General features: G+C 64.9%; 41 protein-coding genes and 1 pseudogene (1 of these 42 only partly in view). 22 read left to right on the top strand and 20 right to left on the bottom strand.

Translation table 11 applies throughout. The features are described 5' to 3' along the window. A partial coding sequence (locus EN786_RS19025; protein WP_210235145.1) for a VCBS domain-containing protein occupies positions 1 to 2,004 on the bottom strand: 2,004 nt, incomplete at its 3' end. Between the two features lie 324 nt (positions 2,005 to 2,328). On the opposite strand from EN786_RS19025, the gene EN786_RS19020 reads away from it, so the two are divergent. Beyond that, on the top strand, positions 2,329 to 3,339 hold the full coding sequence (locus EN786_RS19020; RefSeq protein WP_127310611.1) for a transglutaminase-like cysteine peptidase: 1,011 nt from the start codon (positions 2,329 to 2,331) through the stop codon (positions 3,337 to 3,339). Between the two features lie 17 nt (positions 3,340 to 3,356). Here EN786_RS19020 and EN786_RS19015 read toward each other — a convergent pair whose 3' ends face one another. Genes EN786_RS19015 through EN786_RS19000 form a run of 4 tightly spaced genes read right to left on the bottom strand, consistent with a single transcriptional unit; the run spans position 3,357 to position 8,908 of the window. Next, positions 3,357 to 3,995, bottom strand: a complete 639-nt coding sequence (locus EN786_RS19015) for a ribbon-helix-helix domain-containing protein (RefSeq protein WP_245478319.1) — start codon at positions 3,993 to 3,995, stop codon at positions 3,357 to 3,359. Next, entirely contained in the window at positions 3,985 to 5,274 is a 1,290-nt protein-coding gene (locus EN786_RS19010) for an HlyD family type I secretion periplasmic adaptor subunit (RefSeq protein WP_127285477.1), read from the bottom strand. Before EN786_RS19010 ends, EN786_RS19015 begins: the two co-directional genes overlap by 11 nt. A gap of 14 nt (positions 5,275 to 5,288) precedes the next feature. Continuing rightward, positions 5,289 to 7,421, bottom strand: a complete 2,133-nt coding sequence (locus EN786_RS19005; RefSeq protein WP_127285476.1) for a type I secretion system permease/ATPase — start codon at positions 7,419 to 7,421, stop codon at positions 5,289 to 5,291. A gap of 29 nt (positions 7,422 to 7,450) precedes the next feature. Further along, entirely contained in the window at positions 7,451 to 8,908 is a 1,458-nt protein-coding gene (locus EN786_RS19000; protein WP_128273918.1) for a TolC family protein, read from the bottom strand. A gap of 559 nt (positions 8,909 to 9,467) precedes the next feature. On the opposite strand from EN786_RS19000, the gene EN786_RS18995 reads away from it, so the two are divergent. From EN786_RS18995 to EN786_RS18985, 3 genes are all read left to right on the top strand, one after another. Continuing rightward, positions 9,468 to 10,781, top strand: a complete 1,314-nt coding sequence (locus EN786_RS18995) for an NAD(P)H-dependent oxidoreductase (RefSeq protein WP_127284520.1) — start codon at positions 9,468 to 9,470, stop codon at positions 10,779 to 10,781. A 117-nt stretch (positions 10,782 to 10,898) separates the two neighbouring features. Continuing rightward, entirely contained in the window at positions 10,899 to 11,141 is a 243-nt protein-coding gene (locus EN786_RS18990) for a type II toxin-antitoxin system VapB family antitoxin (protein WP_127284521.1), read from the top strand. After that, complete coding sequence (locus EN786_RS18985; RefSeq protein ID WP_127284522.1) at positions 11,141 to 11,533, top strand: type II toxin-antitoxin system VapC family toxin; 393 nt, start codon at positions 11,141 to 11,143, stop codon at positions 11,531 to 11,533. The genes EN786_RS18990 and EN786_RS18985 overlap by 1 nt, the downstream gene beginning before the upstream one ends. Positions 11,534 to 11,535: 2 nt before the next feature. On the opposite strand, the gene proC is transcribed toward EN786_RS18985, so the two are convergent. The 3 genes from proC to EN786_RS18970 form a co-directional block, all read right to left on the bottom strand. Further along, positions 11,536 to 12,351 (bottom strand): pyrroline-5-carboxylate reductase, encoded by an 816-nt coding sequence (proC, locus tag EN786_RS18980; RefSeq protein WP_127284523.1) that lies wholly within the window; start codon positions 12,349 to 12,351, stop codon positions 11,536 to 11,538. A gap of 72 nt (positions 12,352 to 12,423) precedes the next feature. After that, entirely contained in the window at positions 12,424 to 13,743 is a 1,320-nt protein-coding gene (locus tag EN786_RS18975; protein WP_127284524.1) for an O-antigen ligase, read from the bottom strand. Next, positions 13,712 to 14,710 (bottom strand): glycosyltransferase, encoded by a 999-nt coding sequence (locus EN786_RS18970; protein ID WP_127392855.1) that lies wholly within the window; start codon positions 14,708 to 14,710, stop codon positions 13,712 to 13,714. Before EN786_RS18970 ends, EN786_RS18975 begins: the two co-directional genes overlap by 32 nt. 171 nt (positions 14,711 to 14,881) lie before the next feature. On the opposite strand from EN786_RS18970, the gene EN786_RS18965 reads away from it, so the two are divergent. The 3 genes from EN786_RS18965 to EN786_RS18955 are packed head-to-tail and all read left to right on the top strand — an operon-like array spanning position 14,882 to position 17,753. Continuing rightward, on the top strand, positions 14,882 to 16,054 hold the full coding sequence (locus EN786_RS18965; RefSeq protein WP_127284526.1) for a glycosyltransferase family 4 protein: 1,173 nt from the start codon (positions 14,882 to 14,884) through the stop codon (positions 16,052 to 16,054). Next, positions 16,051 to 16,833 (top strand): WecB/TagA/CpsF family glycosyltransferase, encoded by a 783-nt coding sequence (locus tag EN786_RS18960; protein WP_127284527.1) that lies wholly within the window; start codon positions 16,051 to 16,053, stop codon positions 16,831 to 16,833. Before EN786_RS18965 ends, EN786_RS18960 begins: the two co-directional genes overlap by 4 nt. Continuing rightward, a complete protein-coding gene (locus EN786_RS18955; RefSeq protein WP_127311380.1) occupies positions 16,830 to 17,753 on the top strand; it encodes a DUF6492 family protein in 924 nt (307 codons plus the stop codon). Before EN786_RS18960 ends, EN786_RS18955 begins: the two co-directional genes overlap by 4 nt. A gap of 12 nt (positions 17,754 to 17,765) precedes the next feature. Here EN786_RS18955 and EN786_RS18950 read toward each other — a convergent pair whose 3' ends face one another. Further along, complete coding sequence (locus EN786_RS18950; protein WP_127284529.1) at positions 17,766 to 19,061, bottom strand: lipopolysaccharide biosynthesis protein; 1,296 nt, start codon at positions 19,059 to 19,061, stop codon at positions 17,766 to 17,768. 203 nt (positions 19,062 to 19,264) lie between these two features. Between EN786_RS18950 and EN786_RS18945 the strand changes: the two genes are divergently transcribed. The 4 genes from EN786_RS18945 to EN786_RS18930 all read left to right on the top strand — a co-directional run bounded on the left by EN786_RS18945 (position 19,265) and on the right by EN786_RS18930 (position 25,534). Next, positions 19,265 to 21,631 (top strand): GumC family protein, encoded by a 2,367-nt coding sequence (locus EN786_RS18945; protein ID WP_127311379.1) that lies wholly within the window; start codon positions 19,265 to 19,267, stop codon positions 21,629 to 21,631. Between the two features lie 209 nt (positions 21,632 to 21,840). Then, a complete protein-coding gene (gene folD, locus EN786_RS18940) occupies positions 21,841 to 22,740 on the top strand; it encodes a bifunctional methylenetetrahydrofolate dehydrogenase/methenyltetrahydrofolate cyclohydrolase FolD (protein ID WP_128346721.1) in 900 nt (299 codons plus the stop codon). A 16-nt stretch (positions 22,741 to 22,756) separates the two neighbouring features. Then, positions 22,757 to 23,755 (top strand): GlxA family transcriptional regulator, encoded by a 999-nt coding sequence (locus EN786_RS18935; RefSeq protein WP_126056467.1) that lies wholly within the window; start codon positions 22,757 to 22,759, stop codon positions 23,753 to 23,755. Between the two features lie 114 nt (positions 23,756 to 23,869). After that, on the top strand, positions 23,870 to 25,534 hold the full coding sequence (locus tag EN786_RS18930) for a VWA domain-containing protein (RefSeq protein ID WP_128347089.1): 1,665 nt from the start codon (positions 23,870 to 23,872) through the stop codon (positions 25,532 to 25,534). Between the two features lie 73 nt (positions 25,535 to 25,607). On the opposite strand, the gene edd is transcribed toward EN786_RS18930, so the two are convergent. The 3 genes from edd to zwf form a co-directional block, all read right to left on the bottom strand. After that, positions 25,608 to 27,431, bottom strand: a complete 1,824-nt coding sequence (edd, locus tag EN786_RS18925) for a phosphogluconate dehydratase (protein ID WP_127285053.1) — start codon at positions 27,429 to 27,431, stop codon at positions 25,608 to 25,610. 66 nt (positions 27,432 to 27,497) lie between these two features. Further along, positions 27,498 to 28,211: a 6-phosphogluconolactonase gene (gene pgl, locus EN786_RS18920; RefSeq protein ID WP_127285054.1), complete on the bottom strand. Its 714-nt coding sequence runs from the start codon at positions 28,209 to 28,211 to the stop codon at positions 27,498 to 27,500. After that, positions 28,193 to 29,662, bottom strand: coding sequence for a glucose-6-phosphate dehydrogenase (zwf, locus tag EN786_RS18915; protein WP_127285055.1), 1,470 nt, complete (start codon positions 29,660 to 29,662; stop codon positions 28,193 to 28,195). The genes pgl and zwf overlap by 19 nt, the downstream gene beginning before the upstream one ends. Positions 29,663 to 29,916: 254 nt before the next feature. On the opposite strand from zwf, the gene EN786_RS18910 reads away from it, so the two are divergent. Then, positions 29,917 to 30,678 (top strand): SDR family oxidoreductase, encoded by a 762-nt coding sequence (locus tag EN786_RS18910; protein ID WP_127309630.1) that lies wholly within the window; start codon positions 29,917 to 29,919, stop codon positions 30,676 to 30,678. A gap of 83 nt (positions 30,679 to 30,761) precedes the next feature. Further along, positions 30,762 to 32,066 carry a Mur ligase family protein gene (locus tag EN786_RS18905; RefSeq protein ID WP_245478195.1) on the top strand — a complete coding sequence of 435 codons (1,305 nt, stop codon included), beginning with the start codon at positions 30,762 to 30,764 and terminating at the stop codon, positions 32,064 to 32,066. Here the strand turns inward: EN786_RS18905 and EN786_RS18900 are convergent. From EN786_RS18900 to EN786_RS18890, 3 genes are all read right to left on the bottom strand, one after another. After that, positions 32,050 to 32,916 (bottom strand): SH3 domain-containing protein, encoded by an 867-nt coding sequence (locus tag EN786_RS18900; protein WP_127309636.1) that lies wholly within the window; start codon positions 32,914 to 32,916, stop codon positions 32,050 to 32,052. The two genes, EN786_RS18905 and EN786_RS18900, sit on opposite strands and share 17 nt — an antisense overlap. 283 nt (positions 32,917 to 33,199) lie before the next feature. Then, positions 33,200 to 34,486, bottom strand: coding sequence for an FAD-binding oxidoreductase (locus EN786_RS18895; RefSeq protein WP_127309637.1), 1,287 nt, complete (start codon positions 34,484 to 34,486; stop codon positions 33,200 to 33,202). A 126-nt stretch (positions 34,487 to 34,612) separates the two neighbouring features. After that, positions 34,613 to 36,046, bottom strand: coding sequence for a glutamine synthetase family protein (locus tag EN786_RS18890; protein WP_127285060.1), 1,434 nt, complete (start codon positions 36,044 to 36,046; stop codon positions 34,613 to 34,615). 163 nt (positions 36,047 to 36,209) lie between these two features. Between EN786_RS18890 and EN786_RS18885 the strand changes: the two are divergent. Then, a pseudogene (locus tag EN786_RS18885) lies at positions 36,210 to 36,922 on the top strand (HAD family hydrolase). Positions 36,923 to 36,961: 39 nt separating this feature from the next. Here the strand turns inward: EN786_RS18885 and EN786_RS18880 are convergent. The 3 genes from EN786_RS18880 to aceA form a co-directional block, all read right to left on the bottom strand. Then, positions 36,962 to 37,423, bottom strand: a complete 462-nt coding sequence (locus tag EN786_RS18880) for a response regulator (protein ID WP_127285062.1) — start codon at positions 37,421 to 37,423, stop codon at positions 36,962 to 36,964. Between the two features lie 279 nt (positions 37,424 to 37,702). After that, entirely contained in the window at positions 37,703 to 37,945 is a 243-nt protein-coding gene (locus EN786_RS18875; RefSeq protein ID WP_127287374.1) for a hypothetical protein, read from the bottom strand. Positions 37,946 to 38,006: 61 nt separating this feature from the next. Beyond that, positions 38,007 to 39,296 carry an isocitrate lyase gene (aceA, locus tag EN786_RS18870; protein ID WP_127309631.1) on the bottom strand — a complete coding sequence of 430 codons (1,290 nt, stop codon included), beginning with the start codon at positions 39,294 to 39,296 and terminating at the stop codon, positions 38,007 to 38,009. 247 nt (positions 39,297 to 39,543) lie between these two features. On the opposite strand from aceA, the gene EN786_RS18865 reads away from it, so the two are divergent. The 7 genes from EN786_RS18865 to EN786_RS18835 all read left to right on the top strand — a co-directional run bounded on the left by EN786_RS18865 (position 39,544) and on the right by EN786_RS18835 (position 47,650). Further along, positions 39,544 to 40,989, top strand: coding sequence for a helix-turn-helix domain-containing protein (locus EN786_RS18865; protein ID WP_127309632.1), 1,446 nt, complete (start codon positions 39,544 to 39,546; stop codon positions 40,987 to 40,989). Positions 40,990 to 41,140: 151 nt separating this feature from the next. Beyond that, entirely contained in the window at positions 41,141 to 42,043 is a 903-nt protein-coding gene (locus EN786_RS18860) for a DUF2167 domain-containing protein (protein ID WP_127309633.1), read from the top strand. Positions 42,044 to 42,216: 173 nt separating this feature from the next. Then, on the top strand, positions 42,217 to 43,179 hold the full coding sequence (locus tag EN786_RS18855) for a DMT family transporter (RefSeq protein ID WP_127309634.1): 963 nt from the start codon (positions 42,217 to 42,219) through the stop codon (positions 43,177 to 43,179). Between the two features lie 360 nt (positions 43,180 to 43,539). Beyond that, positions 43,540 to 44,637 (top strand): polyamine ABC transporter substrate-binding protein, encoded by a 1,098-nt coding sequence (locus EN786_RS18850; RefSeq protein WP_127309635.1) that lies wholly within the window; start codon positions 43,540 to 43,542, stop codon positions 44,635 to 44,637. Between the two features lie 78 nt (positions 44,638 to 44,715). Next, entirely contained in the window at positions 44,716 to 45,855 is a 1,140-nt protein-coding gene (locus EN786_RS18845) for an ABC transporter ATP-binding protein (RefSeq protein WP_135908720.1), read from the top strand. Between the two features lie 8 nt (positions 45,856 to 45,863). Continuing rightward, positions 45,864 to 46,835 carry an ABC transporter permease subunit gene (locus EN786_RS18840; protein WP_127309771.1) on the top strand — a complete coding sequence of 324 codons (972 nt, stop codon included), beginning with the start codon at positions 45,864 to 45,866 and terminating at the stop codon, positions 46,833 to 46,835. Continuing rightward, the gene (locus EN786_RS18835; RefSeq protein ID WP_127284455.1) at positions 46,832 to 47,650 is read left to right on the top strand and encodes an ABC transporter permease subunit; all 819 of its coding nucleotides are present in this window, start codon (positions 46,832 to 46,834) and stop codon (positions 47,648 to 47,650) included. Before EN786_RS18840 ends, EN786_RS18835 begins: the two co-directional genes overlap by 4 nt. Positions 47,651 to 47,674: 24 nt before the next feature. On the opposite strand, the gene EN786_RS18830 is transcribed toward EN786_RS18835, so the two are convergent. Continuing rightward, entirely contained in the window at positions 47,675 to 49,549 is a 1,875-nt protein-coding gene (locus EN786_RS18830; RefSeq protein ID WP_127284454.1) for an AsmA family protein, read from the bottom strand. Between the two features lie 263 nt (positions 49,550 to 49,812). Between EN786_RS18830 and EN786_RS18825 the strand changes: the two genes are divergently transcribed. Beyond that, positions 49,813 to 51,771: an acetoacetate--CoA ligase gene (locus tag EN786_RS18825; protein ID WP_127284453.1), complete on the top strand. Its 1,959-nt coding sequence runs from the start codon at positions 49,813 to 49,815 to the stop codon at positions 51,769 to 51,771. A 247-nt stretch (positions 51,772 to 52,018) separates the two neighbouring features. Here EN786_RS18825 and EN786_RS18820 read toward each other — a convergent pair whose 3' ends face one another. Next, on the bottom strand, positions 52,019 to 53,371 hold the end of the coding sequence (locus EN786_RS18820; protein ID WP_127309770.1) for a PAS domain S-box protein. It continues 2,445 nt past the right edge of the window; only the last 1,353 of its 3,798 coding nucleotides appear in the window; its start codon lies off the right edge, out of view; the stop codon is at positions 52,019 to 52,021.

The raw sequence follows: 53,371 nt of genomic DNA, 5'->3' as shown, positions 1-53,371 counted from the left end.
GCCGGGCGCCGCGCCGTCGGCGCCGAGCACGTCAGGCGTTCCGTCGCTCAGCACATTGCCCGAGACCTGCGCGCCTTCCGAGACGCTGTTGGTGTTGGCATAGGCCGATGGCACGTCGTCGACGATGTTGGCGGAGAGCGTGCCATTGGTGCTCTGGCCGTCCATGTCGGTCAGCGTGACCGTGAAGTTCTCGAACAGGCTGTTGGTGCTCTGCCCGGTGGCATGCGCCTCGTTGTCGTTGAGCGTGTAGGTATAGCTGACCACGCCGGTGCCGGCGTTGTAGCCGGTCACCGTCAGCGTGTTGCCGAGCGCGGTCGTGAACGAGCCGCCGGTGAAGGTGCCGTTGGTAATGAAGGCGTGGCCGTCGATCGCCAGCGAGGCGATGCCGTCGGGCGAATTGATGTTGAAGGTGCCCGCGCCCGTCTCAGCCGCGCTTGCCGGATCGGATCCGGGACCGCCCGGCGTGCCGACGTTCAGCGCCGCTTCATTGACGATCACGTCGCCGCCATTGGCCTCCGGCGTCAGATTGGAGATCTCTGGCGTCGAGTTGCCGATCGAGATCGTCAGCGTCGTGTGCGAGGTGTCGCCGTCGCCGTCCTTGATCGTGTAGGTGAAGACGTCGTTGACGCCGCCGGGCGTGCCGGCGTCGCGCACATAGGTGTAGGAGCCGTCGGCGTGCAGCGTCAGCTTGCCGTATTCGCCCTGGATCGGCGTATTGAGCGTGCCCGTGTTGTCCAGATCGGCATTGGTCGTGCCCTTGGCGACGCCCACAACCGTCGCGCCATCGGCGCCCTGGACGTCGGCAACGCCGTCCGTCGTGTTGGTGTCGGCGGCGTCGGTTCCGCCGGTGAGCACATTGCCGGTCGCCGGACCGAACTGGCCGGCCGCGATGCTGTCGGTGTCGGCGACCGCCGTCGGCACGTCGTCGATGATCGCGACGGCAAAGGTGGTGCTGGCCGTATCGCCGTCGACATCCGTGACGGTGATGCTGAAATTGTCCGGAACCGTATCGTTGGGATCGTATGCGTTGGTGTGATCGGGATGGGTGACCGACTCGGTCACCGTGTAATTGTATTCGATGGCACCGGTGACCGGGTTGAAGGACACGATCGTGATGTAGCCGAACTGACCCTGGATCTGCTGCCCGACGCCACTGACCGTGACGCCGTTGATGACGATCGACCCGATTCCGTCAGGCGCGTCGACGGTGATCGTGCCGATGCTCGACGTTTCGGCGTTGCTCGGCGCGTCGCTGCCGGGCGACTGCGACGGACCGCCGTTAATGCCGGTTTCGCTGGCTGCCTCGTCGGGGGTGAGCAGCGACACCGCCACCACCGAAACGCCTCTGTCCACGACATTGGGGAAGAGTTCGCGCCGCTCGAGCTGGCCGAACTGCAGGGCCGTCGGCGGCAGCAGAGCCGACAGGCCGAAGCCGTCGCCGATGCCGCCGGGGGGAACGGAGAAGTTTCCGCCCGCGCTGTTCGGCGAACCATTCCCGGATCCGGCCGACATCGAGCCGTCGGCGCCGAAGGCGACGTCGACATGGCTTGCTTCCAGCGCCGCGATCAGGGCGACGCGCGGCACCTCGACATCGCCGAGGATGAAGGTCGGCACGTTGAGGGCGCCGTCCTTGATGACGATCTGCGACCCGTCGGGCTGCACGAGCACGAGGTTGTGGCCATCGACCTTGATGTTGTCGATCGAGACATTGGCCGGAAGCCTGACGACGTTGCCGGCATCGGCCACATAGTCATGCGCCGCGCCCGCCGGTGCGTTTGCCGCTGCCGCGCCTGCTGCGGGCGGCTTGGCCGCCGGCGCTTCGGGCTGCACCGGTGCGCCGCTGCCGACGTCGACCGGCACCGGATCCGCCGGCGCGGCCTGCCCCGTCGAGGCTGCCTGCGCGACCTGGATCTCCTGCGCCGGTGTCAGTCCGGCATGTTCGCTGGATGCTCCATGTGCGTCAAAGGAACCTGAAACGTTGTCCAAATCGATATTGGTCGTCATGGCTTGAAACCCCTCCGGTATTTCCCGGAAAGAGACAGGGACGACCTTGTCTTTGCAACCGTCTCTCAATCTGCTTCATATACGCGAATATACGGACTTTTGTATTTTTTACGCATGGTAAACCTTCGAGGTATAACCTGATATGCATGCCGTCTTCTGGAGCCAGCTTGGTCGGCGACGGGCGGCGGGGTTTCATAAATATAAGTATAAATAAGAATAAAATTTTAGATAAAGTAGCTAAAACAGATTTCGCTAAATTTATCCACCTTCATTTCCAATAATTTGAGACGGGATTGATAGCGTCCACAGTCAAAGGTGGGCGTCATGAAAACACAAAAGATCGTCCTGGGGAACGCCGGGCTCAAGATTCTCCTGCTGGCAATGGGGCTCTCCAGCCTGCCGCTGCCGGCATCGGCGAGCGCCATGCCGGGTGATTCGGCCTCGCCCGCCGCGCCGCTCGAAGGGCTCCGGGCGCCGCTCGAAGGGCTCCGGGCGCCGCTCAGCCTGGGCGGTGTTTCGCTGGCCAGATACCAGCCCTGGCAGCCCGCCGCGTCATACCGGATCGAAATGATCTCCGCCGCCTACAGCTTCGCCGAGGTCGACCGCTCGGCGGCCTCGTCGGCGGCGCAAGCCGATGCCGGCATCGACCCGATACAGACGGCCGCGATCATTCCGGGTGTGTTCGGCTCGGTCGCCCTGTCGATGCGCAACTTTCCGGTCGCGGCGCGCTGGGCGCCCGTCTACAAGGCGATCGTCGGCTGTGCGGCCGACACCGGCTGCGAGCGCAAGAACGCCGCCTTTGCCGCGATCGTCGATGCCGCCAAGGCAAAGGGGTTCAGCGACAGGCTGGCCTTCGTCAACACCAGCATCAACCGCCTGATCGCCTACCGCAAGGACAGTGTCGTCTACGGCAAGATGGACTATTGGGCGAAGCCCTCGGAAATCCTCGAGCGCCGGGCCGGCGATTGCGAGGATTTTGCCATTCTCAAGATGACGGCGCTGCTCGAGGCGGGCATTCCGGCGCAGAGCATGTCGCTGGTCGTCCTCCAGGACCGCAAGCGGAAATTCTTCCACGCCGTGCTATCGGTGAGCACTGCCAGCGGCGCCTTCATCCTCGACAGTCTGGGCAACGCCGTCAGGCGCGAGAGCGACCTGCCCGATTATGTCCCGCTCTATTCCTTCAGCATGGACCGGGCCTGGATCCATGGCTCAAGGACCGGCGGCGCCGAGATGGCCGACATCAAGGGCGGCTTTGCCACCGTTGCCCCCGGCGAGGGCCTGGAGCCGGCGATGGTATCCAGGGACTCAGCCCCGACCCGCATGGGCCCGCGCTGAGCAGTCTGCTCGGGCGGTCAGCCGTTGAAGACGAAAGCCATCAGCAATTCCGGCTCCGCCACCGGCGCGCGCACCACGTTGAGCTGGCCCCGGTAGCGCCGCTCGCCGACGCCGATGACGAAGCCGGTGTTGACCGGCGTCTCGCCATTCGCCTCGAGCCTGGCGAAGATATCGGCCACGTTGAGGTCGAGTGCCAGCTTCAGGTCATGCCGCGCATCGTCGTTCGGCGCCGTCGGCAGCTGGCGCTTGACCAGTTGCTGGAACGGCGCGTTGAAGGTCAGGATCTTCTTCGACGAGGACAGCGCGAAGGCCGGCGACGGGCAGGCGACCAGTATGGCGGTGATCGTCCTGATCGAGGCGAGCTTGCGCAGGCTCAGGTTTTCGTCAGCCATTCCGCGCATGCAGGCAACCCTGATCGCCGATGTCAGGTTCCCTTGTTCGGCATGGGCGATCTCGTCGACCAGCATGCCGATGGTGCATTTGCGGCTTTCGGCCATTTGCTTCAGCGTCACCCAGAAGGCGCGCTCGAGGCGGATGCCGCGGCGCACGCCGCCGCGCGCCACGACGCGGAATTCCGGCCCGAAATCCTCGGCCGTCAGCGGCAGGAGCAGCCGCTCGCCCTGGTGGGGGACGGCAGGTATGATGCTATCGCTCACTCATAGCCTCCTCGCGCGCCTTGTTGATCGGCTTCAAGAGATAGGTCAGGATCGTCTTGCGCCCGGTCTTGATGTCGACCGAGCAGATCATGCCGGGGATGATCGAATAGGCCTTGCCGTCCCTTTGCAGCGTCGACTTCTCCGTCGCGACCCGCACCTGGTAGTAGGGTTCGCCGGTCTTCTGATCGACCAGGCTGTCGGCGGTGATGTTCGAGACCTTTCCCTCTATGCCGCCGAAGATCGAGAAGTCGTAGGCCGTGACCTTGATCAGCGCTTCCTGGTCGGGCCGGATGAAGGCGACGTCGCGCGGCGAGACCCGGGCTTCGACCAGCAGGGTTTCCGAGGTCGGCACGATGCCGGCCACCACCGCGCCCGGCTGGACGAAGGCGCCGACGGTGTTCAGGTCCAGCGTGTTGACGATGCCGTCCACCGGCGAGCGGATATCGGTGCGCGCCACCTTGTCGGTGGCGCCGCGAATGGTTTCTTCGACGACTGAAAGATCGGCCAGTGCCTGGGTGAGGTCGTCCAGAGCTTCCTGCTGAAGCTGCAGGCCGAGCTCGTCCACCTGCAGCTGCGCTTCGGTGATCGCCGCCTTGGCCTTCTTGATGGTCTCGCCGGCGAGATTGAGCTGGCCGTTGAGCTCGGTCTGCTCGCGCTCGACGCGGAGCTGCTCGGTCTTGGCCATCAGGCCCTTCTTGACCATGGATTCGACCAGCTTCGCCTCCTGGTCGCTGACGACCAGGTTTTTCGACAGGCGGTCGAAATTGGCGGTCGCCTCGTCCAGTTCCTTCTCGCGCTGTTCGAGGCGGGACTTGAGCACCGACAGCTTGTTGTCGAAATTGCCGCGCCGGGCGACGAGCAGCTTCTGCTCATTGTCGCAGATTTCCGGGGCGACCGACTGGATATCGGCCGGGCACGGGAAGGGACCCGAAATGTTGCCGCCCTGCTCGTATTTGAGCCTGGCGATGCGTGCCTGCAGCGCGCGCGCCTTGGCCTGCTGTTCGCCAAGGCTGGAGGTGTTCATCGTATTGTCGAGGCGAATGATGAGGTCGTTCTTCTTGACGACCTGGCCGATCTTGACGGCGATCTCCTGGACCACGCCGGCCTCGCTGGCCTGGATGATCTGGGTCTTGGAGGCGGGTATGACCTTGCCGTCGCCGCGCGCGATCTCGTCGACTTCGGCGAACGAGGCCCAGCCGACGAAAGCGACGAACAGCGCCGCTATGATGTATATCGATGCCGACGCGAAAAACGGCGGACGATCTTCTCTTGCAAGCATCTACCCAGTCCCAATCAGGCGCTCGACTTCTGCAGCGCCTGGATGACTTGTTCCTTCGACCCGTCGGCGACGATCTTGCCCTGGTCGATGACAATGAGGCGGTCGGCGAGCTCCAGCATGCTGAAGCGGTGGGTCGACACGATCAGTGTCGTATTCCGCTCGAAAGCCACTTTGAGCTGCTTGATCAGCTGCCGTTCCGAGGCAAGGTCCATCGACCCCGACGGTTCGTCGAGAAAGACGATCTTCGGCTTGGTCAGCAGCAGGCGCGCGATCGCCACCGCTTGCCTCTGGCCGCCCGACAGATTGGTGCCGCGCTCGCCGACATTCATGTCGTAGCCGCGCGGATGACGGGAAACGAATTCGTCGACGCCGGCGGCCTTGGCGGCCTCGATGATCTCCTCGTCGCTCGCCTCCGGCGCCGCCATCAGAAGGTTTTCCTTGATGGTGCCCGAAAACAGGTCGCCGGCCTGGGCGACGATCCCGACCGCGGCGCGCACCTCCGAGGGGTGGTATTGGCGAATGTCGATGCCGTCGACGAGCAGCTCTCCCGAGGTCGGCAGGAAAAGCCGGCCGATCAGGCGTCCCATCGTCGTCTTGCCCGAACCGATGCGGCCGATAATGCCGACCCGCTCGCCCGGCTTGATCGAGATATTCAGCCCGCTCAGAACCTCGGTATCGGAGCCGGGATAGACGAAGCCGACATTCTTGAACATCATCGCGCCGCTGCGGATCGGGCGGTTGACGAAGCCCACCGTATCCGGCCGGTCCTCCGGCTGCGCCATGATCGAGTTGATGATCCGGAGCGACAGCATGGCCTGGCGGAATCGGGAGAGCGTGATGGCGATCTGGCCGAGCGGCGCCACCGCCCGGCTCGCCAGCATGACCGTGCCGATGATCGCGCCCGTCGAGACATAGCCCTCGGAGAAGGCATAGGCGCCGGCCACGACCAGGGCGACGGTCACCAGCTGCTGGATGGAGCCGGTGATGTTGCCGGCGGCGGCCGAAAGCTGCTTGATCTTCTCCGAGGTGTTGGCGGCGTTCTTCGAATGCTCGCCCCATTTGCGCAGCAGATAGGCCTCGGCGCGCAGCGACTTGATCGTCTCCAGCGTCGAAATGGACTCGACCAGCAGCGCCTGGCGCTGCGCGGCCTCGTTCATCGAGGCGGCGACGCGCTTGCCGATCCGGCGCTGCGTCACCAGGCCGACGATGACGGAGATCACGAAGGCCAGCGCCGGGATGATCACCAGCCAGCCGCCGATGGCGTAGATGACCAGCAGGAAGACGAAGACGAAGACGGTGTCGATGAAGACGCTGATGGTGTTGGAGGTGAAGAACTCGCGCACGAATTCATACTGGGTGACGCGGTTTGCGTATTCGCCGGTTGAACCGGGACGCGCCGACAGCGAGGAGTTCAGCACCTTCTCGAACAAAAGATAGGATATCCTCAGGTCCGCCTTGCGCCCGGCATAGTCGATCAGCGAGGCGCGCGCCGTCTTCAAAAGCAGGTCGAACAGGATGACGGCGGCGATGCCGAGCGCCAGCACCCAGAGCGTCGCGACGGCCTTGTTCGGCAGGATCCTGTCGTAGACGTTCATGGTGAAGATCGGAGAGGCGATGGCCAGCACGTTGATGAAGACCGCCGACAGCACGACCTTCGAATAGGTGCGCCAGAACGCGCCCATGGTTCCGGTAAGCCAGTGCCGCCTTTCGATCTTCGCCGCCGAGCCGACCTTCATCGCCTCGGTGGTGTTGGCATAGGTGATCGAGAACGACGCGCCGCCGCTGATGTAGCTTTCGGCCAGCTCGGACTTGCTGATCGTGGTGCGTCCGTTTTCCTGCGGCGCGGTGAGATAGTCGCCGCTGTCGATTTCCGCCAGCAGCGCGACCGGCAACTGGCTGACGCGAAACACGATCGCCGGCAGGTCGATGCGTCCACGCATGAAGTCGCGATGGTTGAACTCGCTGACCTCCAGGCCGATGCGTTCGGCAAGATGCCTGATATCGCCGACCTCGATGCGCGACTCCGCGATCGGAACCCCGGCAAACAGCACGGTTTCCGCGCTCGGCCTGCCGAGATACGCCGCAATCGCCGAGAAGCAGGCCTTGAAAGCCTCCTTGGGCGACAGGATATTGGGCTGCTGATTCACGATCCGCCCCGAAGGACCAGCGATCGATGTTACATCGGCTGCTTCTTCCTCACCGGCGCGAGGATGTCGAACGGCAGATCGTTCTTCTGCTCCGACGGGGTCCGCGCATAGGTTTCGGTATCGGCGGTTTCCGGCACGCCGAACTCGGTTCGGGCATAGGCCGTCGACTGCTTCGCCGGCTGGATGTTCATCGTCTTCAGCAGCTCACCTGTCGCCGCCAGCAGCCGGTACTGGGCGAAAAGCGAGGCATAGGACGCTGTGTCCGCCAGCGTCGCCGTGTTGAAGCGCGTGTTCTGCGCATCGAGCACGTCGAGCAGCGATCTCTGGCCTACCTTGAACTGCTCGCGATAGGACCCGACCAGCCTTTCGTTGGCGGCGGCCTGCTGCTTCAGGGTCTTCGCCAGATCGGCTTGCCGGAAGCGGCGGTCCCAGGAGGTGCGGACCGCTTCCTCGATCTCGCGCAGGACCTGATGCAGGGCAAGGCGCTGCTCGCTGGTGCGGCGGATCTGCTCCTGCTCGTTGGCCTTGTCGATGCCGCCGCGATAGAGGTTCCAGCGCAGCACCACCCGCGCCTGCAGGTCGGTGGTGTCGCCATCGCTGCCGTCGATATCGGAACCGGCGCGGGCGCGGCCCTCGGCGATGATCGACGGTCCGAATTTCGCCCGTGCGGCGTCCACCAGCGAGGCGGCGGCGTCGATATCGCTGTTGGCCATGTGAACGCGCGGATTGTTCTCGCGCGCCAGCCCGATCGCCTCGTCGAGCGACCGCGGCAGCGCCGCGGAGACATCGCCCGGCCGCGAAGCATTGGTCAGCGGCTTGCCGACGGTCTTGAAGAACCGGATCTTGGCCGCCTCCAGTTCCTCCGTGGCCTCCTGCATGCGCGCCTTGGCGGCGAACAGCCGCTCCTCGGCCTGCTGCCGGTCGGCCTCGTTCAGCGCGCCGCCGGCGATGCCTTGCTGGATGTCGCCGAGAATGGCCTGATGGAAGCCGAGGTTCTTTTTCGCCTCGGCAACGATCGAACCCTGCAGCATGTATTCGAGGTAGTCCTGGACCACCGAGAGGCCGATGAATTCGGACCGCTCCAGAACTCGGAACGAGGCGCCGTCGACGCGCGAGGCCTGGCGGTTCAATTCGGCTCGCCGTCCGCCGCTGTCATAGAGCGTCTGTGAGATCGTCAGATCGGTTTCGGCCGGATAGAGCGCGTCATCCTCGATGGAAAGGGCGCGCCGGTCCGGATTGTCGAGACGGCGGACACCGGCCGATGCTTCGGCATCGACACTGGGAAGGTAGAGACCCTTCGCCTGCCGCAACTCGAATTCGATTGCTTCGCGGTTCTGGATGGCCTGGCCGATCTCCGGATTGGATTCGACCGCGACTGCAATGGCTTCCTTGAGTGTGAGCGCGCTGGCAGTCCCACAAGCCAGCATCGAAACTGTGATGGCAAGCGCAATACGCCAGCCAACGGTGACCTTACCCGTCCTGTTCATTTTAACCCCGTGACTTTTATCCCAGCGCCCTTGTTTTTTTTGTAAGGCGCTTTTTGCCCAAGCCTGCCACCGGAGCTTGGGACGAGTATCTACCAGATTTTTCGAGGATGTGAGCACTTAATGAAATAGGGGCCGCCGAAAGCGGGGATTCCCGTCATTACACACGGCGGTTGTAGCAAAAATGGCACAGAAAGTAGGGGCCGCTGCTCGACATTTGGCGCGAAAGGAACGCCAGTTGCCTTGAAAGGAGCACAAGTACCCGCCCCCCAAGCAAAGTACAAAACCGCGTCCACGTAGAATCGCGACCGGCGCCGATCGATGTTTCGGCTTTGGCAGGGCGGCGCGCTTTCGGGGCACGGCGCGAAGACTTGCTTGGGTCGGTCATCATGATGCCATGTGCTGGCGTAAGAACGCGCCATGCGGAGGGAAAACCGCGGCGCGCTTTCCTGGAATTGCGCTAAATCCCAGAGAAATTGTCGCCGTTTTGCGGGTTTCATTGGCAATGAAGGGCGGTTGCCTGTTATTGCCGCTTCAAATCAAAAAGCATGGACGTTTCCGCATGACCAATGTCGCCCTGACCGGGCTTGCCCGCGATCTCGCCAGACGGGCCGCCGAGGGCCGTCCGGTGCGTATCGGCGTCATCGGCTCCGGCGAGATGGGCACCGATCTGGTGACGCAAGGCATGCTTATGCCCGGCATTTCGGTCGCCGCCATCTCGACGCGGCGCCCGCACACCGCCCGCGAGGCGATCCGCATCGCCTATGGCGACGAGGCGATGGCGGCCGAGGCCGACACCGCATCGAAGGTCAGCAAGGCGATCGAGGGCGGCAAGATCGCCATCACCTCCAATGAGATGCTGGTCACCAATCCACTGATCGACGTCGTCATCGACGCAACGGGGAAACCCGGCGTCGCCGCCGATTTCGACCTGATGGCGATGGAGCACGGCAAGCATCTGGTGATGATGAATGTCGAGGCCGACGTCACCATTGGCTGCTATCTGAAACAGCAGGCCGACCGGCTCGGCGTCGTCTATTCGGTCGGCGCCGGCGACGAGCCGTCGAGCTGCATGGAGCTGATCGAGTTCGCCTCGGCGCTCGGCTACACCATCGTCTCGGCCGGCAAGGGCAAGAATAATCCGCTCAACCATGACGCGGTGCCGGACGACTACCGCGAGGAGGCGCTGCGCCGCAACATGAACCCGCGCATGCTGGTCGAGTTCGTCGACGGCTCAAAAACCATGGTCGAGATGTGCGCCATCGCCAACGCCACCGGTCTGGTGCCGGATGTTCCGGGCATGCATGGTCCCAAGGCCGACCGCGACGAACTCGCCAAAGTGCTGATCCCGAAGGAGGATGGCGGCATCCTGTCGAAAAAGGGCGTTGTCGACTACACGATCGGCAAGGGCGTGGCGCCCGGCGTCTTCGTCATCGTAGAGGCGACGCATCCGCGCGTCATCGAACGCATGGACGACCTGCATGTCGGCCACGGCCCCTATTACAGCTTCTTCCGACCCTATCACCTGACCTCGTTGGAAGTGCCGCTGACCGCCGCCCGCATCGTGCTCCACGGCCGGCCCGACATGGTGCCGCTGCCGAAACCGGTGGCCGAGGTCTGCGCGGTGGCAAAGCGCGATCTGACAGCGGGCGAGACCTTCGACGCCATCGGCGAGACCTGCTACCGCTCCTGGACGATGACGGTCACCGAAGCCCGCGCCACCCGCGCCGTGCCGGTCGGCCTGCTCGAGGGCGGCAACGTGCTGAAGCCGGTCCGAAAGGGCGAACTGCTGACGGCGGACAATGCCGCGCCCGATGAGACGACCAGGCTGTACGCCCTGCGCCGCAAGCAGGACGAGATGCTGTACGGGGCTTAAGATCCTCCAAATATCGGGACTCTCACCATGCTTGCCTCAGCCGCGTGACGTTACGTGCTGGCCTTGCCATGACAAAGTGACTATACTGTAGTGACAAGGACGCTTTGGAACCGGCAGATGAATCTCCAGATCAGGGATCCGCGCGCACGCGAATTGGCAAGACGGCTTGCCGAGAAGCGCAAGATTTCGATGACTGAGGCGGTTATCGAAGCTCTCGAATCCGAATTGCAGCGCGAACGTCAGCGCATCCCTCTCGCCAAACGGCTCGCCGTCATCGCCGAGGACTTCCGGGCCAAGGCAGGCCAGGGCGGCCGGGCTATGAGCAAGGACGAGATCGACGAGATGTGGGGACATTCCTGATGTTCGTCGACACCTCGGTGGTTGTCGCTATTCTATCGGGAGAACAGGACGCCGACGAATGGAGTAACCGGATCGAGCAAGCGCCGAGCAGGATGACCTCAGCACTTGTGGTGCTCGAAGCAGCTATGCGTCTGTCTACCAAGCTTTCGGTCGAGCCGCTGGTTGCCGAGACGGTGATCGGGGCGTTCCTGCACGAGGCCAATATCGAGATTGTACCGATCGGCGCCGGCGAAGCCAGACTCGCGGTCAAGGCCTTTTCAGACTATGGCAAGGGGCGTGGGCATCCAGCCCAGCTTAACCTTGCCGACTGCCTCTCCTATGCCTGCGCGAAAAGTCACGGCATGCCGCTGCTCTACAGGGGCAACGATTTCTCGCGAACCGATCTCGCTTAGTTTCATTTCCCGAGCTCTATCGACCTCAGCCGCGCCGCCTCCACCGCTTCGGTCAAAAGCTTGGTCAGCCGCTCCCCGCCCATCAGCACGCCAAGGGCGGCCGCCGTCGTGCCGTTCGGGCTGGTCACCTGCTGGCGCAGCACGCCGGGATCCTCGTGGCTTTCGGCGGCGAGCGAGGCGGCGCCATAGACCGTCTGCATGGCGAGCAGGCCGGCGGTCCTGGCCGGCAAGCCGGCCTTCTCGGCCGCAGCCGTCAGCGCCTCGATGAAATGGAAGATGTAGGCCGGGCCGGATCCGGACACCGCGGTCACCGCGTCCATCAGGCCCTCGTCGTCGATCTCGGCCACTTGGCCGCTGGCCGACAACAGGTCGGCGACGAAACGCTTCGTCTCGTCCGACACAAGCGGGTTGCAGAACACCACCATCATGCCCTTGCCGATGGCGGCCGGCGTGTTCGGCATGCAGCGCACGATCGGCGCGCTGTCGCCCAATATGCTCGTGAACGTGGCGACTGGTGTGCCGGCGGCAACGCTGAGGAAGGTGGTGCGGCCATCGCCGAAACGCGTGTAGGCAGCTGTCACTTCGCGGATCACTTGCGGCTTTACCGCGATGACGGCGAGGGAAGGCACCGCATCGGCTGGAATTCCGGCGGCATCGGCGGCGACGCCGCAGCCCAGCGCCTCGGCCCGCTTGCGCAACGCGTCATTGGGCTCGACCACGAACACGGATTGCGGTGCAAGCTTGCCGGATTTCAGCCAGCCCGAGAGCATGGCGAAACCCATATTGCCGCAGCCGGCGAGAACAAGCCTGATCGTCATTTGGAAGCCTCCGCAGGAACGGCCTTCCCATAGACGCTTGCGGCGTGGCGGGAAAGCCCCGTCGAAGCCAGGTCAGGAAGGGCGGCGCACCGCCAGCGGCCGCAGCGACACCTGCCTCAACCCGAGCACGCTGAGCACGAAGAACAGCCAGACTGGGTCGGCGCGGCGGAAGAAGAAGCTTTCGAGGAAGCCGTTCAGCGCCGCGAACAGCAGCACCATCATGAAGAAGTCGCCGAGATAGATGTTCTCCTTGCGCAGCGGGATGCGCATGTAGTCGCGCAGCGGCGCGATCAGGAAGGTGTAGACCGCCACGCAGAGCGCCGGGATTCCCATCAGCACCGCGATGTCGAGATAGCCGTCATGGCCGTGCACGATGGTCCTGATGTCCCAGGGCCGGTCGAAGGGCTGATCCTGGTTGAGCAGCAGCGGCGTTCCCCAGAAGCTTTCATAGCCGTAGCCGGTCCATGGCTTCTTCGCCAGCATGTCGCCGGCGAACTCCCACAGCGTCGTGCGCCCGGTATAGGTAAGGTCGGGAAAATAGACAGCCGCCAGGTGCTTCACCGGCGGGATGAAGACGATGCCCAGCGTGCCAACCGCCGTGGCGATGATCGCCAGCGCGAACAGGACCGGTGTGCCGAGCCGCATGCCGATCAGGCTCGGCAGCACCACGATCAGGATCGAGAACGGCACCAGCCCGACCGTCGTCTTGGAGCCGGTGTGCAGCATGAAGATCATGGCGGCGGCAAAGATGCCGGCGCCCCAGAGCTTGTCGCCGCGCCGGTAGAGGTAGAGGCCGGCGAAGCTGAAGCAGGCCATGATCGGCCCGGCGATGTTCTTGTGGGTGAAGACGCCGCGCCAGAGACCGGCATGTTCGGGTTCCTGCGAGTCGGCCGTGTGCATCGCCTCATGCGGAAAGACGATCAGCCCGACATAGGAGAGGCCGATCACGACGACGGCGGTGAAGATGACGACCTTCGAGAAACTATCGGCGTCGCGCGGCAGCGCCAGGATCGTCGCCATGGTCAGGATGCCGATCAGCGTGAACGAGGCGGCGCGCATCGCGGTCGGCGGGTCGGTCGCCAGCACCACCGACAGCATGAAGCAGCCGAGCATCAGCATCCAGGACGGGCTGAAGAGCGAGCGCGCCACGCGCGGGTCGGCGAAGGCCATCAGCGCGAAGATCGAGATCGCGCCGAGCGAGCTGAAACCCAGCTGATTGACGATGTCGCCGCCCTGGCCCGTCAACTCGGCGCCGGCCGGCTGGAAGGGCCGGAACGACACCAGGATGACGGTGAACAACAGCGCAGCGATCGCGGTCGCCACGCCCGCGCGGGTGAATGCCGCGCTGAGCGGCGCCCGCTCAGTTCTTCTCAGGCTGTCGGTATTGCTCATTGGCATATCCGAATTCGGCCATCACACGGCCAAGCGCGACATGGACGGGGTAGAGCGCCGTCGCCAACGATCCCGTCCGCGCCAGCCGAACGGCGCCGCGCAGCGGCGAGGCGGCAAGCAGCGCCAGGCTCTTGGCGAACACTTTTGCGCCGGCAAGCGGAGTGCCGGCGCGCTTCTTCTTCTCGACCAGCGTCGAGATGACGCCGTTGCGCAGGCTGCGGGCGCGGATCCAGTCTGCCTCGACGCGCCGGGCGGGCACCGTTTCGTGCACTTTGGCCTCGGCGCACCAGCCGAGCACGAAACCCTTGGCGGCCGCACGGCTGAGGAAATCGGAATCGCCGCCGCCCATGAAGTTGAAGCGGAGGTCGAGGAAGGGCGGGCCCATGGCGGTCAGCACATGGCGCCCGACCAGCAGGTTGCCGGACGAATAGAGCGCGGCAACCCGTCCGGTCTCCCGGTGGGGCGGCGCGAACACCGGGTGCTCGGCCCATCTGGCATGCGCCGGCTCAGCGAACACCGGCACCTGCGGGCCGCCGACGATGTCGGCGCCGAGCGTTTCAGCTGCCCTGCACATGCGCTCCAGCCAGTCGGGGTCGGCGATTTCGTCGTCGTCGATGACCAGCAGGTGCCGAAAGTTGGGAAAATGCAGGATCGCCGTTTGCCATCCGGCATTGTAGGCGCTGCAATTGCCGCGCTCATGCGCGACGATGACAAGACCTGACATCTCGCCGCGCTCGAAGGACGGGATCACGGCTTTGGCGCCGTCGCGCGCCTCGGCCTCGTTCTCCATCACGATGACGGCGAAGCGTCTCGCGGTCCGCTGCGCCTTCAGCGACGCCAGCGTCGCCAGCACCTGTTCCGGCCGCTTGAAGGTCGGCAGCGTGACGACCGCCTCGATCGTCTCGGCGGCAAGCCCAGGCGAGCGTCCCGCGATCGATACAGAACCGTCCGATGGCAAGGGGATCATGCGCTCCAGCCGCAAGGGGTGATTTTGGCCCTCGATAGCATCGCGATGATAACGTTTCGTTAATCACCTTTCACGGCGGGGTCCGCGAAACCGAGACTCCCGGTGACGATCGGGTTCATTTAATCAAGGGTTCACCCCGCTTTGCTATCTGGGTTGCACTGGATAGGTGAGATGCATCTGCTGTTCGCCACATCGATCGTGCCCGACGGCGCTCTCGCTTCGGGCTATGAGATTGCCAACGCCGCGATCATCGACGCGTTGCGGCGCGCCGGCGTGCGCGTCACCGTGGTTGGCTTCAATTGGCCGGGAAAGCCCGCGGCCGATCCCGACAACACCATCGTGCTCGGCGCCGTCGACGTGCGTACCGAAAGCGCAGCGCCGCTGCAGAAGCTCGCCTGGGTGGCCAAGGCGATGGTCTCCGGCCTCACCTTCGCCTCGGCCAAGCTGCGTGTCGTTTCCGATGCCGAGGTCCGTGCCGCGATCGGGCGCGCCGGCCCGGTCGACGGCTATGTCCTGAACTCGGTGCAGTTCGCCGGCGCCTTCGAGACGCTCTTCGGCGACCGGCCGTCGATCTTCGTCGCTCATAATGTCGAGCACCGCTCGGCCGAGGAGAACGCCGCCAATGCGCGAAGCCTGCTCCAGCGGTTCCTGTTTCGCCGCGAGGCGAGGCTGCTCAAGGTCATGGAAGAGCGGCTCTGCCGCCAGGCGCGCTTCGTCTTCACCCTGGCCGAGGAAGACCGCGCGGCATTGGGCGTCGCCTCCGCCGATCGCTCGGCCGTGCTGCCGCTGGTGACCCGCACCCTTGCGCCGGCGCCGGCCGGTTCGCGGCGCATCGACTGTGACGCTGCCCTGATCGGCACCTGGACCTGGCAGCCGAACCGCATCGGGCTCGACTGGTTCCTGCAAAAGGTCGTACCGCACCTGAGGCCCGATTTCCGCATCAGGATCGCCGGCGGCATGCCCTCGGGCATCACGTCCACCCATCCCGGCGTCGAATTCGTCGGCCGCGTGCCCGACGCGCAGGACTTCGTGCGCGCCGCCGCCGTCATTCCGCTGATCAGCACCGCCGGCAGCGGCGTGCAGCTCAAGACCATCGAGACTTTCGAGCTCGGCCTGCCGTCCGTCGCCACCAGCCGCTCGCTGCGCGGCATCGGCCATCGCCCGGACAATTGCGTCGTCACCGACGATCCGATCGCCTTTGCCGCCGCGCTCGAGGCCGCCGCCGCGAAGGGCAGGGATGTCGATGGCAGCGCCTTCCATCGCCGGCAGGTCAAGGCGCTCGATGCCGCGATCAGGCTCGGCCTGGAGAAGCTCGGTGCGGTCCGGCAGGAGGCGTTCGCATGAACATGCACGCCACCCGCAAGGCGTTCGGGTCCGACACGTTGAAGACCATCCTCGGCATTCCCGTGCTCGCCATCCGCTGGGACGACGCGATCGCGCTGCTGACGCGGCTGGTCGCCGAGCGGCGCTTCACCAAAGTCAGTTTCCTCAATGCCCACAATGCCAACATCGCCTGCACCGATCCGGTCTTCGCCGAGGCGCTGGACGATTTCCTCATCCTGCCCGACGGCATCGGCGTCGACATGGCGGCCAAGCTGCTCTACGGCGCGCCGTTTCCGGACAACCTCAATGGCACCGACTTCGTGCCTGCCTTCCTGCAGGCCTCGTCGCGGCCGCTGACCGTCGGCCTGCTTGGCGCTACCCGCGTCAACGCCGAGGCGGCATCGGTCAAGCTTGCCGCGCTCGCCGTGCAGCACAGGTTCGTGGTCATCCATGACGGCTATTTCTCCGCCGCCGAGGAGCCGACGATCGTCGACAGGATCGCTGCCTTGCGGCCGGACGTGCTGCTCGTCGCCATGGGCGTGCCGCGCCAGGAATTGTGGATCGCGCGCCACATCGATGCCCGCCACTGCACGTTGCCGATCGCCGTCGGCGCGCTGCTCGATTTCCTGAGCGGCACGGTGCCGCGCGCGCCGCCGTGGATGCGCCGTCTCAGGCTCGAATGGCTGTTCCGGCTGCTGATCGAGCCAGGTCGCCTCTGGCGCCGCTACGTCGTCGGCAATCCGCTGTTCCTGTGGCGCGTCGCCAGGCAGAAACTCTCGGGCGCCGGAGCGCGTCCTTGAACAGCCGCTTCGTCCCGGGTGCAGCGACAGAAGTCCAGCGGCTTCCGCAGGCGCCGACGGCCGCGGTGGTGACCGCCAGCTACGCGCCGGATTTCGAGCGCTGCCGGCTGCTGTGCGAGACGATGGACCGGCAGCTTTCCGGTGTCGCGCGCCACTACATACTGGTCGAGCATCGCGACGTGGCGCTGTTTCGCCAATTGGAGAACGCCCGCCGCATCGTCGTCGACGAGCGCGATCTGCTGCCGCGCTGGCTGCATGTCCTCGACGACCCGCTCAGCCTGTTTCGCCGCCGCGTTTGGCTCAGCCTGAAGACCCAGCCGCTGCGTGGCTGGCATGTGCAGCAGCTCCGCCGCATCGCCATCGCCGCGCACGCGGCGGAGGACGTGCTGATCTTCTGCGATTCCGACGTCGCCTTCCTCCGGCCGTTCGACGCGAACGCCTTCTGGCGCGACGGCAAGGTGCGGCTGTTCCGGCGCGACGGCGTCCTGGCGAACGATGGCCATGACGAACATCGCATCTGGTCGCGCAATGCCGGCGCGACGCTCGGCATCGACGCCTCGAAAGTCTCTGCCCACGACTACATCTCGACGCTGATCGCCTGGCGCCGCGAAACCGTGACGGCGATGTGCGACCGGATCGAGAAGCTGCATGGCCGCGACTGGGTCGCGGTTCTCGGCTCGGCGCGCCGGTTCTCCGAATGCATGATCTACGGCCGCTATGTCGACGAGGTGCTGGAGGGCGCCGGCCATTTCCACGGTTCGGAAGAATTCTGCCATGTCCACTGGACCGGCGAGGCGCTGTCGGACGATGACTTCCGCCGTTTCGTCGCCGCCATGGCACCCGAACAGGTGGCGATCGGCATGCAGTCCTTCATCGGCACCGACATCGGCCGCATCCGCCGTCTGATCGATCTCGACTAGCCTAGGCAGGAATTAGATGGCCTTGGCCGGCCTGCGCATCGCCGAGTAAGTGAGAAACGCCGAGGCGAGATAGAGCAGCAGGAAGACGACGTTGAGCGACAGCACCAGATTGGACGTGTCGGCGATCGTCGTCAGCACATAGATCAGGAGCACCGCCTTCAGCCCGGCAAGCAGGCCGAGATTGAGCGCCCGGACGGCGGTCTGGCCGCGCGCGAACAGCAACTCGGCCTGGTATTCCACCAGATTGCGCAGGCCGGGCACGCAAATGGCCAGCGCCACCAGCGGCGCCGCCTCCGCGACATTCCTGCCCAGCGCGTTGGGGAAGAAATGCAGCACGATGCCGAGCGCGGCGAGCGCCAGCGTCGAGACCAGGAACACGCCGCCCTCGATGCCGCTCTTGACGGCCAGCCGCGACAAGAGCTCCGGTGCCCGCATCATCCGCTGCACCAGCATCATCGAGAAGGTGCGGATCGGGATCGCCGTCAGGTCGACGAGGCGCATGATGATGGCGTAGATGCCGGCGAGATGAGCGCCGCCGATCGACAGCACCAGCAGCTTGTCGAACTCCATCTGCAGGTAGAACAGCACCTCGGCACCGGCGACATAGACGGAATCGGCGAGCCGCCTGAGATAAAGCTCGATGCGCAGCCGCAGCCGCTGTCGCGGATAGAAGAAGCCGAAGGCGATGACGAGCGAAGCCGCGTTGGCGCCGATATAATACCAGGACCAGACACCGACGCTGTGCTGCGCCGCCAGCATGAACAGCACCGCGCCGAGCGCCCTTAGCGCCGTCGCCAGGATCGCCAGCACGGCGGCCCGGCCGAACTTGCCGAGCCCGTTGTTGACGATCAGCGCCACCTCGACCGGCCGCCACAGCAGCGCCTCGGCGAAGACGACGGCGGCGAACACCGGCAGCGGCACGGCGCCGGCGAAGAAGATCAGGTAGACGACGTAGGATGCCGCCGCCAGCACCGGCAGCGAGACGGCGCCGAGCAGCAGGAAGCCGGCGGTGAAGGCGCCGATCAGATTGGGGCGGATCGTGGCGGTGCGGTAGAGCGCCGAGATAAAGCCGAAGGCGAGGATGCGCGACAGCATGACGCCCGCCGCCGAAGCGGTGGCGAACATGCCGAATTCGGCGATCGACAGCGTGTTCGCGAGCGCGATGAAATAGGCGAGCGAGAACACCAGCCGCCCGCCCGCGCCGCTGATCGCCGAGAAATAGTCGAAAACCAGCTTCCGGCGCGCGGCCACGAAGGCGCCGATCCGGGCGAGGCTCCGCCTCTGCTCTATGTCGCTGGCTTGGGTCATAGGTGCGCCGGACCATAGGCCGGAAAGCTTAACGTGCCGTTCTGGAGCGGCTTCGATTGCGCTCGAAAACTATGCAATCAAAGCGCGAAAACTCTCCTCTCCGGGACCGAAAATTAACCTTTTGTTTTCTATGCCTGTTTAGCGTGACTTAACGATTGGCCGACCGCCTCTCCCAAGCCGCCGAAGAGTAAAGCTCCAAGACAATGGTCGACAGGGACAACCGTGAGGATTGGAGGCGCGAGCGCTCGCTGCTGGCGCTCGGTGAGGCCATGCGCGGCGAGGACGACGCCTCGCTGGTGGCGATCGGCGACCGCGCGAACCAGTCGTGGCGCGAGGATGCGGCGGAGCGCCACCGGCTTGCACGCGCGCAGCGCGAGACCCGCTCGGCACCGTCCGCCGACACGGAGCCGGGCGGCCTTCAGGCCGACCACCAACCGATATCTCACGAGCCGCGCATCGGGGATGACTGGACCGCGCGAACTAGTTACGCACAGACGCATGCGCGCGAGGAGCCGGAGGAACTTTCGCATGGTCGCGCGCCTCAGGCCGCGCTCGATCCGCGACAGGCTTCGAACGCGCGCCGGCCCGCACTCGAGGATGCCGACGACCAGCAGTGGAAGCCGCTGATCGACCCGATGCAGGTCGTGCGCGGCATTGCCCGCTCGAAGGCGCTGATCCTTTCGACGACGATCCTCGGCGCGGCGCTCGGCGTCGCCATCGCTCTGTCGACGCCGAAGAAATACGAGGCCACCGCCGAGCTCATCGTCGATCCCCGCGACCTCAAGCTCACCGATCGCGATCTCACCCAGAACGTTGTCGCGTCCGACGCGACGCTGGCGATCGTCGAGAACCAGGTCCGCGTGCTTACCTCCGGCACGGTCCTCAACAAGGTCGTCGACAAGCTCAACCTCACCAACGATCCCGAGTTCAACGGGCAAGGCTCCGGCGGTCTCGGCGTGATGTCGATGATCCGTTCGATCCTGTCGCGCCATGATGCCGGAGCCGCCGACGAGGGCCGCCGCCGTGCGCTCGCCGTCGGCAATCTGGCGGAAAGCCTGTCGGTCGAGCGTGGCGGCAAGACCTTCGTCATCTCGGTCGGCGCCACCACCCAGAATGGCGAGAAGTCGGCCCTCATCGCCAACACGATGACCGACGTCTTCCTGCAGACCTTCGGCCAGATCCAGTCCGACACCGCCGGCCGCGCCACCGACGAGCTGACCGCGCGGCTCGACGAATTGCGCAAGGGCGTCGAGGCTGCCGAGCGCAAGGTCGAGGATTACCGCGCCACGCACGACCTCGTCGACGCGCAGGGCCATCTGATCAGCGACGACCAGATGCTGAAGCTCAACGAGCAGCTTTCCGTCGCCCGCGCCCGCACGCTGGAACTCAACGCGCGGGCGGCTTCAGCGCGTTCGCTCAGCGTCAATTCGGTCCTCAACGGCACCTTGCCGGAGGAGATCAACTCCAACACCATGGGCGAGCTGCGCGCGCAATATGCGGCGCTGAAGCAGGAAGCCGACCGCGCCGCGGTACGGCTCGGGCCGCGCCATCCCGAACTGCAGGCGCTCAGCGCCCAGCTCGCCGGCGCGCGCGACCGCATCGCCGGCGAATTGCAGCGCATCGCCTCTTCGCTGCAGGTCGACCTGAAGCGCTCGGTCCAGCTGGAGCAGGATCTTGCCTCCCGCCTGGCGCAGGCCAAGGTGCAGAGCGGCGACGTCAACAACGCCCTGGTCTCGCTGCGCGAGCTGGAACGCGAGGCCGCCGCCAAGCGCTCGGTCTACGAGGCTTTCCTGCTGCGCGCCAAGGAGACCGGTGAGCAGAAGGACATCAACACCGCCAACATCAACGTCATCTCCAAGGCCTTCGCACCGCTGGAGGCCAAGGGGCCGTCGCGCGCCATGCTGGCGCTTGCCGGCCTGCTGCTTGGTTTTGCTGCGGGTGTCGGGCTCGGCGGCATGCGCGGCGCCTATGAGAGCCTGCGCGAAACCGCGACCTCGCGCTCGCGTCGCCGCGCAAACGACGACCACAAGCCGGCGGTCGAAGACAAGGTCTATCGGGCGCCACCGCCTGTTCCGCTGCCACGGTCGCAGCCGCGCGCTCCATTGCCGCCTCCACCATCGCCCGCCGCGACCACCGGGGCTGAACGTTCGGGGCCGGTTGGCGCCTTGCTTTCGGCAGTGCGCGGGATGATGCCCGGCAAAAGGCAAAAGCACGTCGATCCCGGCAAGGTCACGGAACGGCCCGCGGCCTATCAGCCGCGTCAATTCCAGCAGGACGAGCCGCCTCGGCGGCCGGCCACCTATTCCTCTCCGCGCACGCAGGCCTATGACAATGAGCCCGGCTATCGGCCGGCACGGCCCGAACAGACACCGCCGGCCAGCCATGCCTATCCGCCGGCGGCAACTTCGTCTGGCGGGCAGGGGACCAATCCTCGGGATCAACTGGCGCCGCAGGCGCCGAACACCGACGAGCAGCAAGGCCAGATCGACGAGATCCGCGAAAGCCTGCGCGAATTCCGCGAAGCGGTGCGCGAGCTCACCGAAAGCCGTTCGAACCGCCGCTATTTCTAAATCCCGCCCCATCCGATAAAAGCGGCCGGTTTCGAGTTTACGGCATGCGACGGCGTTTTGACGGGATTGCCCGCCGGAATTTTCGTGAAAATGCCGCTCGACATGTCGCCCGAACCGCGCGGGTTTCGGGTCTGTGAAACAATGAGACAAGGCGGTCGCATGAATCCCAAGGATGCGACGTGCTTTGATGGATGAGTTGAAGGTGGTTCATGGCCGAAGTGATTGACGGGAAGAGCGTCGCCGAAGACGTGGTTGGCAAGGTCAAGGCACTGACCGCGGAACTGGCGGGCAAGGGCGCGACCAAGCCCGGCCTCGCCGTGGTGATCGTCGGCGAGGATCCGGCGAGCCAGGTCTATGTCGCCTCGAAATCGCGCACCGCCAAGGAATGCGGCTTCCACTCGCTGCAGCACACGCTGCCGGCCGAGACCTCGGAGGCCGAATTGCTCAAGATCATCGGTGACCTCAACGCCGACCCGTCGATCCACGGCATCCTGGTGCAGCTGCCGCTGCCCGGCCACATCGATTCCGGCAAGGTCATCCAGACCATCGCGCCGGAGAAGGATGTCGACGGCTTCCACTTCATCAATGTCGGCAAGCTCGGCACCGGCGAGCTGGAGACGGCCTTCGTGCCCTGCACCCCGGCCGGCTCGATGCTGCTGATCGAGCGCGTGCGCGGCAAGGACCTGTCCGGTCTCAACGCCGTCGTCGTCGGCCGCTCCAACATCGTCGGCAAGCCGATGGCCAACCTCCTGCTTGCCGCCAACTGCACCGTCACCATCGCCCACAGCCGCACCAAGGACCTGCCGGCGCTTGCCCGCACCGCCGACATCCTGGTCGCCGCCGTCGGCCGTCCGGAAATGGTCAAGGGCGACTGGGTCAAGCCCGGCGCCACGGTCATCGACGTCGGCATCAACCGCATCCCGGCGCCCGAGAAGGGCGAGGGCAAGAGCCGCCTCGTCGGCGACGTCGCCTATGCCGAAGCCGCCAAGGCGGCCGGCGCCATCACCCCGGTGCCCGGCGGCGTCGGGCCGATGACCATTGCCATGCTGATGGCGAACACTGTAGCTTCCGCCTACCTTGCGGCCGGGTTGAAGCGGCCGTCCTTCTGACCGGGAAGCAGCCTACTTGCCGAACCATTCCATTCCCATCGAACGGCCGGTCGCGAACGATTCCGTTCAGGGTGGTCGTCAGTTCGGGTTCCTGCTGGTCGACAAGTTCTCGATGTTCTCGCTGGCCGCGGCGATCGACTGCTTTCGCTCGGCCAACCGCTTGCTTGGCCGCGATGTCTATGGCTGGACGACGATCTCGGCGGATGGCGACGCCGTCATGGCCTCGAACGGCCTGCCGCTGAAGATCGATTATTCCGTCGCCGATATGCCGCCGGTCGACATCCTGTTCGTGTCGGTCGGCCTCTCCATCGAATTCCCGGGCAAGAGCAAGGTGCTGGCGGCGCTGCGCAGCTGGGGCAGGCGCGGCAACGCGCTCGGTGCGCTCTCGGTCGGCTCCTATCTGCTCGCCGAGGCCGGCCAGCTCGACGGCTATCGCTGCACCATCCATTGGGAGAACCGCGCCGGCTTCATGGAGCGTTTCCCGGACATCAACTGCACCGGCAATGTCTTCGAGATCGACCGCAAGCGTTACACCTGCGCCGGCGGCACCACCTCGATCGACCTGATGCTTGAGATCGTGCGCACCGATTTCGGCTCCAACCTCGCCAACGGCGTCGCCAACCAGTTCCAGCACGAGCGCATCCGTTCGGCCGGCGACCGCCAGCGCGTCGGGCCGGAGCGCGACCTCACCGGCAAGTCGGAGAAGCTCAGGCGCATTGTCGAGCTGATGGCCGATCACCTCGACGAGCCGCTGTCGGCGGTCCAGCTCGCCAAGTCGGCGGGCCTGTCGGTGCGCCAGGTCGAGCGCCTGTTCCTGCGCCATTTGAGCGTTACGCCGGGGCGTTACTACATGCGGCTCAGGCTGGAGCGGGCGCGCGAACTGCTGCGCCAGACCAACATGCCGATCCTCGACGTGGCGATCGCCACCGGCTTCACCTCGCACTCCTATTTCGCGCAGAGCTACCGGCTGCAGTTCGGCCGCCCGCCGTCGGAAGAGCGCCGCACCACCTACTGAGCGATGAGCCGCCGTCCGTGGTGCCTGTGCGCAAGGCCGCGTGCGGGCTTGTCTCCACAGGCCGGGTCAAATACCTTCGCGCCGCGGACCAGAGGGGTTTCCTAGGAGAGTTTCATGATGCGATTGGCACGGAGCGTCGCCACGGCGATTCTCCTTTTGTCGACGACCACGTTCGGCTTTGCCGCCAACAAGGTCATCATCATTCTCGATGCGTCGGGCTCGATGTGGGCGCAGATCGACGGCAAGCCGAAGCTCGAGATCGCGCGCGAATCGCTGCGCACCGTGCTGCAGTCGGTGCCGGGCGACGACGAGATCGGCTTCATGGCCTACGGTCATCGCCAGAAGGGCAGCTGCGAGGACATCGAGCTGATCGTGCCGCCGCAGGCGGGTTCGGCGAGCGCCATTTCGGCCGCCGCCGACAGCATGAAATTCCTCGGCAAGACGCCGCTGACCGCAGCCGTCAAGCAGGCGGCCGAGGCGCTGAAATACACCGAGGACAAGGCAACCGTCGTCCTCATCACCGACGGGCTCGAGACCTGCGGCGGCGACCCTTGCGCGCTGGGCAAGGAACTGGAGGCTTCCGGCGTCGACTTCACCGCCGATGTCGTCGGCTTCGGCCTGACCGCCGACGAGGGCAAGCAGATCGCCTGCCTCGCCGAGAACACCGGCGGCAAGTATATCCAGGCCTCGGATGAAAAGGCGCTGCAGGAAGCGCTGGTCGAGACCGTGGCGGCGCCGGCCCCGGCACCTGCCCCCGAACCTGCTCCGGCCCCCGCGCCGGCGCCTGAGCCCGCCAAGCCGGAATTCAATTTCATGCCGAGCGTCGTCCTGGCCGAAGGCGGCCCGGATGTCAGCGACAACAGCAATGCCTGGGAGATCTACAAGGCCAACGCTGACGGCACGCGCGGCGATCAGGTCATGACCGAGTATGGCGAGCTCAAGACCAGTCTCGAGCCGGGCGACTACATCGTCGTCGGTCGCGCCGACGAGGCCAAGGTCGAGCAGAAGCTCAAGGTCGAGGCCGGCCAGGTCTACAAGCCGCTGTTCACGCTGAATGCCGGCACGCTGGTCATTCATCCGCACGCCAGCCAGGGCGCCGAGATCAGCGGCGAGGCCCGCGTCGACTTCGCCTATCCGGGCGGCAGCACCACCCATTATGGCGACGCCAAAGCCACAGTGCCGGCGGGCGAGCAGAAGGTGACAGTGCAGATCGGCGCCGGCACGGTGACCGAGACCGTTCAGCTGGCCGCCGGGCAGACCGTCGAAAAGGATATCGTCGTCGGCGTCGGCCATGCCGTGCTCAATGCCTACTACACGGCGGGCGGCGACAAGGCGGATAATTCGGGCATGGGCTTCGAGATCGTCAAGGCCAAGAAAAAGATCGACGGCACGCGGGAAAGCGTCGAGCACTCCTACGGACCGGACAGCAAGTTCTGGCTGCCGCCGGATGACTATGTCGCGATCACCACCTTCGATATCGCCGTGGTCGAGCAGCCCTTCAGCATCAAGGCCGGCGACAACCAGGACGTCAAGGTGACGCTCGACGCCGGCGTGCTGGCGATGTCGGCGCCCGGCGCCTATTCGATCGAAGTGCTTTCGTCGAAGAAGGACATCGAGGGCAAGCGCAAGTCGCTTGGGCTAAGCTATGGTGACAGCTGGCAGCAGACCATTCCGGCGGGCGACTATGTCGTCGTGCGCCACGCCTCCGACCAGGGCCAGGACAAGGAGACGCCGGTGACGGTGAAGGCCGGCGAACGCGCCGAGGTTACCGTCCAGTAGGTAGCGCTTCCGTCTTCTGGAGAAAAAGGGGCGGCCGATGAGCCGCCCCTTTTTCTTGGATGGAATTGCCGACTCAGGCGTTCCCGAACGCCGCGGCGCCGTGATCGGCGCGGCCGACGAGTTGCCGGAACCCGGCGAACAGCTCGCGGCCGAAGCCGAACTCGTTGCCGATGAGATCGGCATCCGCCGTGCGCCGCAGCGCGAATTCCGCGCCCGGCACCAGCACTTCCAGCGTGCCGGCATCGGCGTCGAGCCGGATGATGTCGCCGTCATGGATCCTGGCGATCGGGCCGTCCTCGACCGCTTCCGGCGTGACATGGATCGCCGCAGGCACCTTGCCGGACGCGCCCGACATGCGCCCATCGGTCACCAGCGCCACGCGCTGGCCGCGATCCTGCAGGATGCCGAGCACGGTGGTCAGCTTGTGCAGTTCCGGCATGCCGTTGGCTTTCGGCCCCTGGAAGCGGATGACGGCGATGAAATCGCCGGTCAGCGTGCCGGCCTTGAAGGCCTCGTTCAGCCCTTGCTGGCTGTCGAACACTTTTGCGGGCGCCTCGATGACGCGTCGCTCCGGCTTCACGGCGGAGGTCTTGATGACGGCATGGCCGAGATTGCCGCCAAGCACCTTCAGGCCGCCGGTCGGCTGGAACGCCTTCTTGAAAGGCGCCAGCACCTTCTCGTCGCCGCTTTCCAGCGGCGAGGCCTCACGCACCACGCCGCCATCGGCGCCGAGCCTGGCCTCGACCGCATAGGGGCGCAACCCTTCGCCCCACACCGTCTGCACGTCCTCGTGCAATATGCCCTCGTCGAGCAGTTCGCGGATCAGGAAGCCGAGCCCGCCGGCGGCGTGGAAATGGTTCACGTCGGCAAGCCCGTTTGGATAGACGCGGGCCAGCAGCGGCACCGCTTCCGACAGGTCCGAAATGTCCTGCCAGGTCAGCGCGATCCCGGCGGCGGCGGCCATCGCGATCAAGTGGATCGTGTGGTTGGTCGAGCCGCCGGTCGCATGCAGGCCGACGACGCCGTTGACGATCGAGCGCTCGTCGATCATGCGGCCGACCGGCGTGTAGTCGTTGCCGAGCGCGGTGATCGACAGCGCGCGCCTTGCCGCTTCCCTGGTCAGCGCGTCGCGCAGCGGCGTGCCCGGATTGACGAAGGAGGCGCCCGGCGTGTGCAGGCCCATGATCTCCATCAGCATCTGGTTGGAGTTGGCGGTGCCATAGAAGGTGCAGGTGCCCGGCCCGTGGTAGGATTTGGACTCCGCCTCGAGCAACTCGGCCCGTCCCGCCTTGCCCTCGGCGTAGAGCTGGCGGACCTTGGCCTTCTCGTCATTCGGCAGGCCGGTGGTCATCGGCCCGGCCGGCACGAACACCGCCGGCAGATGGCCGAAGGTGAGCGCGGCGATCACCAGCCCCGGCACGATCTTGTCGCAGACGCCGAGGAAGACGGCGGCGTCGAACATGTTGTGCGACAGCCCGATCGCCGCCGCCATGGCGATCACGTCGCGCGAGAACAGCGACAGCTCCATGCCGGGCTGGCCCTGCGTGACACCGTCGCACATCGCCGGCACGCCGCCGGCCACCTGCGCGATGCCGCCCGCCTCGCGCGCCGCTTCCTTGATCAGTGCCGGATAGGTCTCGAAGGGCTGATGCGCCGACAGCATGTCATTGTAGGAGGTGATGATGCCGAGGTTGGGCACCCGGTCGCCGCCGAGCGCGACCTTCTCGGAAGGGCTGCAGACGGCAAAGCCGTGGGCGAGGTTGCCGCACGACAGCACGGCCCGGTTGGCGCTGCGGCCGGAGGCTTCTGCGATGCGGCCGAGATAGGCCTCGCGGCCGGCCTTCGAGCGTTGGCGGATGCGCTCGGTGATGGCTTCGATGTCGCGTCTGGCGGTCATGGCAACGGTCCTTTCAGGCGGGGTCCCTGAACTTTCCGGCAGCCGGGACCCTCGGTATGGTCAAAATCAGGGCGCCCAGAAAACCTCGACGGTTCTGGGTGCCGCATCGATCACGGCGCGGATGGGCTTTCGCTTTCCCGGCGCCATCGCATCTTCGAAGGCACTGCGTTTTTCCGCGCCCTCGATGTGCAGGGCGATGAAGCCGGCGGCGATGATCCTTGCCATCGACAGCGTCAGCCGGGGCTCGCCGGCGCTTGCCGCGTGCACCGGCAGCACGATCCTTTGCGAGGACGGATCGAGCAGTCGTGGCAGGTCGTCGGCGTCGGGAAAGAACGAGGCGGTGTGGCCGTCACCGCCCATCCCGAGCACGACCGCGTCGAGCGGCCAGGGCAGCGATGTCAGCGCCTCGTTGTCGGACAGCGCCGCATCCTCGATGCTTGCCGCTTCATGATAGAGCGGCACGAAGCGGGCGGCAGCCGCGGCGTTCTGCAACAGATTTGCGGCCACCAGCCCGGCATTCGAGCGCGGCGAGGAGGCCGGCACGAAACGCTCGTCGACCAGCGTCACCGTGACCTTGTCCCAGGCGATCGGGGTCTTCGACAGCGCCGCGAAGAACTTCGCCGGCGTCGTGCCGCCGGAAACGGCAAGCAGCGCCGTGCCGCGCTCGCTGATCGCCTTGGTCAGCCGCGCCGCGACATGGCCGGCAAGTGCTACCGCCAGCTGCTCGCGATCGGCGAAGCCATTCCAGTTGTAGGCGCCGCTCAATTGCTCTCGTGCCATGTCCGCCCATCGCGTTCGATCAGCGCGATCGAGGCCGACGGCCCCCATGTGCCGGCCGTATAGCCTTGCGCCTCCTGCCTGGCATTTTCCCAGGCGTTCTGGATCGGATCGATCCATTTCCAGGCCGCCTCGACTTCGTCGCGGCGCATGAACAGCGTCTGGTTGCCGCGCACCACGTCCATGATCAGCCGCTCATAGGCATCCGGCGCGCGCCCGTCGAAGGATTGCGCGAAGCTCATGTCGAGCGGGATCTGGCGCAGCCGCATGCCGCCCGGGCCCGGATCCTTGATCATGATGAACTGCTTGACGCCCTCATCCGGCTGCAGCCGGATCACCAACTGGTTGGCGAAGATCGGCCCGGCGCTGTCGCCGAAGATCGAGTGCGGGATCGGCTTGAACTCGATGACGATTTCCGAGACGCGGGTCGCCAGCCTTTTGCCGGTCCTGAGGTAGAACGGGACGCCGGCCCAGCGCCAGTTGGCGATCTCGGCCTTGATGGCGACGAAGGTCTCGGTGTTGCTGTCCTTGCCGAGTTCCTCGACATAGCCTTTCACCGGCCCTCCGGCGGATGCCCCGGCGCGATACTGGCCGCGCACCGTGTGCTTCGGCGCCTCGTTGCCGTTGATGCGCTTCAGCGCCCTGAGCACCTTCAGCTTCTCGTCGCGCACGGCGTCCGCGTCCATCGAGGACGGCGCCTCCATGGCGACGAGGCACAGAAGCTGCAGCATGTGGTTCTGCACCATGTCGCGCAGCGCGCCGGCCTTGTCGTAATAGGTGACGCGGTCCTCGAGGCCGACGGTCTCGGCGACCGTGATCTGCACGTGGTCGACATTGGCCGAGTTCCACAACGGCTCGTAGAGCGCGTTGGCGAAGCGCAGCGCCATCAGGTTCTGCACCGTCTCCTTGCCGAGATAGTGGTCGATGCGGAAGATCTGGCTTTCGTGGAAGTCGTCGCCGACAAGGTCGTTGAGCGCGCGCGCCGAGGCGAGGTCGCGGCCGATCGGCTTCTCCAGCACGATGCGCGAATTCGGCGTGATCAGATTGTGTTCCTTGAGCTTGTGCGAGATGTCGCCGAACAGCGCCGGCGCTACGGCCAGGTAGAAGGCGCGGATGCGGTCGCTGTCGCCGATCGCCTTCTTCAGCTTGTCGAAGCCGGCGCCGGTAGTCGCGTCGGCCGAGACATAGGAGAGCCGGGCGAGGAACGTCTCCAGCTCCTTCGGATCGATGTCGGCGGGCTTCACGTGGTCCGAGATCGCCTGCTTGGCGAATGCCTGGAACTCGGCGTCGGTCATCTTGGAACGCGACGTGCCGATGATCCTGGTCGGCTCGGAAAACTGATGGTCGCGCTGGCGATGATAGAGCGAAGGCAGGAGCTTGCGTTCCGACAGGTCGCCGGTGCCGCCGAAAATGATGAAGTCGAAAGGATCGACGGGGATGATCTGGCTGGTCATGGTCTGTCCGTTTTGACGCCGCGCTCAGGTACGAGGCTGATATATTCTAATCGATTTAAATATTCCAGTGCCATGGTGTCACAGGTGAGAACCGGTCGCTGGTTGTCGATTGGGTTCATGTGTGCCCTTGACACTGACGTAGCCCGGGGGCTTCTCGGCAAGCGGTGGTTCCGGGGGAGCTTTCGCAGGTGCAGCATAGAGCGGGATCGCGGCGAAAGCCAAAGGAGAAATGCCTTGCTTCGGAATGATCTTCAATGAGCGAAAAAGGCACGCGTCTGGAAAACAAGGTCGCCATCATCACCGGCGCCGCATCTGGCTTTGGCGAGGGCATGGCCAAGCGCTTTGCCGAGGAGGGCGCCAGGATTGTCGTCGCCGACCTCAATGCCAAGGGCGCCGAGCGCGTGGCCGGCGAGATCGGCGACAAAGCGATCTGGACCCAGACCGACGTATCGCAGCGCTCCGAATTCGACGAGATGGTCTATGCCGCCACGAGCGCCTTCGGCCGCATCGACATCATGGTCAACAATGCCGGCTATACGCACCGCAACGGCGACATGCTCGACGTCGACGAGACGACCTTCGATCTGATCACAGCCGTCAACATGAAGGCGATCTACCACGCGGCGCGCGCGGTGGTGCCGATCATGGAGCGGCAGGGCGGCGGCGTCATCCTTACCACCGCTTCGACCGCCGGCCTGAGGCCGAGGCCCGGCCTCACCTGGTACAATGCCTCGAAAGGCTGGGCGATCACCGCCACCAAGTCGATGGCGGTCGAGCTGGCGCCGAAAAACATCCGCGTCAACTGCCTCTGCCCGGTCGCCGGCGAGACCGGCATGCTGGAGAAGTTCATGGGCGCCGACACGCCGGAAATCCGCGAGAGGTTCCGCGCCTCGATCCCGCTCGGCCGCCTCTCGACGCCGCTCGACATCGCCAATGCAGCACTTTGGCTCGCCTCCGACGAAGCCGCTTTCATCACCGGCGTGGCGCTCGAGGTCGACGGCGGGCGCTGCATCTGAACGGCGGGCCTGAATTGACGAGCCGCCCGGGAACTGCATAAGGCTTCTCGAGGAAGCAGGGTGGCCATGCGATGAATGCCCGATTGCGCAAGATTCGCCGGAGCCTGTGGCACCGCCACAAGATCTACAGGGCCAGGCGCGCCCGTTCAAAGAGCAAGGCGACCTTCATCGGCGTCACCGGCAGTTCCGGCAAGTCGACGGCGGCGGCGTTGCTCGGCCATATATTGGCCAGCCATGGCCCGGTCTACACGCAGGTTCTCGCCAACGCCATCGATGCGCTGGCCAGCACGCTCTACAAGCGTATGTGGAAATCGGGCAAGGTCGATCACGTCGTGTTCGAGGCAGGCGCCTATGGCGTCGACACCATCAGGCCGATGGCGGAACTGCTCAAGCCGCATGTGGCTGTCGTTACCATGGTCCGCCTCGAACATTTGGCCAGTTTCAGGACCCTGGAGAACGTCGCCCTGGAAAAGCGCGCCCTGGTCGATGCGCTGCCACCGGGCGGTCTTGCCGTGCTCAACGCCGACGATCCGCATGTGCTCGGCATGGCTTCGGGCACCAGGCATCGCGTCGTCACCTTCGGCCGGACGGAAGATGCGGATTATCGTGTCACCGACACGCAGGCCGCCTATCCTGAAACGCTGAGCCTCAAGGTCCGGTGGCGTGGCGGCACGCTCGACCTGAAGACGCTGTTTCCGGCCGAGTATCTATGGCTGCCGACGGCGGCGGCTGTCGCCACCGCGCTGGAGCTCGGCGTGCCGCCCGAAAAAGTCGCGGCGCGCGTGGCGACGTTTCGGCCCTTGGTCAATCGCTGCCAGGTGCTCGTCATTGAGGACGGTCCGCACTTCCTGGTCGACACCGCCAAGGCCCCCTGGCATTCGATCAACCTCGCCATCGACATGGTGGCCAAGGCCAAGGTCGCCTCAAAACGCATCGTTCTCGGCCAGATTTCGGATTATGTGGGTTCGACCAGAAAGTACCGTGACGCCTACAACACCGCGCGCGAGGTCGCTGGCCAGGTGATCTATGTCGGCGACAACGCGCATCGCTCGGGCGCCGGCCAGGCCGACCGCGATGGCGGCCGCTTCGTCGAATTGCGAACGCCCAGGGAAGTCTCCGACCACATCAGGAAAACGGCAGTACCGGGCGAACTGATCCTGCTCAAGAGCTCGTCCAACCTTCACCTCGAGAGGGTCGCGCTCGCCTGGACCCACGATGTCAAATGCTGGGTCCCGGTTTGCGGAAAAAGGTCTGGATGCCAGGGATGCGGCCTGTTCGAAGTGCCCTTCGAGCAACATCGCGCCCACGTCAGAAAGCGCAGGCGGGCCCGGCTATGGCAGTGGCTTCGGCTGACCGGCGGCGATGAGGCTCTCAGGCGCCGGTCTTGATGTAGGTTTTGTAGACCCAGCCGCGCTTGCCGTTATAGACGATCTGGCACCACTTCTTGCAGCTTATGACCTGCACCGAGGTCTTCGCGGGCACGGTGACCATGGCCGCCGCTTTCTGTTTCGGGCCGGCCCGCATGGTGACGGCCCGCAGGATGCGTCCGGTACTGGCCGCGCTGGCTTCTTGAGGCTTTGGCTTGGCATCGTCGCCTGCGGATGCCTGCGCTTCCGGCGCCTGCGGGTCCGGGGCGGGAATGGCGGCGGTCTTGGCGCCGTCGGGATCGTCCTTCGCCGGCGCCGCGCTGGGCGCGGCCACCTTGGACAGCAAGGCGGTGGCGTCTGATTGAGGCGCCGGTTCGGCGAATGCCGTGTCGGTTGGCTTGGCGGTCTCTTCGGCCTGTCGGCCTGCCGCCTGATCGGATGGAGCAGGCGCGGGGTCGTTGGACGCGGCCTTGGTGCCCGGTGCGGTCCAGCGCGGGTCGTTGGACGCCAGCGCCGGTATCTTGGCTTCCTTGGCGGCGACGACGGCCGACACCGCGTCGGCCTTGCGCGCCGCCTGCGGCGCCACTGCGATCGCCGTGGCGTTCGCGCTGACGAGCGCGATCTTGGTTGTCTTGACCGGGATTGTCGGGACGCTTTGCGCCGGGCTGGCAATCGCTTGCCGGTCGCTGGCCGGCAGCGCCAGCCACAACGCAATCCCCGCCACGCCGAGCAGGGCCGCGGTGCCGACAGCGGCAATCACCAGATGCGAATTGGACCGCACGCCCTGCCAGAACGTGGGCCGCCTGTCATAGCCGAACTGCATTGCAAAGTGCCGCCGTTCCGGCGCGCCGAAACTGAAGGGCTCGTTCACTCTAACCACCTCCAATAGGTGGGCCGACGTTCTTTCGATCGGTGCCGGAGGTCCGGCGGTGATCGGCATCGGTCCCAAAAACACAAGCGGGCGGGCCCGCGAAAGTCCCCGTCTTACAGCCCAGAACCCGCATCCTTTGCCGGTGATTGTGGCATCAGTGCGCCCTTGCAATGAATTCTGCACCCTTGTTAAGGATTCCGCAACATCTCGCATCGGCACGAACTGCCGAATGGAATCAGGCAGATAGGCCGGAAGCTCCGTTCCGGCCGGTGCTTCCCCTGCGTCAGATCCTGTCGCGCAGGGCGAACCAGCTGAGCGCCAGGAACAGCAAGGGCGCGCGGAAACGCCGGCCGCCGGGGAAGGGCGGGACCTTCAGATCCTCGATCAGCTTCAGCCGGTCGCGGTTGCCGAGCACGGTCTCGGCATAGAGCTTGCCGAAGAAGTTCGACAGCATGACGCCGTGGCCGGAATAGCCGCCGACCGAGATGACATTGGGCATCACTTCGCGCACGAATGGCTTGCGCGGCACGGTGATGCCGACATAGCCGCCCCAGCCATGCGTGATCTCGACATCCTTCAACTCCGGATAGAGTTCCGCGATCTGGCGGCGGATATGGATGTGGATGTCCTTCGGATCGTTGACCGCGTAGACCTCGCGCCCGCCGAACAGAAGCCGGCCGTCTTTCGACTTGCGGAAGTAGCGCACGACGAAGCGGGAATCGTCGACCGACTCGCCGCCCGGCAGCACGGTCGAGGCCGATCCGAGCGGCACCGTCGCGCCGATGAAGGAGCCGATCGGCATGATGTGCGCGGCGCTCACCGGCTCGAGCGTGCCGCCATAGGCGTTGACGCCGATCAGGCATTTCTCGGCCGTGATCGTGCCTTTCGGCGTCGTCACCCTCACCTTGCCGCCGCCGGAGACGATGCCGGTCGCCGGCGTCCGCTCGAACAGCTGCGCGCCGGCCCCGGCCGCTGCTTTCGCCGTGCCGATCACCAGCTTCAGCGGGTGGATGTGCCCGGTGCCGGTGTCGCGCGTGCCGCCGAAATAGCGCGTCGAGCCCAGCCGCTCTGCGGCTTCCTTCGCGTCCATGAAGGAAATGTGCGGGTAGCCGAAGCGGCTCGCCATGATCTCGGCATGCGCCTTGTAGTCGTCGACATAGCGCTGCTTGTGCGCCACCGACAGCTGGCCAGGCATGTAGTCGATCTCGATCCCGTTGACGGCGGCAAATTCGAGCAGATGCGCCTTGGCCTCCTCGGCGAGGTCGAACAGCGCCTTGGCGCGAGAAAGGCCGTATTCCGCCTCCATCTCCTCGGCCCAGGCGCGCTGGCCGGTACCGAGCTGGCCGCCATTGCGCCCCGAAGCGCCGTCGCCGAACCGATGCGCCTCGATGAGCACGACATTGCTGCCGGCCTTCGCCAGATGCGCCGCCGCTGACAGGCCGGTGAAGCCGCCGCCGACGATGACGACATCGCATTGGCGGTCGCCGTCGAGAGCGGGGTATTCGGGCCGTGATCCGGCCGTGTCCTCGTACCAGGACCGGCCGGGGGATACTGGGGATTGGTAGAGCATGGAAACGCCGGTGAATGGTGAATAGTGATGGCAGACGACTGTGAGGAGCGCGTTGGCTGCGTTCACCCGTCCAATATGAAACTACTCACCATTCACTATTCACCATTGACGCAGCGAAGCAGCCGCTCAGACGTTGAGCAGAAGATACTCCCGCTCCCACGGGCTGATCACTTCCATGAAGGTCTCGAACTCGGCCCGCTTGATCGCCGCATAGGTCGCGGTGAAGGACTTGCCGAGGATGGCGCCGAGGTCCTCGTCGGCCTCGAACAGGTCGACGGCCTCGAGCAGGCTGCGCGGCAGGTCGATCTCATCGGCGTTCGCGGTGGTCAGCACCGGAGGCTCGGCCTTGACCTTGTTGATCATGCCGATCAACCCGCAGGCGAGTGACGCGGCGAGCGCCAAATAGGGGTTGGCGTCGGAGGACGGGATGCGGTTTTCGACGCGCCGCGCCGCCGGATCCGAGCGCGGCACGCGGAAGGCGGTGGTGCGGTTGTCGTAGCCCCATTTGTTGTTGACAGGCGCCGAGGCCGCCTGCGTTAGCCGCCGGTAGGAATTGACATAGGGCGCGAACATCACCAGCGCGTTCGGCACATGCTTCTGCATGCCGCCGATGAAGTGGAAGAAATCGTCCGTCTCTGAACCGTCCTCGGCCGAGAAGACGTTGCGGCCGGTCTTCCTGTCGACGATCGACTGATGGATGTGCATCGCCGAGCCCGGCTGGCCCTGGATCGGCTTGGCCATGAAGGTGGCGTAGATCTCGTGCTTGAGCGCTGCCTCGCGGATGGTGCGCTTGAACATGAACACCTGGTCGGCGAGCTCGATCGGGTCGCCGTGGCGCAAATTGATCTCGAGCTGGCCGGCGCCTTCCTCGTGGATCAGCGTGTCGATCTCCAGGCCCTGTCCTTCGGAGAAGTGGTAGATGTCGTCGATCAATTCGTCGAACTCGTTGACGCCGGCGATCGAATAGCCGGCGCCGCCGCCGATCGGCCGTCCCGAGCGCCCGACGGGCGGCGTCAGCGGATAGTCCGGATCGGGGTTCTTGCGCACCAGGTAGAACTCGATCTCGGGCGCCACCACCGGCTTCAGCCCGCGATCGGCGTAGGCGGCGAGCACGCGCTTCAAGACGTTGCGCGGCGTGAACTCGACCGAGCGCCCATCCTGGTGGACGAGGTCGCAGATGACAGCCGCCGTCGGGTCCTCTTCCCACGGCACCACGGTCAGCGTCGAAAGGTCCGGCATCAACTTGAGGTCGCCGTCGTCCTCTGGATAGTGGAAGCCGTTGCCGTCCTCCGGATAGCCGCCGGAAATCGTCGTCATGAACACCGCCGAGGGCAGCGCCAGCGAAGTGTTGGAGGTGAATTTCTTCGACGGCATCATCTTGCCGCGGGCAACGCCGGCCTGGTCGGGCGTGATGCATTCGATGTCTTCGATGCCGCGCCATTCCAGCCAGGCGCTGACTTCCTTCCAGTTCTTGACGCCACGTTGGCTTTTCACGAAGGCAGGCGTTCGGGCGCGTCCTCCGCGGCTCGACGGACGGACTTCCTTTTTTGCAGGCGGCATCAGTCACCAGATTGGGTTGCGGATGGCGAAGTATAGCCGTGGCCGGCGATGGAAGGGAAGGGGAGCCGCTCGACCGGCCGCCGCTGTTGAAATTCGCGGCGGTGAGCTTAGGTTCGACGCCTCGCGAAATGCGACTACCTTACGCGCCGAACGCAGGACAGCCATGACCAGCCATGAACTGACGACGATCGGCTCGATGCCGACGACACGCTGTGGCAGAACGAGCAGTTCTTCCGCCTCACGGAAAAGCGCTTCGCAGGGCTGCTTGCCGAGCATGGCGAGGCTGATCATGTTTCGGCAAGGCTGCTCGAGGCCGAGCGGCGCAACCTTGCCGTCTACGGTTTCGGCATCAAGGGCTTCACGCTGTCGATGATCGAAACCGCCATCGAGGTCAGCGGTGGCCGCGTGCCGGGGTCGGTCGTCGCCGAGATCCTTGCCGCCGGACGCGAGATGCTCAGTCATCCGATCGAACCGCTGCCGCATGCGCGCGAGACCGTGGAGAAACTGGCCGGCGCCTATCGTCTCGTGCTCATCACCAAGGGCGACCTTTTCGACCAGGAGCGCAAGCTGGCGCAATCGGGCCTCGGCGATCTGTTCGACGCCGTCGAGATCGTCAGCGACAAGAGCGCGGCCACCTATGCCCGTGTCTTCAGTCGCCACGGCGACGGGCCGGGGAAAAGCATGATGGTCGGCAACTCGCTGAAGTCCGACGTCGTGCCGGCCATCGAGGCCGGCGGCTGGGGCGTCCACGTGCCGCACGAGTTGACCTGGGTGCTCGAGCATGTCGAGGCGCCGACGGCCGCGCCGCGTTTTCGCCAGATCGCCGATCTCGGGCAATTGCCTGCGCTGATCGAAGGCATCGTCACGGCTGGCTGAGCCTGTCGAGATTTGCGGCCGGTCGACCCGAATTTTTGGTCAGCCGCGCACGAGCCCGATCAGCCGGTCGATCACCGGTTGCAGCCTTTCGGGAGTGATCGGCTTGGCGACCACGGCATCGATCACGCTGGATAGGCCGAGGCTCTCCGGTGTGCCAGTCTTGGTTGAAAGCAGGATCACCGAAGGCAATGCCTTGCCCGAGATCCGCCTGAGCGCGTCGATGCCGGAGATCAGCGCATCGCAGTCCTTGTTGTCGGCGCCCCCATCGAGCACGACTGCGCCGGGAATGAGGCCCCGCAGCGCCTTCGCGGCCGTTTCAGGCGATTCGGAAATCGGCTTCAGCCCTGATTTCTCGACGATTTTCGCCACGACGACGCGGTTGATCGGGGATCGTCCGATGACCAGCACCTGCGAGAAATCCGTCGCCAGGCCGGCATCCGTGCCGCGAGCCGCCGCATTGGGGTGGTCTGCAGTCCTGGTCTCTCGATCAGTGGGGCTCATGGGCGGGCGGGCACTCGTCTCTGTTTCAATGCAGGGTTGAAACCTGAGGAACAATTGGCGTGAGATTGCCGCCGGTGTCAAGCTGAAATGGCTAACATCTGGAATATAGCAAGAAAACCTAAAATTTAGTGCAAGTTCTATTCCTGGCAGTAGTGGATCGGCCGTGAAAAACGAGTAGTGGATCGGCCGTCAAAAACGAAAGTCGCCCGCGCGTTGCGGCGCGGGCGAGACAAAGTTCGGCCTTTGCGCGGTCGCAGAGCGAATGCGCGGTGGAATTGCCTAGCTGTGGCTTTGCTGGGTCACGATCACCGGGATCAGCAGATCGCCCCAATTGCCGTCGCCGCCATGATGTCTGGCCGAACGCACCAGTTCCACCGAGACGCCCGCTTCGACCGCCTTCATCACCGACTGGTTGAGCCTGTGCAGGTCATTGGCCAGCATGCGGATGGTTGCCTGCTGGTCGACGCTCATCGCCGAGGATTGCTCTTCGGCTCTTTCCTTGACGCGGCTAATCGATGCCATTGGTCTTCTCCTTTAAGTTGCCTTTCGGGCGTTTCCTCTGTTGGTCGTCTCTTGCGCCGGCTCACTCTGCCGCCGGCTTGAACTGCGCGTGTTCGGTCGATTCATGCATGGCCGTTGTCGAGGACTGGCCGCCGCTGATCGCCATCGACACCGCATCGAAATAGCCGGTGCCGACCTCGCGTTGGTGCTTGGTCGCGGTGTAGCCATGAACCTCGGCCGCGAATTCGGCTTCCTGCAATTCCGAATAGGCTGCCATCTGCCGCGCCTTGTAGCCACGCGCCAGCTCGAACATGCCGAAGTTGAGCTGGTGGAAACCAGCCAGCGTGATGAACTGGAACTTGTAGCCCATGGCGCCGAGTTCCCGCTGGAACTTGGCGATCGTCGCGTCGTCGAGGTTCTTCTTCCAGTTGAACGACGGCGAGCAGTTGTAGGCCAGCAGCTTGCCCGGATGATGCTTGCGCACGCCCTCGGCGAACTTCCTGGCCTGCGCCAGATCCGGCTTCGAGGTCTCGCACCAGATCAGGTCCGCGTGCGGCGCGTAAGCGATGGCGCGCGCGATGCACGGCTCGATGCCGTTCCTGACCTGGTAGAAGCCTTCGACCGTGCGGCCGGCCTCATAGTCGACGAAGGGCCGATCGCGCTCGTCGATGTCCGAGGTCAGAAGCTTCGCCGCCTCGGCGTCGGTGCGCGCCACGACCAGCGTCGGCGTGCCCATCACGTCGGCCGCGAGACGGGCCGCATTGAGGTTGCGGATATGCGCCGCCGTCGGGATCAGCACCTTGCCGCCGAGATGGCCGCACTTCTTCTCCGACGCCAGCTGGTCCTCGTAGTGGACGCCGGCGGCGCCCGCCTCGATGAATGCCTTCATGATTTCGAAGGCATTGAGCGGCCCGCCGAAGCCAGCCTCGGCGTCGGCGACGATCGGCGCGAACCAGGTCTCGACCGAAAGTCCCTTGCCTTCGGAGGTCTCGATCTGGTCGGCGCGCTGCAGCGTGCGGTTGATGCGCTTGACCAGTTCCGGCGCCGCGTTGGCCGGGTAGAGCGACTGGTCGGGATACATGGCGGACGCGGTGTTGGCGTCGGCCGCGACCTGCCAGCCCGACAGGTAGATCGCCTTCAGCCCGGCTCTGACCTGCTGCATGGCCTGGTTGCCGGACATCGCGCCGAGCGCGTTGACGAAGTCCTCCTCGTGGATGAGCTTCCACAGCCGGTTGGCTCCCATCTCGGCCAGGCTCTGGCGGATCTGGACCGAGCCGCGCAACCGCTTCACATCCTCCGGCGAATAGGGCCGCTCGATGCCGTCGAAGCGGCCTTCGGGCGCGGATGGGACAAGGTTGTAAAAATCGGTCATTGCATACTCCAGTTCATTCGATGCCGGTTTTTGGAAACGTCGCCCATGGGAGCTGTGCGCCGTCGATGTGTGACATCATTTACATCGCACTGCGAAAAGCGCGAGGAAAACCGCAACATCGGCCGGAAAATAAGGGAAAATCAGTGTTGCGTTTGACTGGTGAGCCTTGTAAATTTGTCACGATTGTAAAAGGGCCGAGAAGGCACTTGCGGCCAAATCGTGTAAATTCCTGTCAAGGATAGATGGGGTGGCTGACCAGAAGATTTTTGCCGGGCCGCGCATCCGCCGCATCCGCAACGCCAAGGGCCTGACCCAGACGGCGATGGCCGAAGGGCTCGGTATCTCGCCGTCCTATCTCAACCTCATCGAGCGCAACCAGCGGCCGCTGACGGTGCAGCTGATCCTCAAGCTGGCATCGGTCTACAAGATCGATCCGCATGAATTGCAGGGCGAGGCGAAGGGTTCGATATCGGCGCTCAGGGAAGTGTTCGGCGATCCGCTGCTGTCGGGCGAACTGCCGGGCGACCAGGAGCTGATCGAGCTCGCCGAGGCCGCTCCCAATGCTTCCGCCGCGATGGTGAAGCTGTTTCGCGCCTATCGCGAACAGGCGGAGCGGCTTTCCGACCTCAACGAGCTTCTGGCGCGCGAAGGCCGCGCCACCGCCCTGTCCGGCGCCCGCCTGCCGGTCGACGAGGTGCACGAAATCTTCGAGCGCCGGCCGAACCATTTCACCGCCCTGGAGGAGGAGGCCGAGGCCTTCACGGCGCTGCTCGATCCTGGCGACGACCTGTTCGGCGCGCTGAAGACCTGGCTGAAGCGCGAATATGGCATCGTCGTCAAGGTGCTGCCGGTCGCCACCATGCCGAACTGGCGCCGCCGCTACGACCGCCATTCGCAGCGCCTGTTCCTGTCGGAACGGCTGTCGCCTTTCGACCAGTTGCGCGAGGTGGCGATGGAAGCCTCGCTGATCCGCATGACGGTCGCGGTCGCCGGCGAGATCCAGGCACTGAAGCTGGCGACTGACGAGGCCCGCCGGCTGGCGCGCTTCGAGCTTGGCCGTTACGCCGCCCACGCGCTGATGATGCCCTATCAGGCGTTTCACGCGGCCGCGCTGCGCTCCCGCTACGACATCGACGTGCTGCGTTCGCGCTTCGGCGTGTCCTTCGAGCAGGCGGCCAACCGCCTGACCATGCTGCAGCGGCCGGGCGCGGCGGGCGTGCCGTTCTTCATGCTGGAGGTCGACAATGCCGGCAACCGCTTCCGCAAGGCCGGCAGCCAGGGCTTTCCGCAGAGCCGCTTCGGCGGCGGCTGCCCGAAGCTCGCCGTCCATGCCGCCTTCACCCAGCCCGGGCAGATCCTGGTGGAAGCGGTGGAAATGCCGGACGGCGCCGAATTCCTCTGCATTGCCCGCACGCTGGAAGGTCCACAGGGCGCCTTCTCGGAGCGGCCGCGCCGCACGGCGCTGCTCATCGGCTGCGATATCGGCTTTCGTGACGAGATCGTCTATGGCGGAGCCCTTCCGGGGACGGCGAGCGGCAAGTCGGGGCAGGGCGTCGCCGTTGCCACGCCGGTGGGACCCGCCTGCCGGCTCTGCGAACGCATAGGTTGCCTGGCGCGCGCCGAGCCGCCGGTGACGCGGCCGCTTGGCCTCGACGAGATGGTGACCGGCCTGAGCGCTTTCGATTTCCAGTGACGTCGACTGTGCTGGTCGGCCCGGAGGCTCGTCCTCCGTTGCAACAGCAAGCCATTGCGGTTTCCCCCCGCAATATTGCCGTCGGCAATATTGATTAAGCATTGGCGTCGCGATATCAAAAAAGAATTGCGCAAGGCTGGGGGGTCGGCGAATGAACAGGACAGTTTTTTGGCTTGGGCTGACGCTTGCCCTTTCAGCCTCATCCGCATTTGCGGAGAAATCCTCGGAATTCTTCAAATCGTACCAACAATACAACGATGCCGGTAAGGCATTCCTCGACAAGATCGAGCCCAGGACCGGAGCGATAGATCTCGCCGAAGGCGTGCACCTCGACCTCAAGGGCAAGTTCTACTTCCTGGACAAGAAGGATTCCGCCTCTGTCCTGACCGAGGCCTGGGGCAATCCGCCAGATGTCGGCACCGGCTCCGTCGGCATGATTTTCCCGGCAAACCACGACCCCATCTCCGAGAACAATTGGGGCATTGAGCTGCGCTGGGAAAAGATCGGCTATGTCGATGACAGCGACGCGGCGTCCATCGACTATGCTGAATTGCTGCGCGGCATGCAGGAGGACACTCGGTCGAGCAACGATCAAAGGGTGAAGGACGGATTTCAGCCCGTCACCTTGATCGGCTGGGCCTCGCCGCCGGTATACGATGCCGTCAACAAGCGCCTGCACTGGGCCAAGGAGCTGCAGTTCGGAACCGATGCCGTCCACACGCTGAACTACGATGTGCGCTTTCTCGGCCGGGAGGGCGTGTTCGTGATGAGCTACATCGCCACGGTCGATCAACTGCCGGAGATCAGGCAAAGCCTGGATGAGGTGCTCGGCATCGCCGCCTTCAGCCCCGGCAAGAAGTATGTCGATTTCAGGCCAGGTTTCGACACCGTCGCCGCCGTCGGCATCGGTGGCCTCATTGCCGGCAAGCTGGCGGCCAAGGCTGGGCTGCTGGCGGTGGCGCTGATCGCGCTGAAGAAGTTCGGCGTGATCCTGCTGGTTCCGCTGGCGGGCCTTTGGCGGCTCATTCGGCGCAACCGAGACGCCTCCTCCTAAAGTGCGATGACCGGTCTCTGCCGACCGAATGGCCGAGTTGCTGGTCGTCAGTGCGCCAAACGGAATGCGAGGCTGGATCACGCCTCGCGGCCGCCGGTGCGTTACGCCAATGCGGCGCGTTCCTGCCGCCCACCGCGCATCGAGCCGCCCTGAAATCGCCGACAGCCGCAACCATGACCGACGCCGCATCGCCAGCTTCGCCAGCCGTCCCGCCGCGCCCGGCCATCTCGCCCGGCGAGGAGCGCATCGGCATGCTGCTGGTGTTCCTGTCGGCGCTGATGTGGAGCTTTGGCGGCACCATCGCCCGTTTCATCGACGTCACCGACAACTGGACGATCGTGTTCTGGCGCTCTCTCTGGGCGGTGGCGTTTCTGCTTTGCTTCATGGCCTGGCGCGACGGCTGGCGGGGCACGCTGAGATTGTTTCGCGACATGGGCCTGCCGGGCCTTGCCGTGGCGGTATGCTTCGCCACCGCGTCGACCTCGTTCATCGTGGCGCTTTCCTACACCACGGTCGCCAACATCCTCTTGATGCAGGCCGGCGTGCCGCTGCTGGCGGCACTGCTCGCCTGGGTGGTGTTTCGCGAGCGGGTGGCGACAGCGACCTGGGTGGCGATCGCCGCCGTCATCACCGGCGTCGCTATTATGGTCTCGGAATCGCTCGATGGCGCGGTGTCTCCCATCGGCGATGGCCTGGCGCTGCTGATCGCCTGCATGTTTTCGATCGCCACCGTGATCACCCGGCGCTTCGCCCATGTGCGCATGACGCCGGCCAACTGTCTCGCCGCGCTGCTCGCCTGCGCCTTTGCCGCATCCCAGGCGTCGCAGTTCGCCGTGTCCAGCCGCGACATGGCTTTCCTGTTTGCCTTCGGCGTCCTCAATCTTGGCGTCGGCCTTGCCTTCTTCGCCACCGGCGCCCGTCTCGTTCCGGCGGCGATGGCGGCACTCCTTGGCACGTTCGAGCCGATCCTCGGCCCGATCTGGGTCTGGCTCGTGCATTCCGAGGTGCCATCGGCGCGCACGATTGTCGGCGGCGCGGTCGTCGTCGCCGCGCTCCTCGTCCACATCGCTCTCGAGTTCAAGCGCCAGGCGCGGCCCGAGCGGCCGGGCGTCACCGGCGTGCCGTCTCCGAATTGATGAAGCGCAGGCGCCAAAGCGCGCGATGAGCCATTGACAACGTCGCTGCCGGGCGGGCAGGCTAAGAGCACGGCAACAACAAGACAGGCGTATCTTGCCAAGTCTCAATGCCGGTCCGATCGGGACCGGACCACATCGTCGTATCCCTGCCCGCGCCATGGCGAAAGCCTCTGACGACGTCGGCACACCCCCCAGGCCACGGCAACGGCCCAAAGCTTTTTCCGGCTCCGCATCGCACCGCCTCTATGCCGGCTGTTCGCGCTTGTCGCTCCCCGGAAAGCTCAATAATCTGAAGCAAAAGCCCAGCCGCGCGGACACCGCGACGGATTGGCGACGGAACACTCACCAAAGGAGAACAACATGATCCGCAAAGCGCTCTGGCTTTCGGCGACATCGGTATTTCTGGCGCTTTTGACGCCTGCCGGTCACGCCGAGGACCGCGTCGTCAACGTCTTCAACTGGTCCGATTATATCGACCCGACGATCATCGAAGACTTCACCAAGAAGACCGGCATCAAGGTCGTCTATGACACCTTCGATTCCAACGAAATCCTGGAAACCAAGCTGCTGGCTGGCGGCAGCGGCTATGACGTCGTCGTGCCGAGCGGCAATTTCCTTGCCCGCCAGATCCAGGCCGGCGTTTTCCAGAAGCTCGACAAATCGAAACTGCCGAACCTCTCCAACATGTGGGACACGGTTTCGGAAAGAACCGCCAAATACGACCCCGGCAACGAGTACTCCATCAATTACATGTGGGGCACGGTGGGCCTCGGCTACAACATCAAGAAGGTGCAGGCAGCGCTTGGCACCGACAAGATCGACAGCTGGGACGTGTTCTTCAATCCGGACAATCTGGCCAAGCTGAAGGATTGCGGCGTCTATGTGCTGGATTCGCCGGCTGACATCATCCCGGCCGCGCTGAAATATCTCGGCCTCGACCCCAACAGCACCTCTCCCGACGAGATCGCCAAGGCCGAGGAAGCGTTGCTGAAGGTGCGGCCTTATATCCGCAAGTTCCATTCGTCGGAGTACATCAATGCGCTCGCCAATGGCGACATCTGCCTGGCTGTCGGCTGGTCGGGCGACGTCTTCCAGGCGCGCAACCGCGCCGTCGAGGCCAAGCAGGGCGTCGAGATAGGCTACTCGGTGCCGAAGGGAGGCGCCCAGATGTGGTTCGATCAGATGGCGATCCCCGCCGACGCGCCGCATGTCGCCGAAGCGCATGAGTTTCTCAACTACATGATGACGCCGGAGGTGATCGCGAAGTCGTCGAATGCGGTGCTCTATGCCAACGGCAACAAGGCCTCGCAGCAGTTCGTCGACAAGGCGCTTCTGGACGACCCGGCGGTCTATCCGGACGCGGCGACCCTGGAGAAGCTCTACACCGTCCAACCCTACGATCCGAAGACCCAGCGCGTCATCACGCGCACCTGGACCAAGATCGTGACCGGCCAGTAGGCAAATCGGCACGACCCCGGCGGCAGGCCGCCGGGGTCGTGCTCTTTGGGGGCAAGACAAAAGGACGGAGTGGGGAACATGAAATCGCTTGGCAGCATCCGCAGGGACTTCGCGCCATGGAACGACCCGAACGCCAAGCCATACATCCAGTTCGACAATGTCACCAAGAAGTTCGGTGACTTCATCGCCGTCAACAACCTGTCGCTGACCATCTTCGAGCGCGAGTTCTTCGCGCTGCTCGGCGCCTCCGGCTGCGGAAAGTCGACGCTTTTGAGGATGCTTGCCGGTTTCGAGGAGCCGACCGCCGGGCGCATCCTGCTCGATGGCCAGGACCTGCGCGGCATCCCGCCCTATCGGCGGCCGGTCAACATGATGTTCCAGTCCTATGCGCTGTTCCCGCACATGACGGTCGAGAACAACATCGCCTTCGGCCTCAAGCAGGAAGGCATGCCCAAGTCCGACATCGAAAAGCGCGTCGCCGAGATGCTGAAGCTGGTCAAGCTCGAGCAGTTCGCCAAGCGCAAGCCGCACCAATTGTCGGGTGGCCAGCGCCAGCGTGTCGCGCTCGCCCGCTCGGTCGCCAAGCGCCCCAAGGTTCTGCTGCTGGACGAGCCGCTTGGCGCGCTGGACAAGAAGCTGCGCGAGGAAACGCAATTCGAACTGATGGACCTGCAGCAGGAGCTCGGCCTCACCTTCGTCGTCGTCACCCACGACCAGGAAGAGGCGATGACCATGGCCGACCGCATCGCCATCATGGACAAGGGCGAGGTGATGCAGGTCGCGACGCCGGCGGAAGTCTATGAGGCCCCCACCTCCCGCTTCGTGGCGCATTTCGTCGGCAACGTGAACATGTTCGAAGGCAAGGTCGCCGAGCGGGCGGCGAACACGACGCGCATCACCGGGGCGACCGGAGCCCAGATCGTCGTCGAGAATGGCGGCAATACCGCCGCCGGCGCCGACATCGTCTTCGCCATCAGGCCGGAGAAGATCAAGGTTTCGTCGAAGAAGCCGGCCGATGCGGTCAACGCGCTTGAAGGCGAGGTCTATGACGTCGCCTATCTCGGCGACATGACCGTCTATCACATCCGGCTCGACGACGGACAGATGGTGCGCGCGAGCGCCATGAACGCCTCGCGCGTCAGCGAGGATCCGCTGACCTGGAACGATCGCGCCTGGGTCTCCTTCCGGCCCGACGCCGGCGTTGTGCTGGCACGGTAGAGGCGATCATGTCGAGCGCCGCAACCGCTGAAACAACCTCGCCGGCAGCCGATGCCGCCAAATCCCCGCTGGCCAGACTGGGTTCGGCCTTCGTCAACCGCCTGGTCATCATCGTCCCCTATCTCTGGCTGCTGTTCTTCTTCCTCATCCCGTTCGTCATCGTCTTCAAGATCTCGCTATCGACGACGGCGATCGCGATGCCGCCCTACACGCCGGTGCTCGATTTCAGCGGCGGCATTTCCGGCTTCTTCGGCCAACTGAAGCAGCTCGGCGTCGACAACTACACCTGGCTGACCGAGGACGCGCTCTACTTCAACGCCTATGTGACCAGCCTGATCATCGCCGCGATCTCGACGGTGCTGACGCTGATCGTCGGCTATCCGATCGCCTACGGCATGGCGCGTGCGCCGGCGACGATCCGGCCGACCTTGCTGATGCTGGTGATCCTGCCGTTCTGGACCTCGTTCCTGATCCGCGTCTACGCCTGGATCGGTATCCTCAAGCCGGAGGGCCTGCTCAATCAGCTGCTGCTCGCCACCGGCGTCATCAGCCAGCCGCTGATCATCCTCAACACCTACACGGCGATCTTCATCGGCATCGTCTATTCCTACCTGCCGTTCATGGTGCTGCCGCTCTATTCGTCGCTGGAGAAGATGGACTATTCGCTGATCGAGGCCGCCAAGGACCTCGGCTGCCCGCCGACCAGCGCCTTCTGGAAGATCACCTTCCCGCTGTCGCTGCCCGGCGTCATCGCCGGCTGCCTGCTGGTCTTCATCCCGGCGGTCGGCGAGTTCGTCATTCCCGACCTGCTCGGCGGTTCGCAGACTCTGATGATCGGCAAGACCTTGTGGAACGAGTTCTTCGCCAATCGCGACTGGCCGGTTTCGTCGGCCGTCGCCGTCATCCTGCTGCTGCTGCTGATCGTGCCGATCATGCTCTTCCAGCAGGCCCAGGCGCGCGCGCAGGAGCAGGGCAGATGAACGCCACCTGGAGCCGCTTCAACATCACCTCGGTCGTGCTCGGCTTTGCCTTCCTCTATCTGCCGATCGTGCTGCTCATCGTCTTTTCCTTCAACGAATCGAAGCTGGTCACCGTCTGGGGCGGCTTCTCGACCAAATGGTACGTCTCGCTGTTCCACAATCAGGGCCTGATGGACGCCACATGGGTGACGGCGCGCGTCGGCGTCATCTCGGCCACCGTGGCCACCGTGCTTGGCACGCTGGCGGCCATCACCTTGACGCGCTACACGCGCTTCAGGGGGCGCATCCTGTTTTCCGGCATGGTCTTTGCGCCGCTGGTCATGCCGGAAGTCATCACCGGCCTGTCGCTGCTCCTGCTCTTCGTCGCCGTCGGCCTCGACCGCGGCTTCCTCACCGTGACGCTCGCCCACATCACCTTCACCATGTGCTTCGTGGCCGTCGTCGTGCAGTCGCGCCTGGTTTCCTTCGACCGGTCGCTTGAAGAGGCGGCGATGGATCTCGGCGCGCCGCCGGTGAAGACATTCTTCCACATCACACTGCCGGTCATCCTGCCGGCGATCATCTCCGGCTGGATGCTGGCCTTCACGCTGTCGCTCGACGATCTGGTCATTGCCTCCTTCACCTCGGGGCCGGGCGCCACCACGCTGCCGATGAAGATTTACAGCCAGGTCCGTCTCGGCGTGACGCCCGAAATCAACGCCGCCTGCACCATACTGATCGCGGTCGTCGCCGTCGGCGTCATCATCGCCTCTGTCGCCAACAAGCGGCGCGAGGTCCAGCGTCAGCGCGACGAGCAAGCTGCGCAGCGCGGGTAGGGGGCATCGGGGTCAGGTGCGAAATTACTCGCCGGAAACGCCGCGGCTGATCGGCGAGATGAATGGCGTGCTCCAGGTGCCGCCGACGAAGAACAGCGACTGGTTGGGAGCCTGGGGAGGCTGACTGGTCGGCTGGCCGCTAGGCTGCTGCTGCGCCGGCTGTCCGCTCGGGGTGACACCGCCCGACAGCGCCAGCCCGCGTCCGGCATAGGAGGCGATGCCGGACAGCCAGATCTTGGATTTCGCCGAATTGGCTTCGGCCTTGTCGAGCCGCGCCACGCCCTTGGAGATGCTGGCCTTGATCTCGGCGCCATCGATCGGCAGCGTGCCGTCGGCAACGTCGTCAAGCGCGAAGAAACCGCCCTGCTCGGTATGCTTGAGGAAGGCCGGCAGGTTGAGCCTGGTGAGGGCGCCCGGTCCGACGGTCGCTGAGACCGATCCGTCGGCATTTTCGAAGATGGAATTCCAGGATCTGCCCGGACCCTTGAGGATGACCGAAACGGTTGCCGTCCCGACAGGCACCAATCGTGTCATTCCCGCCGCGGTGGCGAACGCGCCGCCATCGACGTCGGAAGCCAGAAGCCGGATCTCCACTTGCGTGCCCTCGGGCTTGCGGTCGAAGCGCAGGCTGCTCTGGATGTTGCCGCCGAAGGCGGAGGCGTCGGAAATGTCGAAGACGGCGAGCCCGTTCTTGACCTGCGCCGTGGCGGCAACGTCGGCAAGCTGGACCGGTCCGGCGGTGGCGTGCGCCGCCGACAGGCGGAGGTCGAGATTGATCTTGTCGGCGAAACTGGTGTCGATCTCGCCGGGGCCGGCTTCACCGGTTGGCGTGATCGGGGTGAAGGCGGAGAGGAACGACCTGAGGTCGAGCGTGTCGAAGGCGAGCGTGCCGGAGATGACCGGGAGCGCTTCGCTGAAGGAGAAGTCCAGCGCCCCCATTCCCGGATTGTTGTCGAGCGCCACCGTGGTGTTTTCGAACTTCACCCGGCCGGCCGCCGCCGTCACCTTGCTCGCCACCGAGACCGCGCCGATCGCCGCGCCGGGCGCGATGCCGGCCTGCGACCACTCCAGCACGCGCCGCAGCGAGGGCGCCGCGAACTTTGCCTGGCCGTCGAAATAGGCGTTGTCCGACATCGAAGCGATGCCGTCGAAGGAGAAGCTTGCTGGCGCAGCCTTGAAGGACAGTGTGATCGGCGCTGCGCCCCCGGCGAAAAACACCAGCGGCTTGGCCGATGCGAAGTCGACGGCGACGCTTTCGCCGCGCCAGATCCCCGTCGCCGTCAGTGTCGCATTGCTGTTCATCGCCGCCCAGTTCGCCTGGCCGGACAGGCTGCTGAGAATCTCCTGCTCCTTGCCGCCGATCGAGGCCACCACGCGGCCGTCGCGGAATTCGACGGTGCCGAACGGGTCGGAGGGCAATTTACCTAGATCGGGTTTCTGCGGGTTGGCGGTAACGAGGCCTCGCGCTGTGTCGATCGAGCGCGTGATGCGGCCGCCGGTCGGGATGGCGGGCAGGAAGAGGCCCTTGGCGGTGCGCTGGACCCTGATCGTCGGCCGCACCAGCCTGGCCGTCGAGAACACAACGTCACCTTGCAAGGCCGCCATGGCCGAAAGATCGACCTCGACCCGTTCGGCCTCGATCACCGGCGGCGCGTCGGTCTCGGTCCATTGCGAAAGCGTCACGTCGGTCAGGATGGCGCGGAAGGTCGGCCACACCTCGATGCGCGGCGAGCCGTCGATGGTGACCCTGAAACCGCTCCAGGCGCTCATCTCCCAGGCGATGCGGTCGCGCACGATGCGGGTCGAGGCTATCAGCGGCAGCGCGGCGACGACCAGCGCGATGACGAGCACGGCAACGCCGACCGCCCATACTCCGCGCCGGATCAAAGATGATGGCATATCGCCCTATATGCTTCCATTGCCGACAAATCGCCCGACGGGTGTAACCCAGCGCCGACGCATTTCAAGTCTTTATGGCCCGGCGATGGCATTTGCGCACACTCTGGAGGTGCTGGCCGAACAAAATCTTGCTCTGCTGCGCTGCGGTATGCATAAGCGTGCCACCGACCGTCGCCGAAATTATGCGCCGGTTTTGGGACAACGACGGTCGCGACATTGGGCTTAACTGCCGCAAACGCGACGCGTTCTTGGGAGGAACGACCATGGCCGCCGACACCCCCTTGTGGACGCCGACGCAAGACCGGATCGACGCGGCACCCATGACCGCCTTCATGAAGGCCGCGGCGGCGAAAACGGGCACCGCATTTTCCTCCTATGCCGAGCTTCACCGCTGGTCGATCGACGATCGCGAGGCGTTCTGGGACCTTGTCTGGGATTTCTGCGGCATCGTCGGCGACAAGGGAGAACGCGTGCTGGTCGACGGCGACAGGATGCCGGGCGCCGCGTTCTTTCCCGACGCCAGGCTGAACTTCGCCGAGAACCTGCTGAAGAAAACCGGCTCCGGCGATGCGATCGTCTTTCGCGGCGAGGACAAGGTGGAGCGGCGGCTGTCCTGGAACGAACTCAATGCGCTGACGTCGCGCCTGCAGCAGCTCTTCCTGTCGCTGAAGGTGAAGAAGGGCGACCGCATCGCCGCGATGATGCCCAACATGCCGGAGACCGTCGCCGCCATGCTCGCCGCCGCCTCGATCGGCGCCGTGTGGTCGTCCTGCTCCCCGGATTTCGGCGAGCAGGGCGTTCTCGACCGTTTCGGCCAGATCGAGCCGGTGGTCTTCATCGCGCCCGACGGCTACTGGTACAATGGCAAGGCGATCGAGGTCGCCGACAAGGTCAAGGCGGTGGCGGCCAAGCTTGCGACCGTGCGCAAGGTGCTGATCGTCGATTATCTCGGCACCTCGACCGACGTCGCCGCGACCATCGACAAGGCCGATGCCCTGGAGGCGGCCTTGTCTTCCTTCGCCGTCAAGCCCGTGGCGTTCGAAGGACTGCCGTTCTCGCACCCGCTCTACATCCTGTTTTCCTCCGGAACCACCGGCATTCCGAAATGCATCGTCCATTCGGCCGGCGGCACGCTGATCCAGCATGTCAAGGAAGAGCGGCTTCATGCGGGTCTGCTCGACGGCGACCGCTTCTTCTACTTCACCACCTGCGGCTGGATGATGTGGAACTGGCTGGTCTCCGGCCTCGCCTCGGGCGCGACCTTGCTGCTCTACGACGGTTCGCCCTTCTACCCGGATGGCAATGCGCTGTTCGATTTCGCCGACGCCGAGAAGATGACCTATTTCGGCACCTCGGCGAAATTCATCGATTCGGTGCGCAAGGCCGGTCTCGAGCCGATCAAAACGCATGATCTTTCGACGGTGCGCACCATCTCGTCGACCGGCTCGCCGCTGTCGCCGGAGGATTTCCGCTTCGTCTATGACGGCATCAAGAAGGACGTGCATCTGGCCTCGATCTCCGGCGGCACCGACATCGTCTCCTGCTTCGTGCTCGGCGTGCCGATCGAGCCGGTATGGACCGGCGAGATCCAGGGAGCCGGCCTCGGCCTTGCCGTCGATGTCTGGAACGACGACGGCAGGCCGGTCAGGCAGGAAAAGGGCGAACTGGTCTGCGCCAAAGCCTTTCCGGCAATGCCGATCGGCTTCTGGAACGACCCCGAGGACAAGAAGTACCGGGCCGCCTATTTCGAGCGCTTCGACAATGTCTGGTGCCATGGCGATTTCGCCGAATGGACGGCGCATGGCGGCATGATCATCCATGGCCGCTCCGACGCGACGCTCAATCCGGGCGGAGTCAGGATCGGCACGGCCGAGATCTACAATCAGGTCGAGCAGATGCCGGAGATCCTCGAGGCGCTGTGCATCGGCCAGGATTTCGACAATGACGTGCGCGTCGTGCTGTTCGTGCGGCTGGCCGCCGGCGTGAAGCTCGATGAGGATCTGGAAAAGCGCATCCGCGCCAAGATCCGCACTGGCGCAAGCCCGCGCCATGTGCCGGCCAGGATCGTCGCCGTCACCGACATTCCGCGCACCAAATCTGGCAAGATTACCGAGCTTGCGGTGCGCGACGTGGTGCATGGCCGCGCCATCAAGAACAAGGAGGCGCTTGCCAATCCGGAGGCGCTGGAACTGTTCCGCAATCTGCCGCAGCTTGCCGACTAACCATCTCCGCAATGGTAAACAAAATATGTCGGCCGAATTTACCTAGATTTCATGAGTGGTACACATTCGTAAATTTTCCGCCCGGCGGGTAAGGATTTGTTAAGGGCCGGCGCCGATAGTCGCATGTAACTTGAGGGAGAAATCCCGTTCCTCGTCCCCTGAGGTTCAGATTCGCTCAAGCCCCCGTTGTGACAGCAATCCCATCCTTAAGGCGTCCGGTGGACGCCTTTTCTTTTCCGGCAGCGCGTTATTCGGCCAGCACCCGGGTCGAGGGGAAGGCGACTTCCACCAGCGTGCCTTCGCCGGGTGTCGAGGTGATGCTGAACCGCGCGCGGTTCGCTTCCACCATCGCCTTGGTCAGCGGCAGCCCAAGGCCGGTGCCGTCGCCGCGTCCGCGCTTCAGCGCATTGATCTGCTTGAACGGTTTCAGCGCCTGCTCGATCTCGGCCTGGCTCATGCCGATGCCGGTGTCGCGCACCCGCATGACGACGTCGCCGGAGGTCTCGTAGGCGGTGGACACGATCACCTGGCCGCCGGCCTGCGTGTAGCGGATGGCGTTCGACAGGATGTTGAGGGCGATCTGGCGCACGCTCCTGAGGTCGGCCACCACTTCCGGCAGCCGCGACGCAAAGCTGGAGCGGATGATGACGCGCTCGCGGTTGGCCTGCGGCTGCATCATCGCCACCGTCTCGGCCAGCGTGTCGTTGAGCGACACCGCCTCGTAGTCCATCTCTTGCTGGCCGGCCTCGATCTTCGAGATGTCGAGCAGGTCGTTGACCAGGTCGAGCACATGATTGCCCGAGCGGTTGATGTCGCGCAGGTAGTCGCGATAGCGGTCATTGGCGACGGGGCCGAATTTCTCGTCCACCATCAGCTCCGAAAAGCCGATGATGGCATTCAGCGGCGTGCGGATCTCGTGGCTGATACGGGCCAGGAAATCCGTCTTTTGCGAGGAGGCGCGCTCGGCCACGGCGCGCGCCTGGGTCAAGTCCTCTTCGGCCCGCTTCCATTGCGTGATGTCGCGCACGACGGCGCAGAAGCCGCTGTCGCTGGGCAGCCGGCCGATGGTCATGAACAGCGGAATGAAGCGTCCCTGCGACTCCCGCCCGATCACCTCGCGGCCGTCATTCAGCACGCTCGCCACGCCGGGTTCGGAAAGCCCGCTGAGATAATCGCGCGCCGCGCGCTGGCTCTCGATGGCGAACAGCGAGGCGAAAGGCTTGCCGGCGACCTCGTCGCTGTCGAAGCCGAACAGCGCCTCCGCCGGGCGGCTGATCGAACGGATGTTGCCGTCGCGGCCGATCAGCACCACGCCGTCGGTGGCGGTGTCGATGATGGTGCGCATTTCGGCGATGCGGCTCTTCAGCTCCGAAACGTCCGGCTGCTGGGTGGGCTCGTCATTGGCGGCACTGAAATGCGCGGGTGCTGCGTCCTCTTCGCCGGAGCGGCGCACCACTAGCATCAGCGCCTTGCCGGCGCGCCACGGCACCGCGCGCAGGATGGCATCGATCGGGAATTCCTGCCCGTCGCGCGTCTTCAGCCTGAGGGCGCGATCGCTTTCGTCTGCGGTGCCGTCCTCGGACTGCGCATAGGGATCGGC

Source organism: Mesorhizobium sp. M4B.F.Ca.ET.143.01.1.1 (assembly GCF_004792275.1).
Lineage (GTDB): Bacteria > Pseudomonadota > Alphaproteobacteria > Rhizobiales > Rhizobiaceae > Mesorhizobium > Mesorhizobium abyssinicae.
Note: the sequence above shows the minus strand (reverse complement) of the source record. Positions and strands in the feature narration are given on the sequence as shown.

Coding starts and splice junctions, on each gene's coding strand:
- EN786_RS19020 (WP_127310611.1), top strand. CDS start 2,329: ATGAAAACACAAAAGATCGTCCTGGGGAACGCCGGGCTCAAGATTCTC.
- EN786_RS19010 (WP_127285477.1), bottom strand. CDS start 5,274: ATGCTTGCAAGAGAAGATCGTCCGCCGTTTTTCGCGTCGGCATCGATA.
- EN786_RS19000 (WP_128273918.1), bottom strand. CDS start 8,908: ATGAACAGGACGGGTAAGGTCACCGTTGGCTGGCGTATTGCGCTTGCC.
- EN786_RS18995 (WP_127284520.1), top strand. CDS start 9,468: ATGACCAATGTCGCCCTGACCGGGCTTGCCCGCGATCTCGCCAGACGG.
- EN786_RS18990 (WP_127284521.1), top strand. CDS start 10,899: ATGAATCTCCAGATCAGGGATCCGCGCGCACGCGAATTGGCAAGACGG.
- EN786_RS18985 (WP_127284522.1), top strand. CDS start 11,141: ATGTTCGTCGACACCTCGGTGGTTGTCGCTATTCTATCGGGAGAACAG.
- proC (WP_127284523.1), bottom strand. CDS start 12,351: ATGACGATCAGGCTTGTTCTCGCCGGCTGCGGCAATATGGGTTTCGCC.
- EN786_RS18975 (WP_127284524.1), bottom strand. CDS start 13,743: ATGAGCAATACCGACAGCCTGAGAAGAACTGAGCGGGCGCCGCTCAGC.
- EN786_RS18970 (WP_127392855.1), bottom strand. CDS start 14,710: ATGATCCCCTTGCCATCGGACGGTTCTGTATCGATCGCGGGACGCTCG.
- EN786_RS18965 (WP_127284526.1), top strand. CDS start 14,882: ATGCATCTGCTGTTCGCCACATCGATCGTGCCCGACGGCGCTCTCGCT.
- EN786_RS18960 (WP_127284527.1), top strand. CDS start 16,051: ATGAACATGCACGCCACCCGCAAGGCGTTCGGGTCCGACACGTTGAAG.
- EN786_RS18950 (WP_127284529.1), bottom strand. CDS start 19,061: ATGACCCAAGCCAGCGACATAGAGCAGAGGCGGAGCCTCGCCCGGATC.
- EN786_RS18945 (WP_127311379.1), top strand. CDS start 19,265: ATGGTCGACAGGGACAACCGTGAGGATTGGAGGCGCGAGCGCTCGCTG.
- folD (WP_128346721.1), top strand. CDS start 21,841: ATGGCCGAAGTGATTGACGGGAAGAGCGTCGCCGAAGACGTGGTTGGC.
- EN786_RS18930 (WP_128347089.1), top strand. CDS start 23,870: ATGATGCGATTGGCACGGAGCGTCGCCACGGCGATTCTCCTTTTGTCG.
- edd (WP_127285053.1), bottom strand. CDS start 27,431: ATGACCGCCAGACGCGACATCGAAGCCATCACCGAGCGCATCCGCCAA.
- pgl (WP_127285054.1), bottom strand. CDS start 28,211: ATGGCACGAGAGCAATTGAGCGGCGCCTACAACTGGAATGGCTTCGCC.
- zwf (WP_127285055.1), bottom strand. CDS start 29,662: ATGACCAGCCAGATCATCCCCGTCGATCCTTTCGACTTCATCATTTTC.
- EN786_RS18910 (WP_127309630.1), top strand. CDS start 29,917: ATGAGCGAAAAAGGCACGCGTCTGGAAAACAAGGTCGCCATCATCACC.
- EN786_RS18895 (WP_127309637.1), bottom strand. CDS start 34,486: ATGCTCTACCAATCCCCAGTATCCCCCGGCCGGTCCTGGTACGAGGAC.
- EN786_RS18890 (WP_127285060.1), bottom strand. CDS start 36,046: ATGCCGCCTGCAAAAAAGGAAGTCCGTCCGTCGAGCCGCGGAGGACGC.
- EN786_RS18880 (WP_127285062.1), bottom strand. CDS start 37,423: ATGAGCCCCACTGATCGAGAGACCAGGACTGCAGACCACCCCAATGCG.
- EN786_RS18875 (WP_127287374.1), bottom strand. CDS start 37,945: ATGGCATCGATTAGCCGCGTCAAGGAAAGAGCCGAAGAGCAATCCTCG.
- aceA (WP_127309631.1), bottom strand. CDS start 39,296: ATGACCGATTTTTACAACCTTGTCCCATCCGCGCCCGAAGGCCGCTTC.
- EN786_RS18860 (WP_127309633.1), top strand. CDS start 41,141: ATGAACAGGACAGTTTTTTGGCTTGGGCTGACGCTTGCCCTTTCAGCC.
- EN786_RS18855 (WP_127309634.1), top strand. CDS start 42,217: ATGACCGACGCCGCATCGCCAGCTTCGCCAGCCGTCCCGCCGCGCCCG.
- EN786_RS18850 (WP_127309635.1), top strand. CDS start 43,540: ATGATCCGCAAAGCGCTCTGGCTTTCGGCGACATCGGTATTTCTGGCG.
- EN786_RS18845 (WP_135908720.1), top strand. CDS start 44,716: ATGAAATCGCTTGGCAGCATCCGCAGGGACTTCGCGCCATGGAACGAC.
- EN786_RS18840 (WP_127309771.1), top strand. CDS start 45,864: ATGTCGAGCGCCGCAACCGCTGAAACAACCTCGCCGGCAGCCGATGCC.
- EN786_RS18835 (WP_127284455.1), top strand. CDS start 46,832: ATGAACGCCACCTGGAGCCGCTTCAACATCACCTCGGTCGTGCTCGGC.
- EN786_RS18830 (WP_127284454.1), bottom strand. CDS start 49,549: ATGCCATCATCTTTGATCCGGCGCGGAGTATGGGCGGTCGGCGTTGCC.
- EN786_RS18825 (WP_127284453.1), top strand. CDS start 49,813: ATGGCCGCCGACACCCCCTTGTGGACGCCGACGCAAGACCGGATCGAC.